54 protein-coding genes, 1 tRNA gene and 1 pseudogene (1 of these 56 cut by a window edge) are annotated in these 56995 nt (G+C 68.0%); 33 read left to right on the top strand and 23 right to left on the bottom strand.

The genetic code is table 11. The features are described from left to right. Nucleotides 1-1120: the 3' portion of an NAD(P)H-dependent flavin oxidoreductase gene (locus ACFE71_RS02430; RefSeq protein ID WP_375427216.1), read on the top strand. 284 nt of this gene lie to the left of the window's left edge; the window shows 1120 of its 1404 coding nt (coding positions 285-1404); the start codon falls outside the window, past its left edge; the stop codon is at nt 1118-1120. Between the two features lie 3 nt (nt 1121-1123). On the opposite strand, the gene ACFE71_RS02425 is transcribed toward ACFE71_RS02430, so the two are convergent. After that, entirely contained in the window at nt 1124-2134 is a 1011-nt protein-coding gene (locus ACFE71_RS02425; protein WP_375427215.1) for a 2-hydroxyacid dehydrogenase, read from the bottom strand. A 96-nt stretch (nt 2135-2230) separates the two neighbouring features. Here ACFE71_RS02425 and ACFE71_RS02420 point away from each other — a divergent pair, with 96 nt between their 5' ends. Further along, the gene (locus ACFE71_RS02420) at nt 2231-2704 is read left to right on the top strand and encodes an SH3 domain-containing protein (RefSeq protein WP_375427214.1); all 474 of its coding nucleotides are present in this window, start codon (nt 2231-2233) and stop codon (nt 2702-2704) included. Nucleotides 2705-2788: 84 nt separating this feature from the next. On the opposite strand, the gene ACFE71_RS02415 is transcribed toward ACFE71_RS02420, so the two are convergent. Then, entirely contained in the window at nt 2789-3973 is a 1185-nt protein-coding gene (locus ACFE71_RS02415) for an acetyl-CoA C-acyltransferase (protein WP_375427213.1), read from the bottom strand. Nucleotides 3974-4050: 77 nt separating this feature from the next. Between ACFE71_RS02415 and ACFE71_RS02410 the strand changes: the two genes are divergently transcribed. The 11 genes and pseudogenes from ACFE71_RS02410 to ACFE71_RS02360 all read left to right on the top strand — a co-directional run bounded on the left by ACFE71_RS02410 (nt 4051) and on the right by ACFE71_RS02360 (nt 19299). After that, nucleotides 4051-4809, top strand: a complete 759-nt coding sequence (locus tag ACFE71_RS02410; RefSeq protein WP_375427212.1) for a prepilin peptidase — start codon at nt 4051-4053, stop codon at nt 4807-4809. After that, nucleotides 4806-5210 (top strand): hypothetical protein, encoded by a 405-nt coding sequence (locus ACFE71_RS02405; RefSeq protein WP_375427211.1) that lies wholly within the window; start codon nt 4806-4808, stop codon nt 5208-5210. The genes ACFE71_RS02410 and ACFE71_RS02405 overlap by 4 nt, the downstream gene beginning before the upstream one ends. A gap of 11 nt (nt 5211-5221) precedes the next feature. Next, nucleotides 5222-5641 (top strand): hypothetical protein, encoded by a 420-nt coding sequence (locus ACFE71_RS02400; protein ID WP_375427210.1) that lies wholly within the window; start codon nt 5222-5224, stop codon nt 5639-5641. Between the two features lie 91 nt (nt 5642-5732). Beyond that, complete coding sequence (locus ACFE71_RS02395) at nt 5733-7907, top strand: BamA/TamA family outer membrane protein (protein WP_375427209.1); 2175 nt, start codon at nt 5733-5735, stop codon at nt 7905-7907. Further along, nucleotides 7907-12127, top strand: a complete 4221-nt coding sequence (locus ACFE71_RS02390) for a translocation/assembly module TamB domain-containing protein (protein WP_375427208.1) — start codon at nt 7907-7909, stop codon at nt 12125-12127. The genes ACFE71_RS02395 and ACFE71_RS02390 overlap by 1 nt, the downstream gene beginning before the upstream one ends. 74 nt (nt 12128-12201) lie before the next feature. Next, entirely contained in the window at nt 12202-13662 is a 1461-nt protein-coding gene (locus tag ACFE71_RS02385) for a flavin-containing monooxygenase (RefSeq protein WP_375427239.1), read from the top strand. Then, complete coding sequence (argE, locus tag ACFE71_RS02380; protein ID WP_375427207.1) at nt 13662-14813, top strand: acetylornithine deacetylase; 1152 nt, start codon at nt 13662-13664, stop codon at nt 14811-14813. Before ACFE71_RS02385 ends, argE begins: the two co-directional genes overlap by 1 nt. Nucleotides 14814-15103: 290 nt before the next feature. Continuing rightward, nucleotides 15104-16417 carry an EAL domain-containing protein gene (locus tag ACFE71_RS02375; protein ID WP_375427206.1) on the top strand — a complete coding sequence of 438 codons (1314 nt, stop codon included), beginning with the start codon at nt 15104-15106 and terminating at the stop codon, nt 16415-16417. A 134-nt stretch (nt 16418-16551) separates the two neighbouring features. Continuing rightward, nucleotides 16552-16974: pseudogene (locus ACFE71_RS02370) on the top strand (tetratricopeptide repeat protein); the annotation flags it as partial. 384 nt (nt 16975-17358) lie between these two features. Continuing rightward, entirely contained in the window at nt 17359-18843 is a 1485-nt protein-coding gene (locus ACFE71_RS02365; protein ID WP_375427238.1) for a sensor histidine kinase, read from the top strand. A 63-nt stretch (nt 18844-18906) separates the two neighbouring features. After that, complete coding sequence (locus ACFE71_RS02360; RefSeq protein ID WP_375427205.1) at nt 18907-19299, top strand: response regulator; 393 nt, start codon at nt 18907-18909, stop codon at nt 19297-19299. Here the strand turns inward: ACFE71_RS02360 and ACFE71_RS02355 are convergent. Further along, complete coding sequence (locus tag ACFE71_RS02355) at nt 19296-20141, bottom strand: class I SAM-dependent methyltransferase (RefSeq protein ID WP_375427204.1); 846 nt, start codon at nt 20139-20141, stop codon at nt 19296-19298. The genes ACFE71_RS02360 and ACFE71_RS02355 overlap by 4 nt on opposite strands. Nucleotides 20142-20212: 71 nt before the next feature. Between ACFE71_RS02355 and ACFE71_RS02350 the strand changes: the two genes are divergently transcribed. The 5 genes from ACFE71_RS02350 (at nt 20213) to ACFE71_RS02330 (ending at nt 22580) form a co-directional block, all read left to right on the top strand. After that, the gene (locus ACFE71_RS02350; protein ID WP_375427203.1) at nt 20213-20923 is read left to right on the top strand and encodes a ComF family protein; all 711 of its coding nucleotides are present in this window, start codon (nt 20213-20215) and stop codon (nt 20921-20923) included. 31 nt (nt 20924-20954) lie between these two features. Next, nucleotides 20955-21209 (top strand): glutaredoxin 3, encoded by a 255-nt coding sequence (grxC, locus tag ACFE71_RS02345; protein ID WP_375427202.1) that lies wholly within the window; start codon nt 20955-20957, stop codon nt 21207-21209. After that, on the top strand, nt 21209-22033 hold the full coding sequence (locus ACFE71_RS02340) for a carbon-nitrogen hydrolase family protein (protein ID WP_375427201.1): 825 nt from the start codon (nt 21209-21211) through the stop codon (nt 22031-22033). Before grxC ends, ACFE71_RS02340 begins: the two co-directional genes overlap by 1 nt. Next, the gene (locus tag ACFE71_RS02335; RefSeq protein WP_375427200.1) at nt 22030-22458 is read left to right on the top strand and encodes a DUF1178 family protein; all 429 of its coding nucleotides are present in this window, start codon (nt 22030-22032) and stop codon (nt 22456-22458) included. The genes ACFE71_RS02340 and ACFE71_RS02335 overlap by 4 nt, the downstream gene beginning before the upstream one ends. A 45-nt stretch (nt 22459-22503) precedes the next feature. Further along, nucleotides 22504-22580 (top strand) — tRNA-Arg (locus tag ACFE71_RS02330). 35 nt (nt 22581-22615) lie between these two features. On the opposite strand, the gene ACFE71_RS02325 is transcribed toward ACFE71_RS02330, so the two are convergent. From ACFE71_RS02325 to ACFE71_RS02315, 3 genes are all read right to left on the bottom strand, one after another. Further along, nucleotides 22616-22921 carry an SWIB/MDM2 domain-containing protein gene (locus ACFE71_RS02325; protein WP_375427199.1) on the bottom strand — a complete coding sequence of 102 codons (306 nt, stop codon included), beginning with the start codon at nt 22919-22921 and terminating at the stop codon, nt 22616-22618. A 45-nt stretch (nt 22922-22966) separates the two neighbouring features. Next, complete coding sequence (locus tag ACFE71_RS02320; RefSeq protein ID WP_375427198.1) at nt 22967-23173, bottom strand: DUF2945 domain-containing protein; 207 nt, start codon at nt 23171-23173, stop codon at nt 22967-22969. Between the two features lie 79 nt (nt 23174-23252). Then, on the bottom strand, nt 23253-26207 hold the full coding sequence (locus ACFE71_RS02315; protein WP_375427237.1) for a TonB-dependent receptor: 2955 nt from the start codon (nt 26205-26207) through the stop codon (nt 23253-23255). Nucleotides 26208-26450: 243 nt separating this feature from the next. Here ACFE71_RS02315 and folE point away from each other — a divergent pair, with 243 nt between their 5' ends. The 4 genes from folE (at nt 26451) to ACFE71_RS02295 (ending at nt 28677) form a co-directional block, all read left to right on the top strand. Next, the gene (gene folE / locus ACFE71_RS02310; protein WP_375427197.1) at nt 26451-27035 is read left to right on the top strand and encodes a GTP cyclohydrolase I FolE; all 585 of its coding nucleotides are present in this window, start codon (nt 26451-26453) and stop codon (nt 27033-27035) included. A gap of 4 nt (nt 27036-27039) precedes the next feature. Continuing rightward, nucleotides 27040-27798, top strand: coding sequence for an SDR family oxidoreductase (locus ACFE71_RS02305; RefSeq protein WP_375427196.1), 759 nt, complete (start codon nt 27040-27042; stop codon nt 27796-27798). Continuing rightward, the gene (locus ACFE71_RS02300) at nt 27791-28198 is read left to right on the top strand and encodes a dihydroneopterin aldolase (RefSeq protein WP_375427195.1); all 408 of its coding nucleotides are present in this window, start codon (nt 27791-27793) and stop codon (nt 28196-28198) included. Before ACFE71_RS02305 ends, ACFE71_RS02300 begins: the two co-directional genes overlap by 8 nt. Nucleotides 28199-28275: 77 nt before the next feature. Beyond that, complete coding sequence (locus ACFE71_RS02295; RefSeq protein ID WP_375427194.1) at nt 28276-28677, top strand: BLUF domain-containing protein; 402 nt, start codon at nt 28276-28278, stop codon at nt 28675-28677. 9 nt (nt 28678-28686) lie between these two features. On the opposite strand, the gene ACFE71_RS02290 is transcribed toward ACFE71_RS02295, so the two are convergent. From ACFE71_RS02290 to miaA, 5 genes are all read right to left on the bottom strand, one after another. After that, nucleotides 28687-29283 (bottom strand): YceI family protein, encoded by a 597-nt coding sequence (locus ACFE71_RS02290; protein WP_375427193.1) that lies wholly within the window; start codon nt 29281-29283, stop codon nt 28687-28689. 307 nt (nt 29284-29590) lie between these two features. After that, nucleotides 29591-30640 (bottom strand): ketol-acid reductoisomerase, encoded by a 1050-nt coding sequence (gene ilvC / locus ACFE71_RS02285; protein WP_375427192.1) that lies wholly within the window; start codon nt 30638-30640, stop codon nt 29591-29593. A 164-nt stretch (nt 30641-30804) separates the two neighbouring features. After that, nucleotides 30805-31314 (bottom strand): acetolactate synthase small subunit, encoded by a 510-nt coding sequence (gene ilvN / locus ACFE71_RS02280; RefSeq protein WP_375427236.1) that lies wholly within the window; start codon nt 31312-31314, stop codon nt 30805-30807. 5 nt (nt 31315-31319) lie between these two features. Further along, a complete protein-coding gene (gene ilvB, locus ACFE71_RS02275; RefSeq protein WP_375427191.1) occupies nt 31320-33077 on the bottom strand; it encodes a biosynthetic-type acetolactate synthase large subunit in 1758 nt (585 codons plus the stop codon). 64 nt (nt 33078-33141) lie between these two features. Further along, nucleotides 33142-34080: a tRNA (adenosine(37)-N6)-dimethylallyltransferase MiaA gene (gene miaA, locus ACFE71_RS02270; protein ID WP_375427235.1), complete on the bottom strand. Its 939-nt coding sequence runs from the start codon at nt 34078-34080 to the stop codon at nt 33142-33144. Here miaA and serB point away from each other — a divergent pair. The 4 genes from serB to ACFE71_RS02250 all read left to right on the top strand — a co-directional run bounded on the left by serB (nt 34079) and on the right by ACFE71_RS02250 (nt 37705). After that, complete coding sequence (serB, locus tag ACFE71_RS02265; RefSeq protein ID WP_375427190.1) at nt 34079-34960, top strand: phosphoserine phosphatase SerB; 882 nt, start codon at nt 34079-34081, stop codon at nt 34958-34960. The genes miaA and serB overlap by 2 nt on opposite strands. Nucleotides 34961-35172: 212 nt before the next feature. Continuing rightward, entirely contained in the window at nt 35173-35877 is a 705-nt protein-coding gene (locus tag ACFE71_RS02260) for an AAA family ATPase (RefSeq protein ID WP_375427189.1), read from the top strand. Between the two features lie 5 nt (nt 35878-35882). Next, on the top strand, nt 35883-36410 hold the full coding sequence (locus tag ACFE71_RS02255; RefSeq protein ID WP_375427188.1) for a hypothetical protein: 528 nt from the start codon (nt 35883-35885) through the stop codon (nt 36408-36410). A gap of 11 nt (nt 36411-36421) precedes the next feature. Next, nucleotides 36422-37705, top strand: coding sequence for a tetratricopeptide repeat protein (locus ACFE71_RS02250; protein ID WP_375427187.1), 1284 nt, complete (start codon nt 36422-36424; stop codon nt 37703-37705). Here the strand turns inward: ACFE71_RS02250 and ACFE71_RS02245 are convergent. The 8 genes from ACFE71_RS02245 to aroQ all read right to left on the bottom strand — a co-directional run bounded on the left by ACFE71_RS02245 (nt 37702) and on the right by aroQ (nt 45220). Next, entirely contained in the window at nt 37702-38919 is a 1218-nt protein-coding gene (locus tag ACFE71_RS02245; RefSeq protein WP_375427234.1) for a dihydroorotase family protein, read from the bottom strand. The genes ACFE71_RS02250 and ACFE71_RS02245 overlap by 4 nt on opposite strands. Before the next feature lie 2 nt (nt 38920-38921). Then, complete coding sequence (locus tag ACFE71_RS02240; RefSeq protein ID WP_375427186.1) at nt 38922-39896, bottom strand: aspartate carbamoyltransferase catalytic subunit; 975 nt, start codon at nt 39894-39896, stop codon at nt 38922-38924. Between the two features lie 190 nt (nt 39897-40086). Beyond that, the gene (locus ACFE71_RS02235; protein WP_375427185.1) at nt 40087-40605 is read right to left on the bottom strand and encodes a homogentisate 1,2-dioxygenase; all 519 of its coding nucleotides are present in this window, start codon (nt 40603-40605) and stop codon (nt 40087-40089) included. Between the two features lie 197 nt (nt 40606-40802). After that, nucleotides 40803-42212 (bottom strand): type I glutamate--ammonia ligase, encoded by a 1410-nt coding sequence (glnA, locus tag ACFE71_RS02230; RefSeq protein WP_375427184.1) that lies wholly within the window; start codon nt 42210-42212, stop codon nt 40803-40805. Nucleotides 42213-42348: 136 nt separating this feature from the next. Continuing rightward, a complete protein-coding gene (locus ACFE71_RS02225; RefSeq protein WP_375427183.1) occupies nt 42349-42687 on the bottom strand; it encodes a P-II family nitrogen regulator in 339 nt (112 codons plus the stop codon). Nucleotides 42688-42922: 235 nt separating this feature from the next. Next, nucleotides 42923-44272, bottom strand: coding sequence for an acetyl-CoA carboxylase biotin carboxylase subunit (accC, locus tag ACFE71_RS02220; RefSeq protein WP_375427182.1), 1350 nt, complete (start codon nt 44270-44272; stop codon nt 42923-42925). Then, nucleotides 44272-44772, bottom strand: coding sequence for an acetyl-CoA carboxylase biotin carboxyl carrier protein (accB, locus tag ACFE71_RS02215; protein WP_375427181.1), 501 nt, complete (start codon nt 44770-44772; stop codon nt 44272-44274). Before accB ends, accC begins: the two co-directional genes overlap by 1 nt. 13 nt (nt 44773-44785) lie before the next feature. Beyond that, complete coding sequence (aroQ, locus tag ACFE71_RS02210) at nt 44786-45220, bottom strand: type II 3-dehydroquinate dehydratase (protein ID WP_375427233.1); 435 nt, start codon at nt 45218-45220, stop codon at nt 44786-44788. 77 nt (nt 45221-45297) lie between these two features. On the opposite strand from aroQ, the gene ACFE71_RS02205 reads away from it, so the two are divergent. From ACFE71_RS02205 to ACFE71_RS02175, 7 genes are all read left to right on the top strand, one after another. After that, complete coding sequence (locus ACFE71_RS02205; RefSeq protein ID WP_375427180.1) at nt 45298-45528, top strand: hypothetical protein; 231 nt, start codon at nt 45298-45300, stop codon at nt 45526-45528. Further along, on the top strand, nt 45525-46124 hold the full coding sequence (locus tag ACFE71_RS02200; protein ID WP_375427179.1) for a hypothetical protein: 600 nt from the start codon (nt 45525-45527) through the stop codon (nt 46122-46124). The genes ACFE71_RS02205 and ACFE71_RS02200 overlap by 4 nt, the downstream gene beginning before the upstream one ends. Before the next feature lie 52 nt (nt 46125-46176). Continuing rightward, nucleotides 46177-47187, top strand: a complete 1011-nt coding sequence (thiS, locus tag ACFE71_RS02195; protein ID WP_375427178.1) for a sulfur carrier protein ThiS — start codon at nt 46177-46179, stop codon at nt 47185-47187. Nucleotides 47188-47307: 120 nt separating this feature from the next. Next, entirely contained in the window at nt 47308-48435 is a 1128-nt protein-coding gene (locus ACFE71_RS02190) for an acyl-CoA dehydrogenase family protein (protein WP_375427232.1), read from the top strand. Beyond that, nucleotides 48432-50033: a carboxyl transferase domain-containing protein gene (locus ACFE71_RS02185; protein ID WP_375427177.1), complete on the top strand. Its 1602-nt coding sequence runs from the start codon at nt 48432-48434 to the stop codon at nt 50031-50033. The genes ACFE71_RS02190 and ACFE71_RS02185 overlap by 4 nt, the downstream gene beginning before the upstream one ends. Before the next feature lie 13 nt (nt 50034-50046). After that, on the top strand, nt 50047-50364 hold the full coding sequence (locus ACFE71_RS02180) for a hypothetical protein (RefSeq protein WP_375427176.1): 318 nt from the start codon (nt 50047-50049) through the stop codon (nt 50362-50364). Next, a complete protein-coding gene (locus tag ACFE71_RS02175) occupies nt 50361-52250 on the top strand; it encodes a biotin carboxylase N-terminal domain-containing protein (RefSeq protein ID WP_375427175.1) in 1890 nt (629 codons plus the stop codon). The genes ACFE71_RS02180 and ACFE71_RS02175 overlap by 4 nt, the downstream gene beginning before the upstream one ends. Before the next feature lie 15 nt (nt 52251-52265). On the opposite strand, the gene ACFE71_RS02170 is transcribed toward ACFE71_RS02175, so the two are convergent. The 4 genes from ACFE71_RS02170 to ACFE71_RS02155 form a co-directional block, all read right to left on the bottom strand. Then, nucleotides 52266-53720 (bottom strand): aldehyde dehydrogenase family protein, encoded by a 1455-nt coding sequence (locus tag ACFE71_RS02170; RefSeq protein ID WP_375427174.1) that lies wholly within the window; start codon nt 53718-53720, stop codon nt 52266-52268. A gap of 23 nt (nt 53721-53743) precedes the next feature. After that, nucleotides 53744-54541, bottom strand: coding sequence for an SDR family oxidoreductase (locus ACFE71_RS02165; protein WP_375427173.1), 798 nt, complete (start codon nt 54539-54541; stop codon nt 53744-53746). Then, nucleotides 54538-56352 carry a flavin-containing monooxygenase gene (locus ACFE71_RS02160; protein WP_375427172.1) on the bottom strand — a complete coding sequence of 605 codons (1815 nt, stop codon included), beginning with the start codon at nt 56350-56352 and terminating at the stop codon, nt 54538-54540. The genes ACFE71_RS02165 and ACFE71_RS02160 overlap by 4 nt, the downstream gene beginning before the upstream one ends. 20 nt (nt 56353-56372) lie before the next feature. Then, on the bottom strand, nt 56373-56995 hold a 623-nt coding region (locus ACFE71_RS02155; RefSeq protein WP_375427171.1), incomplete at its 5' end, for an MFS transporter.

The raw sequence follows: 56995 nt of genomic DNA, 5'->3' as shown, positions 1-56995 counted from the left end.
CGGGGGCAAGGGCGCGATCAACATCAACGTGCTGTGGGAGATGGGCGGCGCGCAGCGCGTGCTCCACGGCGTGCTGGAGCGCACCCACGGCCTCGTCGCCGGCGTCACCTGCGGCGCCGGGATGCCGTACAAGCTTTCGGAGATCGCCGCGTCCTACCGAGTCCATTACCTTCCCATCGTCAGTTCCGGCCGCGCCTTTCGCGCGCTGTGGAGGCGGGCGTACAGCAAGGCGGCGGAATGGCTCGCCGGGGTGGTGTACGAAGACCCGTGGCTCGCCGGCGGTCATAACGGCCTGTCCAACGCCGAGGATCCGCTGAAGCCCGAGGACCCGTACCCCCGCGTCAAGGCGCTGCGCGATACGATGCGCGAGGGCGGTATCCCCGACACCACACCCATCATCATGGCGGGCGGTGTCTGGTACCTGCGCGATTGGAATCATTGGATCGACAATCCCGAACTGGGTGCCATCGCCTTTCAATACGGCACCCGCCCGCTGCTGACGCGGGAGAGCCCGATCCCTGATGGCTGGAAGGATAAGCTGCTCGGTATCGATCATGGCGACATCTCGCTCCATCGATTCTCGCCGACCGGCTTCTATTCGTCGGCGGTCCGGAACCCGTTCCTGCGTTTCCTGGAGGCGCGGTCGGAGCGCCAGATCGCGTTCTCGACGCAAGAAGCGGGCGACCACGTCTTCCAGCTCGATGTCGGGGTGAAGGGCAAGAATTTCTGGGTAACGCGGGGCGACCTGCTCCGTGCGCGCGAATGGTTCGGCCAAGGCTTCACCGACGCGCTCAAGACGCCCGACAACACGCTCGTCTACGTCTCGCCGATCGAGAAGACGGACATTCGGAAGGACCAGGCCGACTGCATGGGTTGCCTGTCGCAATGCTCCTTTTCAAGCTGGGCGGACACGGAGACCAACTCGACCGGCCGCCTCGCCGATCCGCGATCCTTCTGCATCCAGAAGACGCTACAGGACATCGCGCATGGCGGCGACACCGACCGCAACCTGATGTTCGCCGGCCACTCCGCGTCGAACTTCAGGCGTGATCCGTTCTACTCGAACGGCTTCGTGCCGACGGTGAGGCAGCTTGTGGACCGGATCCTGACCGGGGATTAAGGGTTAGGCCCACCCCTCCAGTACCTGATCCGGCGGGCGGTGGCCGTCGGCCCACATGCGGATGTTGGCGATGACCTTTTCGCCCGTCGCGATCCGGCCCTCGTAGGTGGCCGAGCCCATATGCGGGGTCATGACGACGTTGGGCAGCGCGAGGAGGCGGGGGTCGATCTCCGGTTCGTGCCGCCAGACGTCCAGCCCCGCGCCGGCCAGCCGTTTGGCCTGGAGCGCGTCGACGAGCGCCTCCTCGTCGACGATCCCGCCGCGCGAGGTATTGATCAGGTGGACGTGGGGCCGCAGCAGGCCGATCCGCCGTCGGTCGATCAGGTTCTCGCTGTCGGCGTTGCGCGGGGTATGGATCGTCAGCACGTCGACCCCCGCCAGCATCGCGTCGAGATCGGCGTGCCAAGTCGCCCCCAGCTCCGCCTCGACCACGCCGGGCAGGCGGTGGCGGTTGTGGTAGTGGATGCCCAGGCCGAACGCGCGCGCGCGCCGCGCCACCGCTTGGCCGATCCGCCCCATGCCGACGATGCCCAGCGCCTTGCCGCCGATCCGGTGGCCCAGCATCCCACCCGGGCTCCATCCGGTCCACGCACCCGATCGCACCAGCTTTTCGCCCTCGGCCAGCCGCCTTGGCACCGATACGATCAGCGCCATCGTCAGGTCGGCGGTGTCCTCCGTCAGGACGCCCGGCGTGTTGGTGACGATGATGCCGCGCGCCCGCGCCGCGCGCAGGTCGATGTGGTTCACGCCCGCGCCGAAATTGGCGATCAGCTTGAGCCTAGGCCCTGCCGCGGCGATCAGTTCGGCATCGACCGCGTCGGTCACCGTCGGGATCAGCACGTCGCACTCGGCGGTGGCGCTCACCAGCTCCGCGTGCGTCATGGACCGGTCATCCCGGTTGTTCGTCGTGTCGAACAGCGCCTCCAGCCGGTCCATCACCGTGTCCGGCAGTTCGCGGGTCGCGACCACGCGCGGATTGGGGACGCGGGGCTCGGTACGGCGCTGGGCGTTCATGATCCGACGTTTGTGACGGGTGGCCGCCTACCGTCAAGCCGGTTGATACCGCCGGGCGACGCTTGATAAGGAGCGGCAACAGGAAAGCCCCACCGCATGCGTCTGCCACTTGCGCTCGCCGCTCTTTCGTTCGCCGTCACGGCCTCCGCGCAAGAGCGGCCCAAGCCCCCCTACTGGGCCTCGATCGCCGCCGGCAAGGCGCGGATGCGCACCGGTCCGGCGCGCACCTATCCGGCTTCCTGGCTGTATCAGCGCGCCGACCTGCCCGTGCGCGTGGTGGCCGTGTTCAAGGAGTGGCGGCGCGTCCAGGACCCCGGCGGAACGGAGGGGTGGATGCTGGGCGGGCTGATCTCGTCCGACCGAACCGCCATCGTCCGCTCGGCCGAGCCGGTGCCGATGCGCGAGGGGCCGAACGTGGCGGCGAAGCTACTGTGGCGCGCGTCGCCCGGCGTGGTGGGTCGCCTGAGCGAGTGCCGGGGTGGCTGGTGTCGGCTGGACGTGAAAGGGCAGGCGGGCTTCGTCGAGGTGACCGGCCTGTGGGGCGTCGAGGCGGGCGAACGGCTGCCCTAAGCTCCCTTCTTCCCGTCGGGGAGAGGACGGCTCTCTGTACGGCCCCTCTCCCCAACCCTCTCCCCGCAAGCGGGGAGAGGGAGATCAGATCATCTCCACCGCGATCGCGGTCGCTTCGCCGCCGCCGATGCACAGGGACGCGATCCCCCGCTTGCCGCCCGTGCGCTCGAGCGCCGCCAGCAACGTAGTGATGATCCGCGCGCCCGACGCGCCGATCGGATGGCCAAGCGCGGTCGCGCCGCCGTGGATGTTCACCTTGTCGTGCGGGACGCCCAGATCGTGCATCCACGCCATCGGTACGCAGGCGAATGCCTCGTTGATCTCGAACAGGTCGACTTCCGACGCGCTCCAGCCCGTCTTGGCGAGCAGCTTGCGCACCGCCTCGACCGGGGCGGTCGTGAATTTGGCGGGCTCCTGCGCGTGCGCCGCATGGGCGACAATCCGCGCGACCGGCTTCAGGCCCTTCGCATCCGCGACCGACTGGCGCGTGACGACCAGCGCCGCCGCGCCATCGGAGATGGACGAGGAAGAGGCCGCGGTGATCGTGCCGTCCTTGGCGAACGCCGGTTTGAGCGTGCGCAGCTTAGCCGGATCACCGCGCGCGGGAGCCTCGTCATCGGTCACTACCGTGTCGCCCTTGCGACCCTTCACGGTGACGCCGACGATCTCGCGCTCGAACGCGCCATCCTTCTGCGCCGCCAGCGCGCGGGAGAGCGACTCGACCGCGTAGTCGTCCTGCGCCTCGCGGGTGAACTGATAATCGCGCGAGGTCTCTTCGGCGAACGTGCCCATCGCGCGACCCGCCTCGTAGGCGTCCTCCAAACCGTCGAGCATCATGTGGTCATAGGCGGTGTCATGTCCGATCCGCGCGCCGGCGCGTAGCTTCTTGAGCAGGTAGGGCGCATTCGACATGCTCTCCATGCCGCCCGCGACCACCAGATCGGCCGAGCCCGCAGCGATCATGTCGTGCGCGAAGATCGCTGCCTGCATCCCCGATCCGCACACCTTGTTGACGGTCGTCGCCTCGACGGAGGTGGGCAGCCCCGCGCCGATCGCCGCCTGGCGCGCGGGCGCCTGGCCGAGCCCGGCGGGAAGCACGCAGCCCATGAAGATCTTTTCGATCGAGTCGGGCGATACGCCCGCGCGTTCCACCGCGCCGCGAACCGCGGTCGCGCCAAGCTCGATCGCGGTCGCGCCGGACAGCGCGCCCTGGAACGCGCCCATCGGCGTGCGGGCGTAGGAGAGGATGACGACGGGATCGCTGGCCATGATCGGTGCTCCGGAAAAGATGATGCGCCGTACGTAATGCTGCGACTGCGAAAAGGGAAATAGGCTAGACGGATCGGGTGTCCACCTCGCCCGTCATCCTGCTCCTCCTCGCCCCGCTCGGCGCGATATTGGGCAGCTTCCTAGCGACCCTGGTGGTTCGTTGGCCCGAAAATCGCTCCGTCCTGACCGGTCGCTCGGCTTGCGACGGTTGCGGTCGTACGCTCGCTTCGCGCGATCTGGTCCCGCTGCTCAGCGCGTTCGCTTCGCGCGGCCGTTGCCGTGAGTGTGGGGGGCGCATCGACCCGGTCCACTGGCGGGTCGAGCTCGCCTGCGCGCTGGTCGGGTTGGGCGCCGGACTGATCGCCATGGATTGGCGGGAGGCGGCGGCGGGCGCGATCTTCGGGTGGCTGCTCGTCACGCTGGCCGCGCTCGACTGGCGCGCTTTCTGGCTGCCCGACCGTCTTACCGGCACGCTCGCGCTCGCGGGAGTCGCGGCGCGCATGGCCGGTCTCGCGCCCGACCTCCCCGATCGACTGATCGGTGGCGCGGCCGGGTTCGCGAGCCTTTGGTCGATCGCGCGCGCTTACCGGCTGCTGCGCGGCCGGGACGGGATGGGCGGGGGCGATCCCAAGCTGTTCGGCGCGATCGGCCTATGGCTCGGCTGGCGGATGCTGCCGAGCGTGCTCCTGCTCGCTGGACTCGCCGGGATCGGGATAATCATGTTCCGTCGCCTGACCGGGCGACCCTTCGCGCGCGACGACGCGCTGCCGCTCGGCACGCTGCTCGCGGCGGCGGCTTACCCGGCTTGGCTCGCCATGGTAGGCTTCGCGGTATGATCGCCTTCACGCTCGCGCTGCTCGCTGCGGACCCGTCCGTTCTCGGCCCGATCGGTCGTCAGGCGCTCCCGACAAAGGGCTGCGCCGCCTATTTATGGGACAGCGCGCCCACGCGCCGTCTTGTCGCGATGGCGACCGCCGACCCGGCCCGGCTCCGCCTCCAGCTGGACGGAAAGACGATCGACGTCGCGCGTGGGGGGCAACAGGGGAGCGCGGGGTTCGGGTTCGCGGGCGTGACCGAATATCGCGGGGGCGACATCACCGCCGTGCTCGACATGGCGATCCAGACCCGGCCCGACCTGACCGGCGGCGCGGTGGTGCCGACCGGCACGCTGCGCATCGACCGGCCGGGCCGCGACACGCTGGTGATGCCGGTCGCCGGGCTCATCGGCTGCGTTTGAATGAGGAAGGCATGGACATAAACGAGGTCCTGGCGGCGCAGCGCGCGGCGTTCACGGCGGCGCTGCCCGAACCTCTGTCCGTCCACCGTGACCGGTTGAAGCACGCGGCCGCGATGATCCGCGACAATGCCGACCGGTTCTGCGACGCCGTGTCCGAGGATTTCGGGCATCGCAGCCGCGAGCAGTCGATGCTGACGGACATCGCGGGCTCGATCGCGCCGATCACGCATGCGCTCGCGAACCTTGAGCGGTGGGCGAAGCCGGAACGGCGCGCGGTCCGGTCACGGGTTGGACGGTTTCAGGACGTTCAGCCATACGCGCGCGGTGTTCAGGCAGTCGCGCCTGGACGTCGCGAAGCTCGCCGGGTTGAAGCCGCCATACGGCGTGGCGACGCGGAGATCGGCACTGCGGCAGATCGGCCACTAGCGTGACTTTTCGGAAAGCGGCGCTGCGGCAAGACGTTGCGGTGCGTCGCCACCGTCGATAACGCTTCGAGACGATAGCTTAAAAGGCGGAGTGGGAGTGGGTTTGGCAAGTCGGCGACATCGTTGGTTCGCCGTCGCGTTGACCGCCGCCGCGCCCGCCGGGGCGCAGTTGAACCAGCCCGGGACCGCGCCCGCGCAGGGTCCGGACACGCCGCGCGCCGAGGTCGAGCGCGCCGCCCCTCAAGCCGACGACGCGCCGATCGTTCCGGAGGCCGAGTTCGACGCCGCGCTGCCGCCGCTGTCGGACGACCTGAACGCGCCGCTCGAATCCATGCGCGACGCCGCGCCCGCGCCGCTGCCCCAGGCGGACACGACCGCGACCGGGCCGGCGGTCGGTGAAGCCATCGCGCCCGTCGGGCCGGAGGACCCGCAGCTCGCCCGACCGCTCGAGCCGCTCGGGTCGTTCAATAGCACGCCACTCCAGAGCGCGGTCGACGTCGCCGACGCGGACACGCTCGAGATACGGTACGACACGCAGATCGTCGGGCTCGACACGCTACAGCTGACCGACGAGTGGCGCGCGCTGTCGGCGCTGCGCGACGGCGACGGCAAGGCGGGCAATGCGCTCCAGGTCGCCGAGCGAGCGCGCGAGGATGAGCGGCTCGCCATCCGCCTCATGAAGTCGCTCGGCTACTATGACGCAACCGCGTCCTCCGCGATCGAGCAGGACCCGGCGCGCACCAAGGGACCTGGGCGGCTGCGCGCGGTCGTGACCGCCACTCCCGGCCGCCTATACACACTGGCTTCGGTCGAGGTTCGCGCGGATCCGACCACGCCGCCCGACCTCGTCCGGCGCGAGCTGCCGCTCCGGGTCGGCGACCCGATCGAGGCGGCGCGCATCCAGGGAGCGGAGGCGAACGTACGCCTGACGCTGCCGCAGCAGGGCTATCCTTTCGTCGAGATCGGCGAGCGCGACATCTTGCTGGAGGATGCCGCGCCCACCGGCGCCTATACGCTGCCCGTCGCGACCGGCCCGCGCTCATCCTTCGGGCGGATCACGACGACGGGCGATCCGGTGTTCGGCCTGGATCATCTGAACGTCTTTCCGCGCTTCAAGATGGGCGAGCTGTACGACGCGCGTCGCGTGGACGACCTGCGCGACGCGCTTGTCGCGACCAGCCTGTTCGGCACGGTCGCGGTCGAGCCGCAGCGCACGGGGAGGGCCGGGCCGGATGGGACCGAGGAAGTCGACCTGCTGGTCCGCCAGTCGAAGGGGCCACCGCGTACGCTGGCGGGGGAGGCGGGCTTTTCGACGGGGCAGGGCGCCCGCGTCGAGGCGAGCTACACGCATCGCAACCTGTTCAAGCCCGAGGGCGCGTTGATCGCGAGCGTCGTCGCGGGGACGCAGGAGCAGGGAGTGGCCGCGACGTTCCGGCGGTCCAACGCCGGGCGGCGCGACCGCACCGTCAGCTTCACCGCGTCGGCCAACCACTCGAGCTACGATGCGTTCGAAGCGTTCACCGGCACCCTGTCGGGGCGGATCAGCTATGACTCGACGCCGATCTGGCAGAAGCCGCTGACCTACGCCTACGGGTTCGAGCTGGTGGGGACGAACGAGCAGACGTACGACTTCGACTTCGAGTATTTCCTGGGCCGCGGCGCGCGGCGGCGGCGGACCTATTTCATCGCCGCGCTACCCGGCGTCGTGCAGTTCGACCGGTCCGACAGCTTGCTCAATCCGACGCGCGGCTTTCGCCTGACGCTCAACGTCAGTCCCGAGACGTCGGTCCAGGGCGGCGTCAGCCCGTATGTCCGCACGATGGCGGAGGGGACCTATTACCAACCGGTGAGCGACCGCCTCGTCATCGCAGGCCGCGCGCGCACCGGATCGATCCTGGGGATCGACCGCGACGAGATCGCGCCGTCCAGGCGATATTACGGCGGCGGCGGCGGGTCGGTGCGCGGCTACGGATTCCAGCGGCTGGGGCCGTTCGACCCGAACGGCGATCCAGTGGGTGGGCGTTCCTTGACCGAGTTCGCGCTGGAGGCGCGCTACCGCTTCGGCGATTACGGCATCGTGCCGTTCATCGACGCGGGCAACAGCTACGAGTCGATCCTGCCGAGCGCGTCGTCGTTGCGCTTCGGCGCGGGCATCGGCGGGCGCTTCTACACCAATTTCGGGCCACTGCGGGTCGATGTCGCCACCCCGCTCAACCCGCGCCCGGGCGACGGCAAGATCGCGCTGTACATCTCGATCGGGCAGGCGTTCTGATGGCCGACGACGCGCGGATCGAGGAGCCCGCGCCCGCGTCGTCGGACGTCGCGCGCCGGCCGGTGTGGCGGCGCTTGCTGAAGTGGCTCATCGGCGTGCTGCTAGTGCTACTCGCGCTTGTCGGGCTGGTGCTGCTCGGCATCGATACGGACCCCGGGCGCCGGTTCGTCGCCGACCAGATCGGCGGATACGAGACCGAGACGGGGGTGAAGATCACCGTCGGCCGCATCGACGGCTCGATCTACGGCCGCATGATCCTGTCGGACGTCCGCGTGGCGGACCCGCGCGGGGTGTTCCTGACCTCGCCCCGGCTGGAAGTCGATTGGCGACCCTTCGCGTTCGTCCGCAATCATGTCAACGTGCGCGAGCTGAGCACCCCGCTCGTCACGCTACTGCGTCGCCCGTCGCTGCGCCCGGCGATCGACCCGAACGCGCCGTTGCTGCCCGATCTGGATATCGACATCGACCGGCTGCGCATCGCGCGGTTCGCGATCGACCGGTCGATCACCGGACGCCCGCACGCGCTCGCCGTGAACGGCGCGGTCCATATCGCTGATCGCCGCGCGCAGGTGAACGCGGACGCGCTCGCGATCCGCGGGCCGGGGATCGCGGGGGGCGACCGGTTGCGCCTGCGCCTCGACGCGGTGCCCGACCGCGACCGGTTCGATCTCGACGTCAACCTGCAGGCGCCGGTCGGTGGCGTGGTGGCTTCGATGGCGTCGCTCCGCGCGCCGCTCGCGGTCAGCGTCGACGGGCGCGGCACCTGGGCGACGTGGCGGGGTCGGGCGGTCGCGACGCTCGGGGGCGGGGAGCTCGCGAACCTGAACGTCCGTGCGGACGCCGGCCGTTTCCGCGTCGCCGGTCGAACGCGTCCCGGGCTGTATCTGGCGGGGCCGGTCGAGCGGCTGACCGCGCCGTTCCTGAACATCGAGGCGGACGCGACGGTGGCCGAGCGCCGCGCCGATACCCGGATCAAACTGCGCTCGGACGCGCTGGTCGTCGATGCGGGCGGCGTGATCGACCTGGCGGCGAGCCGGTTCGGGAACTTCGCGGTCGATGCGCGGCTGCTCACCCCCGGCGCGATCCTGCCCAACCTTGCGGGGCGCGACGTGAGCGCGCGCGTGGTGCTCGACGGCGCGTTCGGAACGCCCACGGTCGATTACAAGCTGCGCGCGGCCGCGATCTCGTTCGGCGGCACCGGCGTCGAGCGGCTTTACGCCGAAGGTCTGGCGCGTGTGAATGCCGACCGCATCCTCGTACCCGTCCGCGCACGCGCCGCTCGGGTGACCGGGCTCAACGCGGCGACGGGCAAGCTCCTGACCAACGTTTCGGTGAATGGCGACCTCGCCATCTCCGGCACGAATATCCTGTCCGACAATCTGCGGGTCCGGTCCGACCGGGTCGACGCGACCGCCATCGTCGTCGCGAACTTGGCGACCGGACGCTATACCGGCGCGCTCAAGGGCCGCGTCAACGACTACCGGATCGAGAGCATCGGCATCTTGGACGTGACCACCGACGCCCGGCTGGTGACCGCGCCGGGCGGGGGGTTCGGGATCACCGGCCGCGTCGTCGCGCGGACCTCGCGCATCTTCAACGAGGGCGCGCGGACATTGCTGGGTGGCCAGGCGGTGGTCCGCGCCGATGTGGATTACGGGCCTACGGGACTCATCCGCTTTTCGGGCGTGCGGTTGAACGCGCCGCAATTCCGCATCACGCGCGGGTCGGGATCGTACAACTTGTCCGGCGCGATCGTGTTCGAGGCGGACGGCTACTCGAACCAGTACGGCCCAGTGTCGGCGCGAGTTACCGGCACTGCCGGAGCACCCGTCATCGCCATCCGCGCCGCCCGGCCCGGGCTGGGCGTGGGATTGGCGGGCGTGCAGGCGCGCATCGTCGGGCAGGTTGGCGCGTATGCCGTCACCGCGAGCGGCGGGACCACCTACGGCCCGTTCACCGCCGACCTGCTGGTGCGCCCCGGCGCGCAGCTCGCGATCGACGTTCGCCGCGTCGTACTCGCGGGGATCGGCTTCGCGGGCCGCGTGGTGCAGACCGCCGCCGGGCCGTTCACGGGAGCGCTCCGCTTCGCCGGGTCGGGACTGACGGGCGAACTCCAGCTCGCGAACCAAGGCGGCTACCAGCGCGCCGCCTTCAACGCGCGCGGGTCGAACGCGCAGATCCCTGGCCAAGTCGACTTCACGATCGGCCGCCTGATCGCGAACGGCACCGTCGTGCTCTACCCGGCCGCGCCGGAGGTGATCGCCGACGTGCAGCTCGCCGATGTGCGTTACAATACGCTCGTGCTCCAGGCCGGGCGGGGGCGCGTGAACTATCGCGGTGGGCGCGGGACCGCGCAGGCGCTGCTGACCGGATCGACCGGGGTACCGTTCCGCGTCGCCGCCAACGCCCGGTTGTCGCCGAACGATTATCTCGTCGCATTGCAGGGCCAGGCGAACAACGTGCCCTTCCGCACCGTTAACCCCGCGCGGATCACCGCCGCGAACGGGCAATACCGACTCGCCCAGACGCGGTTCAGCTTCGGCCAGGGCTCGGCGAGGGTCGCGGGGAGCTACGGCGCGGGGCTGTCGGTGCAAACGCGGCTCGACCGGCTCGACCTCGCCACTTTCAACGCGTTGGGAAATCTGGGGCTTGGCGGGCAGGTGACGGGCAGTCTCGATTTCGCGCAGGCGAACGGTTCGACGTTCCCGACGGCCGATGCGCGGATCATGGTCCGGAGCTTCACGCGGTCCAGCATCGCCGCCGTATCGAGCCCGGTCGACATCGTCTTCGCGGGTCGGCTGGTGCCGATGGGCGGCGAGGGGCGCGCGCTGGTGCGGCGCGGGAACACCGTGATCGGGCGAATGCTCGCGAACCTGACGCCGTTGCCGCCGGGCGCCGGGTCATGGACGACCCGCCTGCTCGCCGCGCCGCTGTCGGGCGGCATCCGGTATAACGGGCCGTCGGCGGTGCTGTTCAGCCTTGCGGGGTTGCGGAACCAGCAGCTGTCCGGGCCCGTCGCGGTCGCGGCGGACTTTTCGGGCCAGGTACGCTCGCCGCGGCTGAACGGGCTCGTTCGCGCGGACAACCTCACGTATCTGAACGAGACATACGGGACGCAACTGACGCGGATGCGGATCGCGGGGCGCTTCAACAACGACCGGCTCGATCTGACGGAGGTGAACGCGCGGGCGGGGAGGGGGACCGTCCAGGCACGAGGATCTATCGGGCTCGCGGCGGCGGAGGGCTTCCCAATCGATATCCGCGCGGTGCTCGACCGCGCGCAGCTGGCGCGTAGCGACGCGTTGAGCGCGACGACGACCGGGAACCTGCACATCACCAGCGGGCTGCGGGGCGGCCTTATCCAGGGCGAGCTTCGTGTTCCCGAGGCGCGTTACCAGATCATCCGCCAGGGTCAGGCCGAGGTGCCCGAGCTGACGGGGGTGCGTCGCCGGAGCGACATCCGCATCGCGCGGTCGACCGACCGGCCGGTTCCGCCGCCGATGGGGTTGTTCCGGCTCGACCTTCGCCTGCGCGCGAACAACGAATTGTTCGTGTCGGGGATGGGCCTGGAGTCCGAATGGGCCATGAACCTGCGCGTCGGGGGGACGAACCTGGCGCCGGTGGTCACGGGCGGGCTGAACCTGATCAAGGGCGAGTACAGCTTCGCCGGCAAGCGGTTCGAGGTGACGCGGGGCGCGATCGATTTTCGCGGGGGGGCGCTGATCGATCCGGTGATCGACATCACCGCCAGCACGACGACGAACGGCATCACCGCCAACATCGTCATCACCGGGACGGGCCAGCGGCCGCGAATCGCCTTTACCTCGACGCCCGTGCTGCCGCAGGACGAGGTGCTGAGCCGGCTGCTGTTCGGGTCGAGTCCGGCGAACCTGTCGGCGACCGAAGCGATTCAGCTGGCCGCCGCCTTGAACTCGCTGCGGGGGTCGGGTGGAGGGCTGAATCCGCTCGGCAAGCTGCGGTCGGCGACCGGGTTCGACCGGTTGCGTATCCTGGGATCGGATCAGGCGACGGGCCGGGGCACCGCGCTGGCGGCGGGCAAGTACCTGACCGACGATATCTATGTCGAAGTGGTCACCGACGCGCGCGGCTTCACCGCCACGCAGCTGGAGATCGCGCTGACACGCGCGCTCAGCGTGCTGTCCTCGACCGGGTCGTTCGGCGGGTCGAACGCATCGCTGCGGTATTCCCGAGACTATTGAGGCGGTTCGGGTTAGGTTCCGTTTCGAAACCGACGGAATGGTTGGGGGAGGGCGGTTTGACCGAGCATTTCGATATGGTGATCGTCGGCGCGGGGATCTCCGGCGTCGGGATGGCGTACCATCTGCGCAAGCGCTGCCCGGAGCGGACCTATGTCGTGCTGGAGGGGCGGGAGCGGACCGGGGGCACCTGGGACCTGTTCCGCTATCCGGGCATCCGTTCCGATTCGGACATGCACACGCTCGGTTTCTCGTTCCAGCCCTGGAACGAGGCCAAGGCGATCGCGGATGGGTCGAGCATCCGGTCCTATGTCGAGGACACCGCGCGCGAGCATGGGATCGTCGACCATATCCGCTTCCGCACGCGCGTCGTGCGGGCCTCCTGGTCCACCGTCGACGCGCTCTGGATGGTGGAGGCGACGGGGCCGGGGGGCGAAGCGGTCGCCTACACGTGCAACTTCCTGTCGATGTGCTCGGGCTATTATAACTACGCCAAAGGCTACACGCCCGATTTTCCGGGGGTCGGCGCGTTCGAGGGGCAGGTCGTCCACCCGCAATCCTGGCCGGAGGACCTCGACTATGTAGGCAAGCGTGTCGTCGTGATCGGCAGCGGCGCGACGGCGGTGACGCTGGTGCCCGAACTCGCCAAGCGGGCGGCGCATGTCGTCATGCTCCAGCGGTCGCCGACCTACGTGGTGTCGCGGTCCGCCGAGGACGCGGTCGCCAACTGGCTCCGCCGCCGGCTGCCGCGGAAGCTCGCCTATGGGACGACGCGGTGGAAGAACGTGCTGTTCGGGATGTATTTCTTCCGGATGGCGCGGCGCAAGCCCGCCAAGATCAAGGATCATCTGCTCGGCATGGTGCGCGAGCATTTGGGGCCGGATTATGACATCGCGACGCACTTCACGCCGCGCTATAATCCGTGGGACCAGCGGCTTTGCCTGGTGCCCGACGCGGACCTGTTCGGCGCGATCAAGGACGGGCGCGCATCGGTCGCGACCGACACGATCGAGCGTTTCACCGCGACCGGGATCAAGCTCGACTCGGGGAAGGAGCTGGAGGCCGATATCGTCGTCACCGCGACGGGGCTCGAGCTGCAGCTGCTGAGCGGGATTGAGTTCCGGATCGACGGGGAGGCGAGGAACCTGGCGAACACGCTCAACTACAAGGGGATGATGTTCTCCGACGTGCCGAACCTGGCATATTTCTTCGGCTACACCAACGCGTCCTGGACCTTGAAGGCGGACCTGACCGCGACGTATGTATGCCGGCTGCTGAACACGATGCGGAAGCGCGGGGTCGGCCAAGCGACGCCGCGCAACGACGATCCCAGCGTGACGGAGCATCCGTTCCTCGATTTCACCTCGGGCTACGTCCAACGCGCGCTGGAGCATCTGCCCAAGCAGGGGAGCAGGAAACCGTGGCGCGTGAACCAGAACTACGCGCTCGACATCATGGCGCTGAAGTTCGGGTCGGTGGACGAGGCGATGGAGTTCTCCAATCCGGTGGGCCGGGTCCGGGAGCGTGAGGCGGCCTGATGGACGACGCCGTCGCGATCCTGGCGGAGCTGGTCGCGTTCGATACGACTTCGCGCGAGTCGAACCTGCAACTTATCGGCTATGTCGAGGAGCGGCTGGCGCGACTCGGCGTGTCTTCGACGCGGGTGGCGAGTCCTGACCGGCGCAAGGCGAACCTGTATGCGACGCTGGGACCCATGGTCGCGGGCGGGGTGGTGCTGTCCGGGCATACGGACGTGGTGCCGGTCGATGGGCAGCCCTGGACGAGTGATCCTTGGACGCTGACGCGGCGCGGCGATCGGCTGTATGGGCGCGGCGCTTGCGACATGAAGGGGTTCCTGGCGCTGGCGCTCGCCGCCGCGCCGGAGGCGGCGTCGGGACGTCTCGCGCGGCCGGTCCATCTCGCCTTTTCATACGACGAGGAGGTGGGATGCCTGGGCGCGCCCGCGATGATCGCCGAGTTGGCGCGGCACCTGCCGGAGCCCGCGGCGGTCATCGTCGGCGAGCCGACGGGGATGGAGGTGGTCGGCGGGCATAAGGGGATCACCAGCTACGAGATCGTGGTGCGCGGGCACGAGGCGCATTCGTCGCTGACGCATCTGGGCGTGTCGGCGAACATGGAAGCGGTCGGGCTGATGCGCGAGCTGACCAAGCTCGCGGCGCGGCTGGAGGGGGAGGGCGATCCCGAGTCGCCGTTTCATCCGCCGCATGCGACGCTGACGATCGGGCAGATCGCGGGCGGGACGGCGGTTAACATCCTGGCGCGGGAGTGCCGATTCGTTTTCGACCTGCGGTGCCCGCCGGGTCAGGACGCGGACGCGATCATCGCGCCGTTTCTGTCGCGGTGCGCGGCGGTGGACCGATCGTTGGGCGCGCGATTCGCGGAGGCGGGGGTAACGGCGACCCGCCGTTCATCGACGCCGTCCTTCGCGGCGGAGGCGGACGGGCCGGCCGAGCGGCTTGCGCGGGGACTGGCGGGGGATAACGGCCCGCGGCGCGCGGTCGTCTATGCGGCGGAGGCGGGGCAGTTCCAGGAGGCCGGATTCGCGGCGGTAATTTGCGGCCCGGGATCGATCGAGCAGGCGCACCAGCCGGACGAGTATATCGAGATCGCGCAGATGGAGCGCGGGGCGGCGTTCATGCGCCGCATGCTGGACGCGCTGGCGACGTAGTGATGTTGCCGGGTAGTATCGGCCCGAAACATTATACAGCGCCCGGTAAAACCTGACGACATGTCGCGTTCGGGCCGAAATATTGATCAGCAGGGACGGATGTGGCCGCCCCAAATCAGCGACAAGATCAATGCCACCATGTTTTTTCTCCCTTGTTCGCATCTGCGTTGGATGCATAACTTTCCTAACAAAACCTGAAGAAAGTTACAACTACACTCTTGTGACGTTAACTACGAAAGCGAAAGCTTGATTTAAGAGTATGTTCGTATCCCCACCCTAGATCCGGCGTCATGAGCGACCCCACGCTTCCCCATGTCCGGCGAGAGATCGACCGATCCGCCCGGCCGATCGGCCGCATCGGCCCGCCGCGTTGGCGAATGCTGGCGCAGTTGCGCATCGCCAATTTCTCGCTGCTCCGCCGCCACGTCGGACGGGCCAGGGCGGACCGGCTGACGGACGATCTGGCACCGCTGATTAGATCGTTGGTTCCAGACGTACGCGTCGTCGCGATCGCGCGCGACCTTGTCGAGATCGCTTTAGAGACGGACGCGCACGAGCTGATCGAAAAGACGCTTGCGCAGCTTGGTACACACTTTGCGTCGCCGATCGAGATTGACGGCGAGTCCCATGACTTGGACATATTGTTCGGTGCGGCGGTGGCGGACGGGTCGCCCGTGGACGATGTCCGCATGGTCGAGCAAGCCGAGCAGGCGCTGCGGCAGGCCGACGGCGACCGGCGCGCGGTGGTTTGCCATGTCGACGATGCCGCGAACGCGGTCGATCGCATCGCGCTGGCTCGCGATCTCGACCGGGCGATCGTCCAGGATGAGCTGTTCCTGCAGTATCAGCCCAAGATGCATGTGCGGCGGCAGGAGATCACGAGCGTCGAGGCGCTGGTTCGCTGGCAGCATCCGATCCATGGCTTGGTGCTGCCCGGCGAGTTCATCGCGTTGGCGGAGCAGACGCGGGCGATCACCGCATTGACACTATGGACGATCCGGCAGGCGCTCACCGATCAAGCGATTCTGACGCGGGAAGGGCATCCCCTACGTGTCTACGTCAACATCTCAGGATTTGTGCTGAGCGACGCGCGATTCGTCGCGGAGGCTTGCGCACTGTTGGCGGGTCAGGCCGGTCGGATCGGGTTCGAGGTGACCGAGACATCGGTGATCCGCGATCCGGAGATCGCGATCGCCAATCTCGAGAGTTTCGCGGCCGTCGGCGTCGAGATCGCGATCGACGATTATGGCGCCGGGCTGTCCTCGCTTGCCTACCTGAAGCGGTTGCCTGCGCGCGAACTGAAGATCGACAAACTGTTCGTGACCCAGCTCTCGAACTCCAACCGCGATCCGCTCATCGTTCGTTCGACAATCGATCTTGCGCATGCACTGGAGATGGAAGTCGTTGCCGAGGGAGTCGAGACGCAGGCCGCGCTGGCGTTATTGTCCGTTATGGGATGCGATATGATCCAAGGCTTCCTCATTTGTCGCCCGATCGGATTAAACGCGCTGATCGCGTTTCTTGAGAATGGGAGCCATTCACAGGCAATTGAGAACAGCAGAGCAACATTTAATAGGCTGGCTGCGACCTGGAAATATGGTTGACCGTGAACCGGTCCGGTACCTTCCTCAGGACTATCTACATCTTGATCGCTTTTAGTACACTAATTGCGGCGAGACTACCAAAAAGAGATATCGCAACTTTTCGAGAAATTGAAGTAGCTGAGATTTGGTCACTTATGATGGCTCAACCTCGAATAGCACTAGCTAAAGCCCTAGAGGCAGAAAAAGAAGCAAGTCTAATTGTTCTCCAGCATGAAAGAAAGACCGCGATCGCAACTGCTCTGCTGCTTCAAGGTGAAGCATTGTTACGACTTGGCGATAATAAAAAGGCAGCAGTTGTTGTAGATCAAGCATATACAAAAGCCTTAGAGGCAAAGAACAGAGCCAGTCTTCTTGCTGACATTTTGTTACTGCGGGGCGGAATCAATGGAGAAGGAGGCGATCCGACGTCGGCCCTTCAGGACTATCAAAAAGCTGTGCAGATATTTCAAATACTAAAAGATAAACGAAATGAGGCAATCGGATTGATAGATATATCAATACTATATACATACGCGAAAGACCATCAAGCGGCAATTCGTTATCTTAAGCAAGCTGTGGATACATATAATAAGGATTCTAGAGTTTTATTATCAATTCATAATAACCTTGGTATTGAGCTTGCGGCTTTAAATAGAAACGAGGAAGCCCTGAGACAATTCTCAAGTGCTCTTACGCTTGCGAGAAGTATGAAGAGCTCGCTTTCAGAGTCTCAGATATTGCGTAATAAAGTGTACGCGCATCTTGCCGATCACAATTTGATTGCAGCTGCGAATGCAATGCCTGAGGCGCTTGCGGCTGCAAATCGCGTAGGTGGACAAGAGGAGCCAGCGACAAGGAGCGCCGCCGCGCAGCTTGCGCTTCAGCGCGGGCAAATGGCGGAGGCACGTGCATTAATCGAGCAAAGTTTCGCTGGCGTTGACCTGACCAAATCGTCGATGCCGATGCGCGAAGGGCATCTGACCGCGTATCGCGTCTACCGCGCGGTCGGGAACACTAAGGCGGCACTCGGACATCTGGAAGCGTTGAAGCGGCTCGACGACGAATCGACTAAGCTTGCGACGCAGACAAGCACCGCGTTGATGGGGGCGCGGTTCGATTTCGCGAATCAGGAACTCCGCATCGCGCGGCTCAAGGCGGAGGAGCTGCGGCGGAGCGTCGCGTTCGAGCAGGACAAGGCACGCACGGAGCGGATGATCTTCGCGGGCGCGGCGGCGGCGGCGGCGATCGTATTGGGGTTGCTGCTGCTCGGACTGTTCACCATCCGTCGCAGCCGCGACGCGGTCCGCGTGGCCAATGGCGACCTGGAGGCCACCAACGGCGCGCTCGGCAAGGCGTTGGCGGCCAGGACCGAGTTCCTGGCGACGACCAGCCACGAGATCAGGACGCCGCTTAACAGCATCCTGGGCATGACGGAGGTGATGCTGACCGACGACGCGTTGCCCGATGCCGCGCGCGACCGCATCCGCCTGGTCCATGGGGCGGGCGAGACCATGCGCGCGCTGGTCGACGACATCCTCGACGCCGCGAAGATCGAGACGGGCCGTTTGTCGCTCGAATCGGAGCCGTTCGATCTGGCGGGCGTACTGCACGATGCCGCGCTGCTGTGGGAGGATCAGGTGCGCGCCAAGGGCGTGGCGTTTGCGGTCGATATCGACCTGCCGCCGGCGCGCGTGCTGGGCGACGCCGCGCGGGTGCGGCAGGTGGTGTGTAATCTACTGTCAAATGCCGCCAAGTTCACCGAAGCGGGCGCGATCGGGCTTAGCGCGATTCGGTGCGGCGACGCGGTCGCTATTTCCGTGCGCGACAGCGGGATGGGCATCGCGCCGGACAAGCTGGAGCTGATCTTCGAGTCCTTCTCCCAGGCCGACGCCAGCACGACGCGGCGGTTCGGCGGGACGGGCCTGGGCCTGTCGATCAGCCGCGACCTGGCGCGGGCGATGGGTGGCGACCTGGTCGTCGCCAGCGCCCAGGGGCAGGGATCGATCTTCACGTTCGATCTGCCCGTCACCGACCACATCGAGCATGTTCCCGCAGCCGACACGGCAAGCGGAAGCGACGTCCTGGTGATCGTCGACTGCAATCCGATCATGCGCGCGATGTTCGGCAGCCTGCTGGCGCCGCGCGTCGGGCAAGTCGTGCTCGTCGGATCGACGACCGACGCGATCGCGGCGATTGAGGCGCATGCGCCGCGCGCGGTGCTGGTCGACGACGCCGCGCTCGGCGACGGAGCCGACCGGATGGCGGCCGCGGCGGACAGGTGCGGGGCACGCGTGACGGTGCTGCGTAGGCCGGGCGACTCGGCGGAACTTCCGTCGTCGTTCCGAGTAATCGCCAAGCCGATCGCCGGGTCCGAGCTGATCCTCCTGATGTTTCCGGCGCCGGACCATGAGCATCATGCGCTCCCGCTTGTATCTCGGGCGGCTTGAGGCGATAACCTTAATGATGACCTGCATCACACATTTTGGTAACTTACGGCGTGGAACCATGCGGTGAAGGTCCTCTTCATCGAGGACGACCGTATGAACCGTCGCGTCGTCAAGGACATGCTCGACGTGGCGGGCGCGGAGATGGTTGAGGCCGAAACCGCGGAACAGGGACTTATGCTCCTCGACGAGCGGCAGTTCGACATCCTGCTCGTCGACCTGCGAATGCCGGGCATGGACGGCATGACGGCCATTGGGCACATTCGCGGGCGGAACGACGACAACGCGCGCGCGCCGATCATCGTGGTGACCGCCGACATGGCGGACGATCTGCGCGAGCGGTGTCTGGATGCGGGTGCCGACGAGGTGTTGTTCAAGCCGGTGGCGATGGAGCCGTTATTTACCGCGATGGGGCGCGTCCTCGCCGCCCGCGCAGGCGCGGGCGGGTTGATCGTCTAGTCGGGCTTCGCGAACCGTTCGAGGGCGGTCGCGAGCGACATGCGCCCGCTGCCGCGTGCAGCGGGCCTGGGCTGCGTCGGCGAGGGCGACCAGGCGGTGAGGAAAATCAGATCGAACCGCTCGGCGGTGCGGCCGTCGGGACCGGCGGCCTTGGTGAAGGCGGCGGCGGCGCGCGCGACCTCGCCGCGCGTCATCGGCGTGCGGCCGGTCAAGAGGTTGGAAGCGCCCATGCCGCGCAGATCCTCGAACAGGCGGCCGACGCCTGCATAGCGGACGGTGAGCGTCTCGACGTCGGCGACGGGCAGCGTCAATCCGGCGCGCGCGAGTAGATCGCCCGCCGAACGGAGGTCGATCGCGGGATGGAGTCGGGCGGCCGGACGATCCGCCTGCGCCGAGCGGAGCGCGGCGCGCAGCTTGGGAAGGCTCGATCCGCCAATGAACGCCCCCAGGAACAGGCCGTCGGGGCGGAGCACGCGGCGGATTAGCGTGAGGGCACCCGGTAGGTCGTTGATCTGGTCGAGAACGCCTGCGCTGACGACCAGATCGAAGCTTTCGTCGGAGAAGGGCAGGCGATCCTCGTCCGCCTGGACGCCGCCGGCCGCGCGGGCAAAGGCGGCCCCGGCGTCGCAGCGTGCGATCCTGGCGCCAGGGCGCGGGACGAAACCCGCATCGAAGCAACCGAGATCGAGGATGTCGGTGAATTCGCGCGAGACGCCGGCGAGGCGTTCGGCCAGGCCATCGACCATCGCCTCGCGCAGGAAGGCGTGGTCGGGATAGCCCCCCACGATACGGTCGCGGCGACGGCGTCGCGCGGCGCGGTCAAAGATTTCGGGAACGGTCACCACGCCGGCTTGTGCCCGCGAGGCGGCCGACCGACAAGGGGTGTGTGGCCGGACCGTTTCGATCGTTGAACATGCTCGGCCGGCTGGCGTTGCCGCCGCGTTGTCCGGGATGCGGGACAATCGTGGAGGACGATCACCGGTTCTGCGGGACGTGCTGGGGCGGGATGCGGTTCCTCGGGAGGCCCTCGTGCGCGGGGTGCCGCGCGCCGTTCGAGTATGACAGGGGCGCCGACGCGCGGTGCGCCGCCTGCCTCGCCGATCCGCCGCGCCATGCGGGCGTGTTCGCGGCTGTCGCCTATGACGAGCTGTCGCGGCGGTTGGCGTTGAACCTGAAATACGGGCGGCGGGTCGGGATCGGCGAGACGATGGCGCGGTATATGGGGCGGGTCGTGCCGGACGACGTCGATCTGCTCGTGCCGGTGCCGCTCCACCGCTGGCGGTTGTGGTCGCGCGGCTTCAACCAGTCGGTCGTGATCGGCGCGGCGCTCGCGCGGGTGAGGGCCCTGCCGCTCGATGCGCACGCGCTGGTGCGGACACGGGCGACGCCCTCGATGCGCGGGCGGGGACAAGCGGCGCGGGCCAGGGCGGTGCGCGGGGCGTTCGCGGCTCCCGATCGCGCGCGGGTCGCGGGGCGTCGGGTCGGGTTGGTCGACGATATTCATACGACCGGGGCGACGGCGCAGGCGGCGACGGCCGCGCTGCTGCGGGCCGGAGCGGCGTCGGTGAGCATCCTGTGCTGGGCGCGCGTGCTGGGCGACGAGGACTGGAACGTGGCCGATTGACAACCGGGAGGAAGGCCCACATTTCAACCGCATGGCTCATATCGAGATCTACACCAAGGCGTTCTGCCCCTATTGCACGCGCGCGATGCGGCTGCTCGCGTCGAAGGGCGTCGAGCCCGAGGAGTACGACATCACCATGGGCGGCCCGCGCCGCGCCGAGATGATCGAGCGCGCGGGCGGGGGCATGACGGTGCCGCAAGTCTTCATCGACGGGCGGCATGTCGGCGGATCGGACGATCTCGCCGCGCTCGACCGCAAGGGCGGGCTCGACCCCCTACTCGGCTGATGCGCCTCGCGCTGCTGCAGATGACGGGCGGGATCGACCCCGCCGACAATGCGCGCGTGCTGATCGATGCGGTCGGTGAAGCGCGGACGTCCAGTGCGTCCATGCTGTTCACGCCCGAGATGTCCGGACTGCTCGACCGCGACCGGGAGCGGGCGGCGCGGGCGATCGCTTCCGAGGCGGAGGACGCCGTGCTGGCGGCGGTGCGGGAGGCTGCGGCGACGCAGCGCGTCTGGGTCCATCTGGGTTCGCTGGCGGTCCGGCGAGAGGACGGCCGGCTCGCCAATCGCGGGTTCGTCATCGACGACCGGGGAGTTGTCCGCGCGCGGTACGACAAGCTGCATCTGTTCGACGTCGACCTGCCGACCGGCGAGCGGTGGCGCGAGTCGGCGGCCTATGCGCCAGGCGAGGAGGCGGTCGCGGTCGAGACGCCGGCCGGATTGCTGGGGCTATCCATCTGTTACGATCTGCGTTTTCCCGCGCTGTATCAGGCGTTGAGCGGCGCGGGGGCGACGCTGCTCGCGATCCCGTCGGCCTTCACGCGCCCCACGGGCGAGGCGCACTGGCACCTGCTGATGCGCGCGCGGGCGGTCGAATGCGCCGCATTCGTGATCGCAGCCGCGCAGACGGGCGTCCATGCGGACGGGCGCGAGACATTCGGGCGTTCGCTCGTCGTGGACCCCTGGGGCGAGGTGCTGCTCGACATGGGCGATGCGCCGGGGCTCGGCGTGGTCGATATCGATCCGGATCGGGTGGCGGAAATACGCGGGCGATTGCCCGTCAACGAACACCGGCGCTTGATCCCGTCGGTCGGGATCGCCTCGTGATCGTGTTCGACCTGCGATGCGGTGGCGATCACGTGTTCGAAGCGTGGTTCGCGTCGGGTGAGGCCTATGCCGTGCAGTCGAAGGCCGGGCAGGTCCGTTGCCCGTTATGCGACAGCGCGGAGGTGACGAAGGCCGCGATGGCGCCGAATGTCGGCGCGAAGAGCAATCGCGCGGCGGACCCGACTCGGACCGGCCCCAAGGACGTATTGCGCGCGCTCGCGGCCGCTCAGGCCAGGATGCTCGAGAAGTCCGAATGGGTCGGCCGATCCTTCGCGACCCGCGCGCGTGCGATGCGTGCGGGCGAAGAGGATCATGTCACGATCCACGGTCACGCGACGGTCGCGGAGGCAAGGTCGCTGGCCGACGACGGTGTGCCGATCGCGCCTTTACCGCTGCCGGTGCCGCCGCCCGAGACGCTCAACTGATTGACCGGTCCACGCCGCAGGCTTAACGATGGTGGGTGCTTCAGTGCCCCCGTAGCTCAGCCGGATAGAGCGACGGTTTCCTAAACCGCAGGTCGGAGGTTCGAGTCCTCTCGGGGGCACCAGTAGCGCTTACGCGACCGGCGCCCCGCATCAGAATTCAAGCCGCCTTGAGGTGCGCCGAGATGTGCTTGTTCATCTCGAACATCGTGCATTTATCCTTGCCGAAGATCACCTTCAGCTTATCGTCGGCCAGGATCTCGCGCTTGTCCTCCGGGTTCTGGAGGTCATGCTTCTTGATGTATTCCCACACCTTGCTGATCACCTCGCTACGCGGCAGCGCGTCGTCGCCGACGATCTCGCCCAGCTCCTTCGAGGGCTGCACCGGCGCGTGGATGCCGGTGCCTGCCTTGGTCTGCTTGACGGCCGCTTTCTTCGCACCCGATTCCTGCTTGGCGGTGACCATGATCGTTCCTCCCTTTTAAGCGCCGCCTGGTGACGGCCGATTACGTTACGCCTTCTTGAGCGCGTCGGGCTTGTGCGCCGCTTCGCCGCCCTTGTCACTCTTGACGAGATATTGCGGCTCGTCCTTCGATGCGCGTACCTGGTGGCTCTTGATCTTAGTGTCGCTCGTCAGCTTTTTCTCGACCTCGCCATGCGCGGTGCCGCCGTGCGAACTCCATTCGACCTTGTCGCCCTTGTTCAGTTCCTTGCTCATTCCAGCCTCCTGATCGCCGGAACCAATCGCGTGAACCCGGGGATAGGTTGCACCAGCGCAACCTCCATGGATCGGACGGTCAGAACTTGAAGCCCGCGGCGACCCCGTAACGGCGCGGCTCCAGCGTGAAGATGTTGGTGAATAGTCCGCTCGCGGCGTCGGTCACTTGCTGCCCGGTGATCGAGCTGTCGTTTGTGACATTCTGGACGAAGCCGCGCAGGAAGAAGCGATCCTCGGGCGCGGTCAACTGGATTTGAGCGTTGACCTGCACATAGCCCTCCACCCGGTCGATCGGCAAATTGAAGATGTTGGACGTGAATTCCGCCGTATAGGCGAGGTCGACCCGCGGAACGAGACGGTAGCCGCCGCTCAGATCGGCGGTGTATTGAGCCCCGGCCGAAAATTTGTACACCGGTGCCTGGGGTATCTCGTTGCCCCGGATGTTGACCAGCACGCCCCCGCTATCGACGGTTATCCCTCCGAGCGCCGCCGCCGCTGGTGTCGCGGATTGCGCGGTCAGCACCGAGCAAAGGCTGAACGCTCCGTTCGCCGTCAGACCCGAGTCGGCCGGAAAGGCCGTCGGTGGGCGCAACCCGAGCGCCGCGTTGACCGCCCCGACGAAGCCGTTGGCCGCCGCGGCACTGCCCGTGTTGGATCGGACGGCGCAATTCGCGCCGTTGGTGATGTCCTTGATGATCACCGCGTCCGCCCGGCCGCCCGACGGATCGCGCGGATTGGCCAGCAGCTTGTTCGACGTGACCTTGGTATGAAGGTAGCTCGCGCCCAAATTGACTTGAAAGTTGCGAGCAGGACGTATTACCGCCTCCGCTTCGACGCCGTAAATGTCCGCGTCGATGTTATCGTTGACCGAGGTGCGGGCGACGAGACGGCTAAGTTGCAAGGCCTTATACTGATAGTAGAAGGCGGTAAGGTTGAGCGTCAGCGCGCCGAAGGTGTTCTTGGATCCGATCTCGAAAGCGTTGATGAACTCGGGCTCAAAATTCTCGGCCACCTCGAAAACCGGCGATAACGGCGGATTGATACCGCCCGATTTGTAGCCTCGCGAGTATGACGCATATAGCAGATTGTCGGGCGTCACCTGATAGTCGATGACGGCGCGGCCCGTGAACTCGCTGAAGGTCGTCCGTCGGTCTTGGAAGATCTGGTTGCCGAGCGTGCCGGGATCGGCGTCGAAGCCCGTCGCGACATAGGGCGAGTCGAAGGCGTCGGCGGCGCCGTGCGGGACCAGGAAGCTCGCGATCGTGTTCCGCGCGCGAACCGTCTTCTGGTCGTGATTGTACCGGAGCCCGAGCGTCACTTTCAGCTCGTCATTGAACCTGAGGTAGCCCTCGCCGAAGATCCCATAGGAACTTAAACGGAATAAGTCGTTGTTGCTGTGGCTGAAGGGCGAGCCGAGATACGCAGGTGGCAATCCGGCCCCCAACGCGGTGAACGCGCCCAGGATGCCCGACAGGTAATCGATGCCGAACGTATTGACGTAATAGTCCCCGTCGCGAACCGTGTTCTGGGCGTAGATGCCGCCCAGCAGGAAGTCGAACGATCCGTCGAAGTCGCTCGTTACGATGCCCTCGACCGAAAACGCCTCGTTCTTCTGCGACGAGCGATCGAATTGCAGGGGTGTGTCGGCGCAGACGCTATGGCCGCCATAGACGCCCGTGTTCGTGCGCTCCGGCTCCGACGTGCAGAGCACGCCGGCGGGACCGTTCGGAATGAGCGCGTTGGCCACCGGCCGGAAGTAGGCGGCCGGCAGTCCGGGGATGAGGCCGGCCGCGGCGGCGGCAAGCGTATCGAGGGCGGGCTGGATCAGCGCGCGGTTCTGGATCGCGCCGAAATAGTTCTGTCGCGCGTCGACCGTGACGTTCTGGTAGGTGCCCGACAGCGACAGGTCGAATTTGCCGATCCGTTGGCGCAACTTGACCTGCGCCTGATATTCCTCGGCGAAATAGGTGGGATCAAAGTCGGTGTTCACGACGCGGACGTCGGCGGGATTGACGTAACCGGATAGAAGGTTGGGCCCGTACAGGCTGGTCAGCGCGAAGGCTTCCGGAATGCCCTGAATGCGGAAGAACTCCCGGCTGTTCAGGCCGCCGGTGAAGTTGCCGTTACCGTTGGTGACGCCGAAGTCGAGCCGTCCCGACAGGCAGGCCATGACGCCTGTGGGATCGCTTTGGCACAGATGTTTCTGGATGCGGGTACGGTCGTCCTTTTCGCGGAAGTACGAGCCGATCAAGTCGATGGTGGTGTCAGCGCTGGGCTCGAAGCGGAGCGTGCCACGTAGGTTATATAGCTTGCGCCCGTCGATGCGGCTGTCGTTGAATTGGTTGAACGTGTAACCGTCGCGGTTGAGATAATAGCCTGCCAGACGAACGCCGATCGTGTCGCCGATCGGCACGTTTATCATGCCGCGGAGCTTGTACGAGTCGAAATTGCCGTACTCGGCCTCGCCGGACGCCGCGAAGCGGGTGAGGTCGGGCTTGGCGGTGACCAGGTTGACGACGCCGGCCGTCGCGTTGCGGCCGAATAGCGTCCCTTGCGGACCGCGCAGCACCTCGATCCGCTCGATATCGAAATATTCGGTCTCGAATATGCGCGTGTTGAACAGGGGCTCGTCATTAAGGTGGATCGCCGTCGCCTGGTCGCAGGCAAAGCCGGTGCACAGGTCGCCGATGCCGCGGATCGTGAAGCTGGACGAGGTGAAATTGGTCTTGGTGAATTGGACGTTGGGAAGCGTCAGCTGCAGGTCGTTGGCGTTGTTGATCTGTTGCGCCGCGAGTGCCGCTCCCGAAAAGGCCGACACCGCGATCGGCACGTCCTGCAGCCGTTGGGATTGGCGTTGGGCGGTGACGATGACGTCTCCGGCGGCTCCGGCGCTGGGACCGGTCGGTAGCTGCGTTGTCTCGTCCGCAGTCGTCGCCTGTCCAACGGCTTCCGCCGACTCGACCGTTTGACCGGATGCGGGCGAGGCGGCGGCCATCGCCAGCACCGACGCGGCGAGCAGGTGCGAAGTCTTGATCACTGGCATCCCCTCCTGAGACGGCACCCGATCTGTTGTCGGTTACGCCTGTTCGTGTTCTCGGTATGGAAGGTAGCGTCCTGAAAGAGCGCGCGTCAACGTATTCGGGTATGGCCCGGTGAACGGGTGCGGGCATTGTTGCCGTAATGAAACAGTTGCATTCCCGGACCGAATGCGATGTCGAACGGGCTGGGAGGGAAACGGGCGATGGTCGGGGGTGAAAAAGATGCGGCGGAAAAGGATATGACCGGCCTGGAACCGACGCCGATCGTGCCGGCGGAGGTGATGGACGCGATCCGCACGCTGATCCGGTGGACGGGCGACGATCCGGACCGGGAGGGCCTGCTGGACACGCCGCGTCGCGTGGCCAAGGCGTGGACGGAATATTGCGCGGGGTACGGCGACGACCCGGCTTTCCATCTCGCGCGCGTGTTCGAGGAGGTGGGCGGCTATGACGAGATCGTGCTGCTGCGCGACATCCCGTTCCAGTCGCATTGCGAGCATCATATGGCACCGATCATCGGGCGGGCGCATATCGCGTACCTGCCGCGCGACCATGTGGTCGGCATCTCGAAGCTCGCGCGCGTGCTTCACGGTTATGCCCGGCGGTTGCAGGTGCAGGAGCGGCTGACGGCGGAGGTCGCCGATTGCATCTGGGACAATCTAAGACCGCTCGGCGTCGCCGTCGTGATCGAGGCGAGTCACGCCTGCATGACCGCGCGCGGGGTGCGGACGCCGGGGGTGACCATGACGACCAGCCGGATGATGGGCGTGTTCAAGGAGGATATGCGATCGCGGCGCGAGGTCCTGGCGTTGATGGGCTGCTGACCGGGTGGATGCGCGAGCCGTCCTGGTCACCGGTGGCGCCAAGCGGCTGGGCGCGCGGATCGCGCGGCGCCTGGCCGCGGGCGGCTGGCGGGTCGTGGTCCATCATCACCGATCGGGCGACGAGGCCCATGCGATGGCGGCCGAGTTGGGCGGCGTCTCGGTCGCGGCCGACCTAGCCGACGACGAGGCGGTGGGCGGCGTGATCGAAGACGCGCGCCAGGCGGTCGGAGGGGCGATCCACGCGCTCGTCAACAGCGCGTCGTTGTTCGAATACGACCGGCCGCCGGACGTGTCGGGCGAGATGCTGGGTCGACTCGCCCGGGTGAACTACGCCGCGCCGGTGCGGCTCGCCTGCGAACTGGCCGGGCAGGCGGATCTGGGCGAAGGGGCGGTGGTGAACCTGCTCGACCAGAAGGTCGCCAACCTCAATCCCGACTTCTTCTCCTACACCAGCGGCAAGTTGGCGCTGGAGGGAGCGACGCGAATGCTGGCGCAGGCGCTCGGGCCCGCCGTGCGCGTGAACGCGGTGTCGCCGGGACTGACGCTGCCGAGCGGCGACCAGAGCGCGGGCGAGTTCGCGGCGGCATCGGTCAAGAACCTGCTGCGCCGGCCGGTCGGCGCGGGCGCAGTCGCCGACGCGGTCGCCTTCCTGCTGGAGGCGCGCGGGGTGACGGGGCAGAACCTGTTCGTGGATTGCGGGCAGCGCTTCCTACCGCGCGGGGGCGACGTGATGTTCGAGGATCGGGAAAAGGTCGGTGGTTGAGGTTCGCTACGTCACGCTGCTCGACGGGCTGGAGGTGCCGATCCGGCTGGGGATCCATCCGCATGAACTGGCGGGGCCGCAGCGGGTGCGGCTGTCGGTGTGGATGACGGTGGCCTACCCGCGGGCCGTGGCGAACGACCGGATCGAGGAGGTGCTCGATTATGATTTCGTGCGCGAAGGCGTGCATGCGATGGCGCGGACCCGCGTCTTCGCGCTGCAGGAGACGCTGTGCGACGCGGTCGCCGCCCTATGCCTGAGCGACGGGCGGGTGGTCGAGGTGAAGGTGCGATCGACCAAGCCGGACGTGTATCCGGACGCGAGCGTCGGGTGCGAGGTGACGCGCCTTGGAGACGACCGACCGCGCTCGGCGCCAGGCGGGGCTGTCGAGCGGGAACCTTGATCGAGATCATTCGACGTTTTACGCGTTTTTCAGGATTGGCGGGGCATTGAGCGGCGGTACGGAACGGAAGACCCGCCATGCTTCAACTCGTCTATATCAGCACCGCACGCGGCCCCGTTACGGCGTCGGACCTACAGCGGATCCTGGGAGCGTCCAGGCGCAATAACGGGCGGGACGGGATATCGGGCCTGTTGTTCTTCGACGGGGTGCGATTCTTGCAGGCGCTCGAGGGCGAGGAAGCGGCGGTGACGACCGCGTTCGAGCGCATCCATGCCGATCCGCGGCATTCGGGCATCGTCGTGCTCTCGCGACGCGAAGTGGCGACGCGCGAGTTCGGGCGATGGGCGATGGCGAGCCGCACCGCGCTGGAAGGGGAGAGCGCGATGCTGGAGCGCGTGGCCGCGTTGGTGGCCGACGCGTCGCCGATGGTGCAGGCCACCTTCACCAGCTTCGCCGAGGTCCGGCGGAAGGCGGCTTAGGCCGCCCCGTCACACGGCCTCGAACGCGGCGTTGATCTGGAGGTCGACCCGGTCGGACACGGCGGGCGCGGCCATGCCGAGGCCGAAGTCGCTGCGGTTGATAGTCCCCGTGGCCCGGAAGCCGACATTGGTCTTCTTGCTGCGCGGGTTCACGCCCGCGCCGACGAAGCTGGCGGCGAGCGTTACGGGCTTGGTGATCCCCTTGATCGTCAGGTCGCCGGTGATCGTGCCACCGCCCCCGCGCAACGCGACGGTCCGCGACACGAAACGCGCGGTCGGATGCTTGGCGGTGTCGAAGAAGTCGGGGCTTTTCAGGTGGCCGGCGAAGGCGGCGCTGGTGACGGAGAGCTGGTCGGTCGCGAAGGTCACGTCGATACGGGTCGCGGCGGGGCGCGCGGGGTCGATCACCGCGCTGCCGCCCGACGCGCCGAACTGGCCCTGGAGCATCGAGAAGCCGAGATGGTTCACCGACCACGTCACCTGCGTGTGCGCGGTGTCGACGGCGTAAGTACCCGCGGTGACGAGGCGCGGGTCGGCGCGGCCGGGCACCTGCGCGATGGCCGGGACGGCGAGAAGGAATGCGAGGACGGGAACGAGACGGCGCATGGGATGATCTCCGAGTCGGACGGCTGTCGGTTAGGCCGAAGGTAACGAAGGTAACGCGTATTCGGTGTTTTTCACGACGAGCCGATCGCGATCGAGGGTCGAACGGTTAAGCGAGTCATAGGGCCCGGCGGACATCGCGACACGTTGCACGAGCCGAGGGTTGTAGGACAGGGCGAATCGGGAAACATTTTGTTGCTCTCCCTCACCTCGTCATTCCAGCGAAGACTGGGATCTTTCGCCGGGGTGGGCTCCCTCCAAACAGCGAGATCCCAGCCTTCGCCGGGGTGACGTTCAAGGGGCAAGCGCGCTAATTCCGCTCGCGGTCGACAAGTTTGTTCGCGCCGATCCAAGGCATCATCGCGCGGAGTTCGGCGCCGACCTTCTCGATCGGGTGCGCCGCCGCCTGCTTGCGCGCGGCCTTGAGTTCGGGGCTGCCGGCGCGGGTGTCGTTCACGAACTTGGAGACGAAACGACCGCCCTGGATGTCGGCCAGAACACGCTTCATCTCGCGCTTGGTCTCGTCGGTGATGATGCGCGGGCCTGTCGTGATGTCGCCGTACTCGGCGGTGTTCGAGATCGAATAGCGCATGTTGGCGATCCCGCCCTCATAGAGGAGGTCGACGATCAGCTTCACCTCATGGAGGCATTCGAAATAGGCCATTTCCGGCGCGTAGCCCGCCTCGGTCAGCGTCTCGAAGCCGGCCTGAATCAGATGGGTGAGGCCGCCGCACAGCACCGCCTGCTCGCCGAACAGGTCGGTCTCGCATTCCTCGCGGAAGGTCGTCTCGATAATGCCCGAGCGGCCGCCGCCGATCGCCGACGCATAGGCGATCGCCAGCGCCTGGGCGTAGCCGTTGCCGCGCCCGCCGCCCGAGCCCTCCCCCGACCCTTCCTGGGCGACCGCGATCAGGCACGGGACGCCGCGACCGGCGGCGTATTCGGCGCGGACGGTGTGGCCGGGGCCCTTGGGTGCGATCATGATGACGTCAAGGTCGGGGCGCGGTTCGATCAGGCCGAAATGGATGTTAAGGCCGTGCGCGAAGGCGAGCGCCGCGCCGGGCTTCATGGCGGCGGCGAGGTCGTCGGCGTAGATCGCGGCTTGGTGCTCGTCGGGGGCCAGGATCATGACGATGTCGGCCCAGGCGGCGGCCTCCGCGTTAGTCATGACGGTGAAGCCCGCTCCTTCCGCCTTGGCGGCGGTGGCGGAGCCGGGGCGGAGCGCGACCGCGACCTCGCCGACGCCCGAGTCGCGTAGGTTCTGGGCGTGAGCGTGACCCTGGGAGCCGTAGCCGACGACGGCAATCTTCTTGGCGGCCAGCAGGCTTCGGTCGGCGTCCTGGTCGTGATATACGCGCATTAGTGTTCTTCCTTTTACCCCTCTCCCTCGGGGAGAGGATACGAAGACTTGGCGGCGTGCCGCCTAGTCGGAGTTGGTGAGGGTGATCGGGGCCGAAAGGGCATCACCCTCACCCTCCCACCGCTTCGCGGCGGGCCCCTCCCTCTCCCGGTGGGAGAGGGGTGTTAGACGGCTTCCCGTCCCCGTGCGATGGCGGCGATGCCGGTCCGGGCGATCTCGACCAGGCCGATCTCGCCCATAAGCGCGACGAAACTGTCGATCTTGTCGCGGCCGCCCGTCAGCTCGAAGATGAAGGACGAGGTGGTCGCGTCGACGACGCGCGCGCGGTAGACCTCGCCTAGGCGGAGCGCCTCGATCCGGTGCTCGCCGACGCCCGCCACCTTCACCAGCGCGAGTTCGCGTTCGACGTGCGGACCGAGCGTGGTCAGGTCGGTGACGGAATGGACGGGAACGAGGCGGTCGAGCTGCGCCAGGATCTGCTCCATCGTCGTCGCGCTCGCGGCGGTGACGATCGTGATGCGGCTGACCGCATGGTCGGCGGAAACGTCGGAGACAGTGAGCGACTCGATGTTGTAGCCGCGCGCGGTGAACAGCCCGGCGATGCGGGCGAGGATGCCGGGTTCGTTGTCGACGAGGATGGATAGGGTGTGGCGTTCGGCCACCTCCGTACGCATCAACACTAGACCAGTGCTCGCGCTTCGTCGGTCATCTCGCCGGAGACCTCGTTCGCCCACAGGATCATCTCGTCGTGCGCCGCGCCCGAGGGGATCATGGGGAAGCAGTTGGCGAGCTTGGAGACGCGGCAGTCGACCATGACGGGACCGTCATGGTCCAGCATCGCGGTGATCCCGTCCTCGAGGTCTGCGCGATGCTCGATGCGGATGCCTTTCCAGCCATACGCTTCGGCGAGCCTGACGAAGTCGGGAAGGCTGTCGCTGTAGCTCTCGGCGTAGCGGGATCCGTAATTGAGCTCCTGCCACTGGCGGACCATGCCCATATATTCGTTGTTGAGGATGAACACCTTGACGGGCAGGCGGTACTGCGTCGCGGTCGCCAGTTCCTGGATGTTCATCTGGATCGACGCCTCGCCCGCTATGTCGATGACGAGCGCGCCCCGGTCGCCGAGCTGCGCGCCGATCGCGGCCGGGAGGCCGTAGCCCATCGTGCCGAGCCCGCCCGAGGTCAGCCACTTGTTGGGAAGCTCGAAGCCGAAATGCTGGGCGGCCCACATCTGGTGCTGGCCGACCTCGGTGGTGATGATCGGCTGGCGATGCGCGGTGGCCGCGTGGAGCGCCTGGACGGCGCGCTGCGGCATAATCGCGTCCCCCGTCTCGTCGAAATCCAGGCAGTTGCCCGCGCGCCAGCCGGCGATGCGCCGCCACCAGTCGGACAGCTCGGGCTTGGGCGTCTGCCGCGACTTCCAGAGATGGACCATGTCCTCGAGCACGTGGCCCGCGTCGCCGATGACGGCCAGGTCGACGCGGACGTTCTTGTTCACGCTCGACCGGTCGATGTCGATGTGGATCTTGCGGCTGGTCGGGCTGAAGGCGTCGAGGCGGCCGGTGACGCGGTCGTCGAAGCGGCTGCCGACCGCGACGAGCAGATCGGCCTTGTTCATCGCCATGTTCGCCTCGACGGTCCCGTGCATGCCGAGCATGCCGAGCCAAGCGTCGTGGCTGGCCGGGAACGCACCCAGGCCCATCAGCGTCGAGGTGACGGGCGCGCCCGACAGGCGCTGGAGCTCGCGCAGGAGTTGCGATGCGCCGGGGCCGGCGTTGATGACGCCGCCGCCGGTATAGAATACCGGGCGCTCGGCCGCCGCGAGCATCTCGACCGCGGCCTCGACATCGGCGCGAGGGGCCTTCAACTGCGGGCGGTAGGTCTTGTGGCGGATCGGACCAGGCCTGGTGTAGCGCGCGGTCGCGACCTGGACGTCCTTGGGGATGTCGATGACGACGGGGCCGGGGCGGCCGGTGGTGGCGATGTGGAACGCCTCGTGGATGACGTCGCCCAGGCGCGCGGGATCCTTCACCAGGTAGTTGTGCTTGGTGCAGTGACGGGTGATGCCGACCGTGTCCGCCTCCTGGAAGGCGTCGGTGCCGATCAGCGAGGTGGGCACCTGGCCGGTGACGACGACCATCGGGATCGAATCCATCAGCGCGTCGGTGATGCCCGTGACCGCGTTGGTCGCGCCGGGGCCGCTGGTCACGAGCACGACGCCGGGCTTGCCGGTCGAGCGGGCATAGCCCTCGGCGGCATGGGTCGCGGCCTGTTCGTGGCGGACGAGGATGTGGCGGATCCGGCCGCCGGCGGCGTTGTGATGGAACAGCGCGTCGTAGATCGGCAGCACCGCGCCGCCGGGATAGCCGAAGATGAACTCGACCCCGAGGTCGGCCAGCGCCTGGACCAGGATGTCGGCTCCGCTACGTTCGGTCATGGTCGCATATCCGTCGATCCTGAAGAACCATACATATGTGAGCGCGCCTAAATGTAACAACTATTCACGTCAACCCGGTTTCACGCAACTTTGTTATAAGATGCTTGGAAGCCTCGCCAGCGTCGGCGAGGCGCGTCCAATTGGCGGGCGACTGGTTGCGGAACCAGGTGCCCTGGCGCTTGGCGTAACGGCGTGTGTCCAGTTGGGCACGGGCAAGTGCTTCGGCCCGGGTACAAGCGCCTGAGACATGGGCGGAAACAGGCGAGACACCGATCGCGCGCAGGATCGGGCGGTCGGCGGGAAGCGCGCGCGCGCGCAGGGCCTCCACCTCCTCGACCGCGCCCGTGTCGAACATGATGGCCAGGCGGGCGTCGGCGGCGATGGCGAGCGCGTCGCGGTCGGGAAGAATGACGCAACCCACCACGTGGTACGCGTCGGCGATCCCGCCCCGGCGCTCGGCCTGCCATGCGGCGAGCGGACGGCCGGTGGCGCGGACGACCTCCAGCGCGCGGGCGACGCGGGTGGTGTCGGCGGGAGCAAGGCGGGCGGCGGCTTCCGGATCGGCTTGGGCGAGGAGCCGATACGCGTCCGCGACGGGCAACGATCGGACTTCGGCGCGGATGCCCGGGTCGATCGCGGGGACGGGGGCGATGCCGTCCAACAGCGTCCGCAGATATAGGCCGGTGCCGCCGACAAGGATGGGGAGCGCGCCCGTCGCGGTCGCCTGCGCCACGGCGGCGCGCGCGTCGGCGGCCCAGCGCGCGGCGGAGCAGGCCTCCGCGCCGTCCAGATACCCGAACAACCGGTGTGGGGCGCGCGCCTCGTCCTGGGGCGAGGGGCGGGCGGAGAGGATGCGGAGGTCGCGGTAGACCTGGGCGGAATCGGCGTTGATCACGACCCCGCCGGTCGCCTCGGCGAGCGCGACGGCGGCGGTGGACTTGCCGCTCGCCGTCGGGCCTGCGATCACGACGATCGGCGGCAGTCGGGGGAAAGGACGATCAATGTTCACGGCGACGCTGATAGCAGCCGACCGGCTGGCGGCGGGCGATATTTCGGCGGGGCTCGATCGGCTGCGCGCGGCGGCGTGCGCGCCCTCTGCCGGAAGCTGGATCGAGGAGGGGGTCGCGGTGGACCTGTTCTTCGAAACAGCCCCGGACGCGGCGCGGGCGGCGCTGGAGGCGGCGTTCGCGCGAGTGGACGTGGTGGTGCAGCCGGTCGCGACACGGACGAAGCGCGTGCTCGTCGCCGACATGGACTCGACGATGATCACCGTCGAATGCATTGACGAACTGGCCGACTATGCCGGGATCAAGCCCGAGATCGCCGCGATCACGGAAGCGGCGATGCGCGGCGAGCTGGATTTCGAGGCGGCGCTGGACGCGCGCGTGGCGCTGCTGGCGGGGTTGGGTGAGGATGTGATCGAGCGGTGCCTGGCGGAGCGGGTGCGGATCACGCCGGGCGCGGAGGTGCTGGTGCGAACGATGCGCGCGCGGGGCGCGACATGCGTGCTGGTGTCGGGCGGCTTCACGCGCTTCGCCGACCCGGTGGCGGCGGCGATCGGCTTCACCCGCGCGGTCGCGAACGTGTTGGAGGTGGCCGACGGGCGGCTGACGGGGCGCGTGGCGCGGCCGATCGTCGGCGCAGCGACCAAGGAGCGCGAGCTTCGCCGAGCGGCGACGGCGGCGGGCGTGGGCATGGATGCGTGCCTGGCCGTCGGCGACGGCGCGAACGACCTGCCGATGATCCGGGCGGCGGGGTTGGGCGTGGCGTACCGCGCCAAGCCGGTGGTCGCGGCGGCGGCGGGGGCCAGGATCGAACATGCCGACCTGAGCGCGCTGCTGTATGCGCAAGGCTTGGCGCAGGCGGCGTGGGTGTCGGGCTAAGGCTCTGTGGTCCGCTGAGATGCGCCTATCAGGCGGCGAGTTTCCGCGTCGATGCCCGCCGGAACCCGATCGCGGATGGTGTCCGACCATCACGCGGCGGTGAAGCCCCGTCCGGCGGTCGCGGTCCGAACGCTCCGTATCGCCGGCCTTCACCCTTTCTTATCGACCGGCGTGGCAGGCCGTGTCTCGAACCGGGGGAGTTAGGAGGAACCATGCGCGTTCTCGCGATGGCGTCGCAAAAAGGCGGTTCGGGCAAGACGACCTTGTCCGGGCACTTGGCCGTGCAGGCGCAACTGGCGGGCCACGGCCCCGTCGTCCTGATCGACATCGACCCGCAAGGAAGCCTGGCCGACTGGTGGAACGAGCGCGAGGCGGAGCTGCCCGCCTTCGCGCAGACCACGGTGGCAAGGCTGGCGGCCGACCTGGAGTCGCTGCGCCAGCAGGGCTTCAAGCTGGCGATGATCGACACGCCGCCCGCCATCACCATGGCGATCCAGAGCGTGATCCAGGTCGCCGAGCTGATCGTGGTGCCGACGCGCCCCAGCCCGCACGATCTGCGCGCGGTGGGCGCGACGGTCGATCTGTGCGACCGAGCGGGCAAGCCGCTGGTCTTCGTGGTGAACGCCGCGACCCCCAAGGCGCGGATCACGTCGGAGGCTGCAGTGGCGCTGTCCCAGCACGGGACGGTCGCGCCGATCACGGTCCATCAACGCACCGATTTCGCCGCGTCGATGATCGACGGGCGCACCGTGATGGAGACCGATCCCAAGGGCAAGTCGGCCGCCGAGGTCGCCGCGCTGTGGAACTATGTCGCCGACAGGCTGGAAAAGAATTTCCGCCGCACGGTGTTCGCGGTGCCGACGGCCGTCTCGCCGCGTCCGGGCGCGGGCGGGTTCGGCCGGCGGGTGGCGGGGTGAGCGCGATGTTCGGCGTCAAACCGCTGGCGAGCCTGTCGTCGCAGCTGCTCGCGCGCAAGGGCCAGGCCTCGCCTGCCATGCGGCGGCAGGGTTATGGCGGTTTTTCGGCGGGTGGGGTGACCGCCGACGATCTCGGCTGGAATGACATGGGGCACCCGTCCGAGCCCGAGCCGCCCAAGCCCGCGCCCGCGCCCGTGCCCATGCCGCCGGTGCTGGCGATGCGCGGGGCGTTGGCCGAGAGGATCGAGGCGGTCGAAGCGGAGCCGGTCGCGCGGGCTGAGGGCCCCAAGCCGATCTCGCTGGCGACCGCGACGCGGATCGGCCGCGACTCGGCCAAGCAGACCAAGGCGGGCAAGGCCGCGTTCACGCTGCGGCTGGACGCCGACCGCCATTTGCGGCTGCGCATCGCCAGCGCGATCGGCAACCGGTCGGCGCAGGCGATCGTCGCCGAGGCGCTCGACCGGCTGATCGACGCCAGCCCGGAGGTGGACACGCTGATCGCGCAGCTGCCCGCTCCCAAAACCCGGAAGTGATCGGAGCCGCCATGAACATGCGCACCCTGGTGAACATGACGCTGCCCGTGCTGATGCTGGCAGGAGGGTCGGTCGCCGTCGCGTCCGCGCGCAATGCGGCGGGTGGTGCTAAGGCGGCGGCGTCGATCGCGAACAAGGCGGCCAAGGCGCTGGGCAAGCGCGACGCCGCCCGTGCGGTGACGCTGGCGGAGGAAGCCGTCAGGTTGGCGCCACGCGACGCCGCGCACCGGGCGCTGCTGGGCCGGAGCTACCTGCAGGCGGGGCGCTTCGCCTCCGCGCGGGCGACGTTGGAGGAGGCGGTCGGGCTCGACCCGGGGGCCGGACGCGCGGCGCTGGGCCTGGCGCTGGCGCAGATCGCCATGGGTGATTGGTCGACCGCGCGGCGGACGCTGGACGCGCATGCCGGGGTGATTCCGGACGCCGATCGGGGGCTGGCGATGGCGCTGGCGGGCGATCCCGCGGGCGCGGTCGCGTTCCTGACGCAGGTCGCGCGACAGCCGGGCGCCGTGGCCAAGACGCGCCAGAACCTGGCCTTGTCGCTGGCGATGGCGGGCCGGTGGGGGATGGCCAAGGCCGTCGCCGAGGCCGACCTGTCGCCGGGCGACGTCGATGCGCGCATGATGCAATGGGCCGCGTTCGCGCAGCCGCGCGCCGCGTCGGACCAGGTCGCGCACCTGTTGGGCGTGACGGCGGTCGCCGATGTCGGGCGGCCGGTGGCGCTGGCGCTGAACGCGCCGGCCGTCGTCGCGCCGTCGCCGGTGCTGACGGCCGCGGCCGACCCGGTCGCGCCGCCGTCCGTCGTCGCCACGATCGCCCCGACTATGGCCCCGACGACGCCACGGCCCGCGCGGATCGTGTTCGCCGATCGCCGGGAGGTCGTGCAGGCGCTGCCCGTCGCGACGATCCGGCCATCGTCGGACGCGATCAAGGTCGCGGTTCCGGCCAAACCGCAAACGCCGCCGGTTATCGCTACGCGTCCCGGCACCGCACCGGCCACGGGTGCCTTCTACGTTCAGCTCGGCGCTTTCGAGTCGGTCGGGGTGGCGCGCGACGCATGGGGTCGCGCGACGCGGCGCTTCGCCCCGTTCCAGGGACGGACGCCGACGGGGGCCATGTTCCGGACGGGTGACCGGGTGTTCTACCGGCTGTCGATCGGCGGTTTCACGCGCGCCGACGCGGCGTCGACTTGCCGCCGGTACCAGGCGGCGGGTGGCGCATGCTTCGTACGCGTGGGCGCGGGCGACCGGACGGCGCAGTGGCTGCGCCGACCCGGTGTGCAGACGGCGTCGCGTTAGGGAATTTCGCGCCCGCCCTTCCACAGGCGGAGCGCGCGGCCCTGGACGGGCAGGCCGTCGAAGGGCGTGTTGCCGGCCAGACCCTCATACAGTTCGGCGTCGATACGCCACGGCGCGTCGGGATCGAACAGCAGCAGATCGGCCGGCGCCCCGACCTCGAGCGTCCCGGCGTCGAGTCCGAGCACCCGCGCCGGGTTCCGCGCGAGCATCGCGAACAAACCGTCGAGCGCCAGCCGGCCGTCGCGCACCAGGCCCATGCACAGCGCGAGCAACGTCTCCGCCCCGGCCATGCCCGCCTCCGAATCGGCGAAGGGCAGGCGTTTCGCCTCCGGTCCGTGCGGCTGGTGGCCCGAGCACAGCACGTCGATCGTCCCGTCCGCCACGGCCACGAGGCAGGCCCGGCGGTCGGCCTCGTCGCGTAAAGGGGGCGATAGGTGGGCGAAGGTGCGGAAGTCGCTGACCGCGATGTCGGACAGGAACAGATGCGCAGGGGTGATGCCGCAAGTGACGAGGACGCCCCGGCGCTTGGCCGCGCGGACGAGGTCGAGCGCGGCGGCGGTGGTCACCTGGCGCAGATGGAGCCGCGCGCCGGTCTCCTCCGCGAGCAGGAGGTCGCGGGCGACCGCGAGCGCCTCGGCGAGCGCGGGGGCGGCGGGGAGGCCCAGGCGGGTCGCGGTCTCGCCCTCCGTCGCGACCGCGCCGCCCGTGAGCCCGGCGTCCTCGCTGTGCGCGATCACCGCCAGGTCGAGATCGCGGGCGTAGTGGAGCAGGCGGCGCATCACGCCCGCATCGGCGATCCAGCGCGCGCCCGTGCCCGCCGCGCGCGCGCCGCCCGCCCGGCAGAATGCGAGCTCGGCCAGCTCCCCGCCCTTCAACCCGCGCGTGGCGGCGGCGATGGGGTGGATCCATAGATCGGGCTTGCCGATCAGACTGGCGCGCTGGACGATGCCGGGGTCGTCGAGCGGGGGCGACTGGTCGGGCATGAGCGCGACGCGGACGATCCCGCCGGCGCGAAAGGCGCGGCGGTCGATCGCGAAAACGCCCAGATCGACGATGCCGGGGGCGAGAGGGAGGCCGCCGCAATCGACCACCGCCGCGCCCTCCGGCACGTCGACCGTGCCGACCGCCGCTATCGCGCCGTCCTGAACCAGCAACCCGCCCCGACGGACGCCCACGACCGGGCATACCAGTTCGGCGTTGACGAACGCGGTCATGCTCACGACCACCCCTCCACGCCGCGCGCGCGACGGGTAAGGACGTCGAGGCAGGCCATGCGGACCGCGACGCCCATCGCCACCTGCTCGGTGATCGCCGACTGCGGGCAGTCCGCGACGCTCGAATCGATCTCGACGCCGCGGTTCATGGGGCCGGGGTGCATGACGAGCGCGCCGGGCGCGCGCGCGAGCCGTTCGGGCGTGAGGCCGTAGCGGAGCCGGTATTCGCGCGGGGAAGGGACGTAGGCGCCGTCCATCCGCTCGGTCTGGAGGCGGAGCATCATGACCACGTCCGCGCCCTCGATCGCGCGGTCGAAATCGGTGAAGGGCGTGACCCCCATACGCTCGATCGCGGCGGGCATCAGTGTCGCGGGCGCGCAGACGCGCACCTCTGCGGCGAGCGCGGTCAGCGCCAGGATGTTCGACCGGGCGACGCGGCTGTGGAGGAGGTCGCCGCAAATGACCACGCGCTGGTTGGCGATGCTTCCCCGCCGCCGTCGGATGGTGAGCGCGTCGAGCAACCCTTGCGTCGGATGCTCGTGCCGCCCGTCGCCCGCATTCAGGACGGGGCAGTCGACCTTGTCCGCGATCAACCGGACCGCGCCCGAGCTCATGTGGCGGATGACGAGCACGTCGGCGCGCATCGCGTTCAGCGTCTGGGCGGTGTCGATCAGCGTCTCGCCTTTCTTCACCGACGATTGCGCGGCGTGCATGTTGACCACGTCCGCCCCCAGTCGCTTGCCCGCGATTTCGAAAGACAGGAGCGTGCGGGTGGAGTTCTCGAAGAAGGCGTTGATCTGGGTAAGGCCGGCGAGGCGGCGATCGGGTTCGGGGCGGGGCTCGATCCACTTCTCGGCCTCGTCGAGCAGGAAGGCGATCTCGTGCGGCTGGAGGCCGTCGATGCCGGTGAGGTGGCGATGCGGGAACACCGCGCCGCCCTGGATCATGGCGGAGGGGCGGTGATCGGAGCGGGGCATCGAGTGCGCGGGGTAGCGGGGGTGCGGGGTGGCGGCAAGCGGGGGTTATCGCTTCGGATCCATAAGCGCGCCGTTTAACGAGACGAACAGATGAAGCAAGGTGTCGATTCTCACGGCACCGCGAACACGCTCGACTCACGCCGCGCGCCGAGCATGTCCACCCGCTCGACGCCGACATGATCATGCCTTCTTAACCGATTGCCGCGATCATGGCCGTCACGCTGGACTCCTTGCCGCCTGATAGTTGGATCAGGTGACGGCCGGGCGTCAGGCGGAAGTCGACGGTCTTGCGGATGCCGCCGCATGGCGGGCCGTGGCGGTGGGTCGTGGAGGGAACTGCGCGACCGTCACGCACGAGGTCGATCCACATGCCCGCGCCGAGCGCGACGCGGTAGGTGCCGGGGCGGGCGATGGTGAAGGCGACGAGGCCGGCGTGGGTGTCGGGCGCGGCGGGCCTTTCGGGGCGGAGCGCGAAGCGGACCGCCGGGGTCGGGGAGAGGCGGAGTTGGGCGGCCTTGCCGACGGTCAGGGTGGCCCGAGTTGCGGCCGGAGCGGTGGTCGCCGCCGTAAGGGGGGTGCGGTCTAGCCAGCCGGCGAACTCGGGCGGGAGCGCGGGAGTGGTGGCGACGCATTTCGGTTCGGGAGACTTGGTCTGGGCGGGAGCGGTCGCGGTCAGCGACAAGGCGAGCGTGGTGGTCAGGAGGCGCATGGTCGTGTCCTTCGCGGAACGGCCGGACGTGGTCGGCTGGTGAGGGAACGCCCGGGGCTTCCTCGGTGGGCAGCGACGCGGCAAAGCCACGCCGTTGGTCCTTGCTATAGCAAGGCCGTCCGACAGCGGTTGTACGGCGGGGCTTCGCCCGCCGCACCGGTCATTAGCTGCGCTACTGACCTCAACCGCTGCCGACCTCAACCGCTATAGTACATGTCATATTCAACCGGGCTCGGCGTCATCTCCCACCGATGCACATCCTCGAACTTGAGCGCGATGTAAGCCTCGACCTGATCCTTGGTGAATACGTCGCCTTTCAGCAGGAACTCGTGATCGGCGGCCAGGCAGTCGAGCGCCTCGCGTAAGGAAGCGCTGACGGTCGGGATGTCGGCGAGTTCGGCGGGGGGCAGGTCGTACAGGTTCTTGTCCATCGGCTCGCCGGGGTGGATGCGGTTCTGGATGCCATCCATCCCCGCCATCATCAGCGCGGCGTAGGCGAGATAGGGATTGGCGAGCGCGTCGGGGAAGCGGACCTCGACCCGCTTGGACTTGGCTCCCGTGCCGTAGGGGATGCGGCACGAGGCCGAGCGGTTGCGCGCCGAATAGGCGAGCAGCACGGGGGCCTCGTAGCCGGGCACCAGCCGCTTGTAGCTGTTGGTCGACGGGTTGGTGAAGGCGTTCAGCGCCTTGGCGTGCTTGATGATGCCGCCGATGAAGAACAGGCACATCTCGGACAGGCCGGCATAGCCGTTGCCTGCGAAGCTCGGCTGGCCGCCCGACCAGATCGAGAAATGCGTATGCATCCCCGACCCGTTATCCTCCTTGATCGGCTTGGGCATGAAGGTCGCGGTTTTGCCGTAGGCGTGGGCGACCTGATGTACGACGTATTTATAGATCTGCATCCGGTCCGCGGTCGTGGTAAGCGTACCGAAGGTCAGCCCCAGCTCGTGCTGGCCTGCGGCGACCTCGTGATGATGCTTGTCGCAGGGCAGGCCCATCTCGAGCATGGTCGAGACCATCTCGCCCCGGATGTCGACCGCCGAGTCGACGGGGGCGACTGGGAAATATCCACCCTTGGCGCGCGGGCGATGCGCGAGGTTGCCGCCCTCATATTCGCGGCCGGTGTTGGTCGGCAGCTCGATATCGTCAATCTTGTAATAGCTCGTCGCGTAGCTGTTCTCGAACCGGACATCGTCGAACATGAAGAACTCGGCTTCGGGCCCGACATAGACGGTGTCGCCGACGCCCGTGGCGAGCAGGTACGCCTCCGCCTTCTTGGCGGTCGAGCGCGGGTCGCGCGAATAGCTTTCGCCGCTGCCGGGCTCGACCACGTCGCAGAACACGATCAGCATCGGCGTGGCGGAGAAGGGGTCGGTATAGACCGCGTCCAGATCGGGCTTGAGCGTCATGTCGGACTCGTTGATCGCCTTCCAGCCCTCGATCGAGGAGCCGTCGAACATCAGCCCGTCCTCGAATTCGTCCTCGCCCAGGATCGAGGCGACCATCGTCAGGTGCTGCCACTTGCCCTTGGGGTCGGTGAAGCGGAGGTCGACCCATTCGATCTCTTCTTCCTTGATGCGGGCGAGGACTTCCTGTGCGGTGGCCATGTTCTTCGTTCCTCTTACTTCTTGCTCCCCTCCCGCTTGCGGGAGGGGCTGGGGGAGGGGCTGTTCAATCAAAGGATGGGTGCGTGCCGATAGGCCCTCCCCCGACCCCTCCCGCAAGGCGGGAGGAGAGTTAAGGTCAGATCGCGTCCTCGTCGCGCTCGCCGGTGCGGATGCGGAGCGCGGACTCGACGGGGATGACGAAGATCTTGCCGTCGCCGATCCGGCCCGTCTGCGCGGCCGCGGCGATCGCTTCGACGACGCGCGAGGCGAGGGGATCGGTGACGACCACCTCCAGCTTCACCTTGGGCAAGAAATCGACGACGTACTCCGCCCCGCGGTACAATTCGGTGTGGCCCTTCTGCCGGCCGAAGCCCTTGGCCTCGGTGACGGTGATGCCGGACACGCCCAGTTCGTGCAGCGCATCCTTCACCTCGTCGAGCTTGAAGGGTTTGATGATCGCCTCGATCTTCTTCACGTATGCGCCCGCCCCGGTTGCCGATGTCCGCCCATAACCGATGTTGCACCGATCGTGCCAGCCGGGAAGCGCACGGGCGACCGCGAAAAACGATCCAGGAAGATGGATCGCGCTGCCCGCGAAAGAGGCATCATCGGATGCGTTGCCCGATCGCGCGCCACCTCGCCCCGACGCATCGTCATGCGCTGTTCCTTTGTAAGCGTCGCGATCTTCCCTCGAGCAGCCACCCGGAGGCTTACCTCTCCTCCGCCAGCCACTCCTCTAGCCACTTGATCGTGTACTCGCCACGCTGGAATTCCGGATCCTCGATCAGCGCGCGATGCAGGGGGATGGTGGTCTTCATGCCCTCGATCACGAACTCCTCCAGCGCGCGGCGGAGGCGAGCGATGCAGCGTTCACGGGTGGTGCCGTAGACGATCAGCTTGGCGATCATGCTGTCGTAATAGGGGGGGACCTTATAGCCGGCATAGAGGCCGGAATCGACGCGGACATGCATGCCGCCGGGCGCGTGGAACTGCGCCACCTTGCCCGGCGATGGAGCGAAGGTGCGGGGGTCCTCCGCGTTGATGCGGCATTCGATCGCGTGGCCGGTGAAACGGACATCCTCTTGGCGGACCGACAACGGGCAGCCCTCGGCGACGCGGATCTGCTCGCGGACGAGGTCGATGCCCGTGATCATCTCGGTCACCGGATGCTCCACCTGAAGGCGGGTGTTCATCTCGATGAAGTAGAAGTCGCCCGCCTCCCACAGGAACTCGATCGTGCCAGCGCCGCGATAGCCCATGTCGGCCATCGCCTTGGCGACGACGCCGCCCATGCGGTCGCGCTCGGCGGCGGGCAGGATGGGGGAGGGGGCCTCCTCCAGCACTTTCTGGTGACGGCGCTGGAGCGAGCAGTCGCGCTCGCCCAGATGGATCGCGTGGCCGTTTCCGTCACCGAAAACCTGGAACTCGATATGGCGCGGATTGCCGAGGTACTTCTCCATATAGACGGTCGCGTCGCCGAACGCGTTCCTCGCCTCGGAGCCCGCCTGCGCCATCAGAGTCTCGAGCTGGTCCTCGTTTGGCACCACCTTCATGCCCCGCCCGCCGCCGCCCGACGCCGCCTTGATCAGGACGGGGTAGCCGATCTCGGCGGCGACGCACTTGGCCTCGTCCAGATTGGCGATCGCGCCCGCCGAGCCGGGGACGAGCGGCAGGCCGAGCGCGCCCGCCGTGCGCTTGGCCTCGACCTTGTCGCCCATGGTGCGGATGTGTTCGGGCTTGGGGCCGACGAACAGGATGCCGTGGAGCTCGACGATCTCGGCGAACTGCGCGTTTTCCGACAGGAAGCCGTAGCCCGGGTGGATCGCGTCCGCGCCGCTGATCTCGGCGGCCGAGATGATGTTGGCGACGTTCAGGTAGCTGTCGGTCGCCGACGGCGGGCCGATGCAGATCGCCTCGTCCGCCAGGCGGACGTGCATGGCGTCGGCGTCGGCGGTGGAATGGACCGCGACCGTCTTGATGCCCATCTCGTGGCAGGCGCGGTGGATGCGCAGCGCGATCTCGCCGCGGTTGGCGATCAGCAGCTTCTTGATGGGCCGCATTAGGCGACGACGATCAGCGGCTGGTCGAACTCGACGGGCTGGCCGTTCACCACCAACACGGCGGTGACGCTGCCCGCGGCGGGGGCGAGGATGGGATTCATGACCTTCATCGCTTCGACGATCAGCAGCGTGTCGCCCGCCTCGACCCGCTCTCCGACGGCGGCGAAGGGCTTGGACGCGGGATCGGCGGCGAGATAGACGGTGCCGACCATCGGCGAGCGGACGGCGTTCGCTTCCGGCGCGGGGGTGGGCGCGCCGATCTCGGTCGCGGCCGGCACGGCCGGGGGGAGCGGCGCGGCAAGTTGGGGCGGGGCGTAGTGGACCGGCGCGGGCGCGGCCTGGGGTCCGGCCTTGCGCGCCACGCGGATGCGGCGTGGGCCGTCCTCGACCTCGATCTCGGTCAGCTGCGTCGCGTCCAGGATGCCCGCGAGCTGGCGGACCAGGTCGACATCGACCTCCATCGGTCCGGCCGGGATCGCCGTTTGTATCGGTTCCGTCATGGACCCGCTACTGTCAGATGCGCGCGGCGGCTTCAAGCGCGAGGAGATAGGAGAGCGCCCCGAACCCCGCGATCGTTCCCCGCGCCGCCTGGCCGACGAGCGACACGTGCCGAAACGCCTCGCGCCGGTGCGGGTTGGACAGGTGGACCTCGATCACCGGGGTCGAGACCGCCTTGATCGCATCGTGGATCGCGACGGAGGTGTGCGTGAAGCCGCCCGCGTTGAGCAGCACCGCGCGCGCGCTCGTCGCCTGCGCCTCGTGAAGCCAATCGACGAGATGGCCCTCGTGATTGGACTGGCGCAGGTCGACAGCCAGCCCGAGCTCGCGGGCGCGGTTCTCCAGCATCCCTGCGATGTCGTCGAGCGTGTCGTCGCCGTAGATCTCCGGCTCGCGGACACCCAGTAGGTTCAAGTTGGGGCCGTTCAGGACGAGGACGGTGTCGGGCATAATTTCGGCGTAGCGCGTCCGGCGCGCGGCCGCCATCGCGCTTGAGCGGGGCGAGGCGGACGACTACATTCGCCACCATGCCTGTTCCCCGTCCCGCCACGCTCCATGCCCTGCTGGTCGCCTGGCAAGCCGGAGAGGTCGGATATCGTGAAGCGTTGCGCCGCGCGCGGATCGAAACGCTGGGCGAGCTGTACGAGGCGGCCGAGCTGAGCGGAGTGCCGCTCTCGACCGACTTGTGGCCTGAGGAACGGGAGCAGGCGCGGGTGGTCGGCATGTTGCTGCGGGAGAGCGCCGGAGCGGGAACGTGACGCGATCCGTCGACCTGATCCTGCCTGACGCCGGGCCGTTGATCAGCCTGGCGCACGCGGATCGACTAGATCTCCTGGCGCTGTTCGGTCGGCTGGTCGTGGTGCTGGATGTCGTGCGGTTGGAGTGCCTGCGCAAACCGGACGCGTCCGACCACCCGCGGCTCGCCGCGTGGTTTGGTGGCGATAACTCTCGGATAGGCATGGCTGATACGCCGATCGGGCCGGTGTACCGCGATGCGCTGGAACGCGAACGGAGCGGAGTGGACCCGGTCGCCACTCGCGGGCTGGGCGACGCCGCCCTGAGCTGGGCGCTCGGCAATATCGACCGGCTGACGCGGCCCGATGCGGTGCCGCTGGTGCTGGTCGAGGATCGGCGACTGGCAATCCGGTTGCAGGGTCTGGGGGCGGGGCACATCCTGTGGACGCGGTCGTGGCTGGCGGCGCTGGCGGAGGCCGGGCTGGTCGATTTCGATGCGGTGGTCGCAGCCATGGGCCGGCGTGGGCGCGGTCTGTCGACGTTGGCGGTGGACGCACCGATGGAAGGCGGAAGCCGATGGCTCGGATCCGATGAGGTGCCCGACCGCAAGCCGAACTGACCCAGGCGCTTTGCTATTTGAACCGGGCCGCAGCACCGCCTAGATCACCCGCATGAACCAGCACACCGACGGCACCGTCTCCATTACCGTCAACGGCGAGCATAAGCGCGTCGCCGCCGGGCTGACGATCGCGCAGCTTGCGACCGAGCTCGGACTCGTCGCGGAGAAGGTGGCGGTCGAGCGCAATCTGGAGGTGGTGCCGCGATCCACACTGGCGCAGGTGTGCGTGGAGGACGGGGACGACATCGAAATCGTGCATTTCGTGGGAGGAGGCGACCACCAGCCGGCCATCGACGCCGACCTGTGGACGGTCGCGGGCCGCAGCTTCCGGTCGCGGCTGATCGTCGGCACGGGCAAGTACAAGGACTTCGCGCAGAACGCGGCCGCTTTGGAGGCGTCGGGCGCGGAGATCGTCACGGTGGCGGTGCGGCGCGTCAACGTCACCGACCGGCAAGCGCCGATGCTGACCGACTTCATCGATCCCAAGCGATTCACCTACCTGCCCAACACCGCCGGCTGCTTCACGGGCGACGAGGCGATCCGCACGCTCCGCCTGGCGCGCGAGGCGGGGGGATGGGACCTCGTGAAGCTTGAGGTATTGGGCGAGGCGAAGACGCTTTATCCAGATATGGTGGAGACGCTCCGCGCGACGGAGGTGCTCGCGAAGGATGGCTTCCTGCCGATGGTCTATTGCGTCGACGATCCGATCGCGGCCAAGCGGCTGGAGAACGCCGGCGCGGTCGCGATCATGCCGCTGGGCGCGCCGATCGGGTCGGGGCTGGGCATCCAGAACCGCGTCACCATCCGGCTGATCGTCGAGGGCGCGGGCGTGCCCGTGCTGGTCGATGCGGGGGTCGGCACGGCGTCGGACGCGGCCGTCGCGATGGAGCTGGGCTGCGACGGCGTGCTGATGAACACCGCGATCGCCGAGGCCAAGGATCCGGTCATGATGGCCGCGGCGATGCGGATGGCGGTGGAGAGCGGGCGGCTCGCCTACCGCGCGGGGCGGATGGGTCAGCGGCGCTATGCCGATCCGTCCAGTCCGCTGGCGGGCCTGATCTGAGGCCGGGGTTGACGCGCGGGCGGCGATGATCGACCGCGCCGTCAAAGGCCCGCGTACGCCGGGCCGCAATGGAGAGCGGGCTTGAACGACTTCGATTTCGCGTTGGGCGAGAACGCGGACATGATCCGCGACACCACGCGCCGGTTCTCGACCGAACGGATCGCGCCGCTGGCCGCGCGGATCGACGCGGAGGATTGGTTCCCGCGCGACGAGCTTTGGCCGGCGATGGGCGAGTTGGGGCTGCATGGGCTGACGGTGGCGGAGCAGGATGGCGGGCTCGGGCTCGGTTATCTGGAGCATGTGGTCGCTTGCGAGGAGGTCAGCCGCGCGTCCGCCTCTATCGGCTTGTCCTACGGCGCGCATTCCAACCTGTGCGTCAACCAGATCGCGCGTTGGGCGAGCCCCGAACAGAAGGCCAAGTACCTGCCCAAGCTGATCTCGGGCGAGCATATCGGCTCGCTGGCCATGTCGGAGGCCGGCGCGGGGTCCGATGTCGTCTCGATGAAGCTTCGCGCCGATGCGGTGCAAGGCGGGTACGTGCTGAACGGCACCAAGTTCTGGATAACCAACGCGGCCTATGCCGACACGCTGGTCGTCTATGCCAAGACGGGCGAGGGCTCGCGCGGGATCACCGCGTTCCTGATCGAGCGCGACATGCCCGGCTTCTCGATCGGGCAGAAGATCGACAAGATGGGGATGCGCGGGTCGCCCACCGCCGAGCTCGTGTTTGACGAGTGCGAGGTGTCGGACGCGCAGGTCATGGGACCGGTCAACGGCGGGGTCGGCGTGCTGATGAGCGGGCTCGATTACGAGCGCGCGGTACTGGCGGGGATCCAGCTGGGCATCATGCAGGCATGCCTCGACGTGGTGCTGCCCTACCTCCGCGAGCGGAAGCAGTTCGGGCAGGCGATCGGCGGGTTCCAGCTGATGCAGGCCAAGGTCGCCGACATGTACGTCGCGCTGAATTCGGCGCGGGCGTATGTCTATGCGGTGGCGCGGAGCTGCGACGCGGGGCGGACGACGCGGTTCGACGCGGCGGGCGCGATCCTGCTGGCGTCGGAGAATGCGGTGAAGGTCGCGCTGGAAGCGATCCAGGCGCTGGGCGGGGCGGGGTATACCAAGGACTGGCCGGTCGAGCGGTTCCTGCGCGACGCCAAGCTCCTCGATATCGGCGCGGGGACGAACGAGATCAGGCGGATGCTGATCGGGCGCGAGCTGATCGGGGCCGACGCACCGGTAGCGCAGTGAGCGCGCCGGTCCTCGACACAAAGCTCTCGGTCGAGAGCGAGACGTTCCGCGCCAACACCGCGCATAATCGCGGGTTGGTCGACACCTTGCGCGCGGACGTCGCCCGTTTCGCGCTGGGCGGGAACGAGAAGTCGCGGGAGCGGCATACGTCACGCGGCAAGCTGCTCCCCCGCGAGCGGGTGGAGCGGCTGCTCGACCCGGGATCGCCGTTTTTAGAAATCGGGCAGCTCGCCGCGAATGGGCTGTATGACGACGAGGTGCCCGGCGCGGGGATGATCGTGGGCATCGGCCGCGTGTCTGGGCGGCAGGTGATGATCGTGTGCAACGACGCGACCGTGAAGGGCGGCACTTACTACCCGCTCACCGTCAAGAAGCACCTGCGCGCGCAGGAGATCGCCGAGCAGAACCGGCTGCCGTGCGTGTACCTGGTCGACAGCGGCGGCGCGAACCTGCCGCATCAGGCGGAGGTATTTCCCGACCGCGACCATTTCGGGCGCATCTTCTTCAACCAGGCCAACATGAGCGCGCTCGGCATCCCGCAGATCGCGTGCGTGATGGGGTCGTGCACGGCGGGCGGCGCGTATGTCCCCGCTATGTCGGACGAGACGGTGATCGTCCGGGGGCAGGGGACGATCTTCCTCGCAGGGCCGCCGCTGGTCAAGGCGGCGACCGGCGAGGTGATATCGGCCGAGGAACTGGGCGGTGCGGACACGCACGGGCGACGGTCGGGCGTGGTCGACCATGTTGCCGAGAATGACGAGCACGCGCTGACGATTGTGCGCGACATCGTCTCGACTCTCGCATCCCAGACTCAGGCCGACGTAAACCTGCGCGAGCCGCGCCCGCCCAAATACGATGCGACCGATCTGTACGGCATCGTGCCGAGCGACGTCCGCGCGCCCTACGACGTGCACGAGATCATCGCGCGGCTGGTCGACGGGTCCGAGTTCCACGAGTTCAAGGCGCTATACGGCGCGTCGCTGGTGTGCGGCTTCGCGCATATCTGGGGCATGCCCGTGGCAATCCTGGCGAACAACGGCGTGTTGTTCTCCGAGTCGGCCCAGAAGGGCGCGCATTTCATCGAACTCGCCTGCCAACGGCGCGTGCCGCTGCTGTTCCTCCAGAACATATCGGGCTTCATGGTCGGCGGGCGATACGAGGCGGAGGGGATCGCCAAGCACGGGGCCAAGCTCGTCACCGCCGTCGCGACCGCGTCGGTGCCCAAGATCACCGTGCTGATCGGCGGGAGCTTCGGGGCGGGCAATTACGGCATGTGCGGGCGGGCATACTCGCCCCGGTTCCTGTTCACCTGGCCCAACAGCCGCATCAGCGTCATGGGCGGCGAGCAGGCGGCGAGCGTGCTGGCGACCGTCCACCGCGACGCGGATAAGTGGACGGACGCCGAAGCGGAGGCGTTCAAGGCTCCCGTCCGGCGGAAGTACGAGGACGAGGGCAATCCGTATTACGCCACCGCAAGGCTGTGGGACGACGGCGTGATCGACCCGGCGCAGACGCGCGACGTGCTGGGGCTTGCGTTCGCCGCGACGCTCAACGCGCCAATCCCGAAGGCTCCCCGCTTCGGGGTGTTCCGGATGTGAGGGAGAGCAGGTCATGATGGGCGACTGGATGGAGCGTAAAGCCGCCAAGTTGGATTGGTGGTTGCTCGACAACTATCTTCTACATCATATCGAGGTTCTTACCGCCACCCAAAAAAACGAAGTTAAAGGGGAGTTCGGCATTACCGTCACGATCGGGTTGCTGCTTGCACCGGCTATGATGCAGATGCTGATGATAGTGGATCCGGGAGTCGGGTCCGCGATGCTGTGCGGTTTGACCGTCATCTTCGTCGCCCTCGCCCGTCGGCGTCAGCGCCTGCTCGCGCGATATCTGCCGTTATCGTCTGACGTTACATGCCGTAACCGCCCATGATCGCGTCCCTTCTGATCGCCAACCGGGGCGAGATTGCCTGCCGGGTGATCCGGACGGCGCGGCGGCTCGGTATTCGGACGGTCGCGGTCTACTCCGACGCCGACGCGACCGCGCTGCACGTACGCCAAGCGGACGAGGCGGTGTATATCGGGGCGAGTCCGGCGCGCGAGAGCTATCTAGTGGGGGAGCGGATCGTCGCCGCCGCGCTGGCGACGGGAGCGGAGGCGATCCATCCGGGGTATGGGTTCCTGTCGGAGAACGCCGACTTCGCGCAGAGCGTGATCGATGCGCGGCTGGTGTGGGTCGGGCCGAAGCCGGACAGCATCCGCGCGATGGGCCTGAAGGACGCGGCCAAGGCGCGGATGATCGCGGCGGGGGTGCCCGTCACGCCGGGCTATCTGGGCGAGGACCAGGCGCCGGAGCGGCTTCAGGCGGAGGCGGACGCGATCGGTTATCCGGTGCTGATCAAGGCGGTCGCGGGCGGTGGGGGCAAGGGGATGCGGCGTGTCGAGGATGCGGCCGGGTTCCTCGACGCGCTCGGCTCGTGCAAGCGTGAGGCGGCGTCCAGCTTCGGCGACGACCGGGTGCTGATCGAGAAATACATCCTGTCGCCCCGGCATATCGAGGTGCAGGTGTTCGGCGACGCGCACGGGAACGTTGTCCATCTGTTCGAGCGCGACTGCTCGCTCCAGCGCCGCTACCAGAAGGTGATCGAGGAAGCGCCCGCGCCCGGCATGGACGCGGCCACGCGCGAGCAGGTCTGCGCCGCCGCCGTGCGCGCGGCCAAGGCGGTCGACTATCGGAGTGCGGGGACGATCGAGTTCATCGCCGACGCCAGCGAGGGGCTTCGGGCGGACCGTATCTTCTTCATGGAGATGAACACGCGGCTGCAGGTCGAGCATCCGGTGACGGAGGAGATCACCGGGCAGGACCTGGTCGAATGGCAACTGCGGGTGGCGAGCGGAGAGCGGTTGCCCAAGCGGCAGGAGGAGCTGAGCATCAACGGCTGGGCGATGGAGGCGCGGCTGTATGCCGAAAATCCGGCGACGGGGTTTCTACCCTCGACCGGTCGCCTTGAACATCTGATCCTGCCGGACTCCGTCCGTGTCGATACGGGCGTGGAGAAAGGGGGTGAGGTCACGGGCTTCTACGATCCCATGATCGCCAAGATCATCGTTCACGAGAAGACGCGTCGTCGCGCCATAGATGAGCTCTGGGAAGCGCTGACCGACGTCGAGGTTTGGCCGGTACGCACGAACGCCGGCTTTTTGGCGAAGCTTTGTCTGAATAAGGAGTTCAGGGCCGGTGTGGCCGATACCGGCCTGATCCTGCGTGAGGGCGACGAATTGATGCCGCCCGCGCTACCTGGCGAAGATAAGCTTGCGGACGCGGCTGATGTATTGGTCGGCGATCAACCGCTTTTCGGGTTCCGGCTGAATGCGATCGCGGTCGACGAGGTGCGGGCGTCGGTGGACGGACAGCCCGTCCTGCTTCCCCGGCGAAGGCCGGGGCCCAGCCGCGGTGGGGATCGAGGAGCGTCGCCGCCGACCGCCGTGGCTGGGCCCCGGCCTTCGCCGAGGAGGGTGCTGATCGCCGAAGCCGGGCAGACTTGGTCGATCGAACCGTTCCGAGCGTCCGGTATTACCGCCGGCACCGCCGCCGACGGCGCGATCCTGTCGCCGATGCCCGGCCGGATCATCGCGGTCGATGTGAGCGTGGGCGATGCGGTCGTCACCGGCCAGAAGCTCGTCACGCTGGAGGCGATGAAGATGGAGCATGGCCTGACCGCGCCGTTCGACGGGACGGTCGCCGAGCTGTCGGCGGAGGCGGGCGGGCAGGTGAGCGAGGGGACGCTGCTCGTCCGGGTGGAGCGGGACCCCTCCTAGCCGCGCCCGCCCCGGTCAGCCGTGCGCGAGGGCGGCGTCGGCGACCGCCGAACCCTTGGCGCTCGAATAGAACGCGTCGATCATGTCGCCTTGCCCGCGCACCACAAGCCCACGTTGGTTCGAGAACTCGCGAAAGCCCTCCATGCCGTGATGGCGGCCCATGCCGCTCATCCCCGATCCGCCGAAGCCCATCGACGGCAGCGAGCTCTGCACGGCGCAGGTGTTGACCGCGGCCCCGCCCGAATGCGTCGCGTCCAGCACCCGGTCGGTGACCGCCTCGTCATCGCCGAACACATAAAGCCCGAGCGGCCGGTCGCCCGCGTTGATCCCCGCCACCGCCGCTTCCAAATCGTCATAGGGGACGACGGGCAGAATGGGGCCGAATATCTCCTCGCGCATCACGCGCAGGTCGGCGGGCGGGTCGACAACGAGCGAGATGGGCATGCGGCGCGTCTCCGGGTCGACGTCGTCGCGTCCGTCGAGCGACACCACGCGGACCTGGCGGCCGCGCGCTTCGCCCAGCATGTCGGACAACCGCGCCAGATGCCGCTCCGACACGACGCCCGTGCAGTCGTCGGACCGCGAATAGTCCGGCGACGCGCCTGCCATGAACGCACGCGCCCCGTCGACGAACGCCTCCATCTCGGCGCGCGGCACGAGCGCGTAGTCGACCGATACGCACATCTGGCCGTTCTTGATGATCTTGGTGCCGATCACCGACTCGATATTCCGCGCCGTGACCGATCCCGGCGTCAGGATCGCTGGACATTTGCCGCCGAGCTCGAGCGTGACGGGCGTGAGGTTCGCCGCCGCGGCCGCCATCACCTGCCGCCCGACGCCCGGGCTGCCGGTGTAGAGCAGATGATCCCACGCCACCGACGAGAAAGCGCGCGCCAGTTCCAGCCCGCCGACCGCGACCGTGACCAGGTCGGGGTCGAACGTCGCCGCGACCATCTCCGCGAGCAGGTCGGCGCAGGCGGGGGTGTATTCGGACGGCTTGACGATCACGCGGTTGCCCGCCGCCAGCATCTCGACCATCGGCCCGACCGACAGGTCGAACGGAAAGTTCCAGGGGACCATGTTGCCGATCACGCCCTTGGGCTGAAGCCGCATCTCGGCACGCGCGGAACCGAACACCGCGCTGTCGATGTGCCGCGGGTCGGGGCGCATCCACGCTTCCAGGTTCTCCAGCACGTGCGCGGCGCGGCCGATCACCCCCAGCACCTCGATCAGGTCGGACTGGCCCGCCGGGTGCGCGCCGAAGTCGTCCGCGACCGCGCGCGCGATCCGCTCGCGGTTCGACGTCATCATTCCCATCAGTATCTGAAGCCGCTCGCGCCGGACCTCGATCGGGGGGGAGCGATCGACGTCGAACGCGGCCTTTTGCACCGCGAACGCCGCATGGAGCGCCTCGATCGCGGCATCGTCCTCGTTCGCGGGCGTCACGGGCGCGTTGTCCAATATCGACATGGTCGAGTCCTCTCGGGGGAAATTCAGCTGGCCGCGGTCATCATCGCGAGCAGCGCGGTCCGCTCCTCGCGCACGACCTCCGGCTCCGCGACCACCTGCGCATGGAACTCGCGCAGTTCGGCGGGCACGTACCAATGCAGGACATCCTCATGGTACGCGCGCCAGACATGCTCGGCCACCTCGCGCGGCTTGACCAGCCGCCACATGCCTTCGGTGGGAGCCAGCTCGCGCATCCGGTCCGACATCAGCGGCGTGTCGATCAGGCCGGGCAGCAGGTCGGCCGCGCGCACGCCGTAGCGCTTGAACTCGATCGAGATCGCCTCCGTCAACCCGCGCACGGCGTGCTTGGTGGCCGAATAGACGCTGATCCCCGCCGTTCCCCAGATCGCCGAGGAGGAGGAGGTGATCAGGTTCAGCGAGCCTGGAGTGGCGCGCAGCAGCGGCACAGCCGCACGCGTCCCGATCATCACGCCCATGAAGTTGATGTTCACGACGCGGGCGATCTCGTCCCACGGCTGCTCGTCGAACATACCCCCGCCGATGATGCCCGCGTTGGAATGCATCAGGTCGAGCGTGCCGCCCGTCCGTTCGCCGAACGCAATCATCGTGGCCGAGAAAGCGTCGGCGTCGGTCACGTCCAGCTGCGCGAACAGACCGTCATCGGCCCCGATCTCGCCCTCCAATGCCTCCAGCCCGGCGGCATTGACGTCGTAGCCGCCGACGAACCAGCCCTTTTGCGCGAACAGCAGCGCGGTCTCGCGGCCGATGCCCGACGCCGCGCCGGTGATGAAGATCGACTTACGTGTCCCGGCGCCGCTCACGATGCGTTCTCCTTGACCGTGCGGGCGTTCTCGCCGTCCAGTTCCAGCCCGGCCAGGTCGCCGCCCTCGCGCCATAGCCGTAGCAGCTTGGCGAACTCGATCGGACCCGCGCCGAACACGCCACTCTTGGCGGCGTTGGCCGAGTCGCGGCCCTCATTGTTGTAGTAGCCCGGGGTGCAATCCTCCAACTGCTTGCGCCGAGCGATCACCCCGGCGACGATCGTGTCGACCCAGGCCGACTCCGCTTCTTCGGTCGGCTCGACCGCGCCGATGCCCTTGTCCATGCAATGGTCGACGATGTGCGCGATGTGCGCCGCCTGTTCGGAGATCATGTGCGGGAAATTGGGCGACATGCCCGCTTGGCTCTGGCTGATCACGAAGCAGTTGGGGAAGCCGCGCGTGTGCATCCCGTGCAGCGTCGACAGACCGTTCTCCCATTTTCGATTGAGCGACAGCCCGCCCACGCCGCTGATCGTCATCCCGCCCGACCGCTTGGCGTAGGACGACGACGTGTCGAAGCCGGTGGCGAAGATCAGGCAATCGAGCGGATGCTCGACGCCGTTCACGACCGCGCCCGTCGGGGTGATCGCCTCCACGCCCGCGCGGCCGGTCTCGACCAATGAGACATTGGGACGGTTGAAGGCTTGGAGGTATAGGTCGGAGAAGCAGGGGCGCTTGCAATAGACGCTGTACCAGGGTTTCAGCGCCTCGGCGGTGGCCGGGTCCGTCACGACCGCGTCGACCCGGTCGCGCGTTCCCTGCATCTTCTCGAAATCGGCCAGGTCGTGGAGCGCGGCGTAGTCAGCCCCCGGACCGGCCGTCGCGACCTTGTCGCGCATCGCGCGGGCGAGGACGGTCCAGCCGTCGCGCACCAGGTCGGTCGGCGGAAGCGCCTGGGTGAACTGGGCCGAGAAGTTCTCGGTACGCTCCTTTTGCCAGCCGGACGGCAGGCCGGCCCACCATTCCGGGTCGGTCATGCTGTTGTCGCGCGGGTCGACGCCCGACGGCGTGCGCTGGAAGACGGTGAGGTGCTTGGCGTCGCGCGCGAGCGGCGGGACGCACTGGATGGAGGTCGCGCCCGTGCCGATTATGCCGACGCGCTTGTCCGCGAGATTGGCCATCGGTTCGGTCGCCGAGCCGCCGGTGTAGGCATAATCCCAGCGGCTGGTGTGAAAGGCGTGGCCCGCGAACTGGTCTATGCCGGGAATGTCGGGGAGCTTGGGGCGGTTGAGCGGGCCGGTGGTCAGGACCACGAACCGCGCGCGGAGCACGTCGCCCTTGTCGGTGGTCACCGTCCAGCGCGCGGCGGGGCCGTCCCATTCCAGCCCTTTCACCTGGGTCGAGAAGAGCGCGTCGCGATAGAGGTCGTATCGTTCGGCGATGCGGCGGCAATGCGCGCGGATCTCGTCGGCCTTGGAATAGCGTTCGACCGGCATGTAGCCGGTCTCCTCGAGCAGCGGGAAGTAGATGTAGCTCTCGATGTCGCAAGCCGCGCCGGGATAGCGGTTCCAGTACCAGGTGCCGCCAAAGTCGGACCCCGCGTCGGCGATGCGGATGCGCTTCACGCCCGCCTCGCGCAGGCGCGCGCCCGTCAGCAGGCCGCCAAAGCCGCCGCCGACGACGAACACGTCCACGTCCTCCTTCACCGGCGCGCGCGGCGGCGCGGTACCGTACGGGTCGTCGAGCAGGTGAGCGAACCCCTGCTCCACGTCGCGGTACTGGCGCTGCGAGTCGTCGGTGGCGATGCGCAGGTCGCGCTCGCGGGCGTAGCGGTCGCGCAGTGCGTCGAGATCGAGGGGGCTGGTGGACATGGCGTCGTTCCTGTCGATGGTCAGATGGGCGCGAGCGGCGGGGCGGCGGCCCTCGCCTCGGCAAGCTTGCGGAGGTTGTCCTCGTGGTCGTCCCGACCCAGCCGGTAGCTGCTGAGCACCGCGATCATCGATAGCCAGAGCGCGAGGCTGGTGGGGACGTACCAGGCCCCGAGCCGCCACAGCGTGTCGGCGGGCACCTCGCCCGCCTTGGCACCGACGGGGAACGCCGATAGCGTCAGCACGAAGGAGGCGGCGATGAGGCCAAGGCCCAGCACCGTCTTCTTGACGAAGGTGATCGCGGCGAAGAACACGCCCTCCGACCGGCGGCCGGTGCGGAGTTCCGCCCGGTCGACCAGATCGGCGATCATGGCGGCGGTCAGCACCTGGAAACAGATGATCAGCGCGGTGTCGAGCGTGGTGGTCGCGAGCACCAGCCAGAACACGGACGGATCGCCATTGGGCGGCAATAGCCCGGCGAGCCGCAGGACGATCGGCAAGGGCGCGCCGATGAACGCGACCAGCCCGACGATCATCGCGCCGCGTTTCTTCCCGATCCGCCGCGAGACGATTGGGGCGAGCGCCGCCCCGAGCAGCGCCGACACGAAGACGCCCAGGACGATGATGCCGATCTGGCCGGAGTCGA

Source organism: uncultured Sphingomonas sp., from assembly GCF_964237155.1.
Taxonomy (GTDB): domain Bacteria; phylum Pseudomonadota; class Alphaproteobacteria; order Sphingomonadales; family Sphingomonadaceae; genus Sphingomonas.
The sequence above is the reverse complement of the archived record's forward strand: the minus strand, read 5'-3'. Positions and strand labels throughout refer to the sequence as shown.

Bases quoted from the DNA above. Each gene is read 5' to 3' on its own strand.
- ACFE71_RS02425 (WP_375427215.1), bottom strand. From the start codon at position 2,134: ATGAACGCCCAGCGCCGTACCGAGCCCCGCGTCCCCAATCCGCGCGTG.
- ACFE71_RS02420 (WP_375427214.1), top strand. From the start codon at position 2,231: ATGCGTCTGCCACTTGCGCTCGCCGCTCTTTCGTTCGCCGTCACGGCC.
- ACFE71_RS02415 (WP_375427213.1), bottom strand. From the start codon at position 3,973: ATGGCCAGCGATCCCGTCGTCATCCTCTCCTACGCCCGCACGCCGATG.
- ACFE71_RS02405 (WP_375427211.1), top strand. From the start codon at position 4,806: ATGATCGCCTTCACGCTCGCGCTGCTCGCTGCGGACCCGTCCGTTCTC.
- ACFE71_RS02400 (WP_375427210.1), top strand. From the start codon at position 5,222: ATGGACATAAACGAGGTCCTGGCGGCGCAGCGCGCGGCGTTCACGGCG.
- ACFE71_RS02390 (WP_375427208.1), top strand. From the start codon at position 7,907: ATGGCCGACGACGCGCGGATCGAGGAGCCCGCGCCCGCGTCGTCGGAC.
- ACFE71_RS02385 (WP_375427239.1), top strand. From the start codon at position 12,202: ATGGTGATCGTCGGCGCGGGGATCTCCGGCGTCGGGATGGCGTACCAT.
- argE (WP_375427207.1), top strand. From the start codon at position 13,662: ATGGACGACGCCGTCGCGATCCTGGCGGAGCTGGTCGCGTTCGATACG.
- ACFE71_RS02375 (WP_375427206.1), top strand. From the start codon at position 15,104: ATGAGCGACCCCACGCTTCCCCATGTCCGGCGAGAGATCGACCGATCC.
- ACFE71_RS02365 (WP_375427238.1), top strand. From the start codon at position 17,359: ATGCGCGAAGGGCATCTGACCGCGTATCGCGTCTACCGCGCGGTCGGG.
- ACFE71_RS02350 (WP_375427203.1), top strand. From the start codon at position 20,213: ATGCTCGGCCGGCTGGCGTTGCCGCCGCGTTGTCCGGGATGCGGGACA.
- grxC (WP_375427202.1), top strand. From the start codon at position 20,955: ATGGCTCATATCGAGATCTACACCAAGGCGTTCTGCCCCTATTGCACG.
- ACFE71_RS02340 (WP_375427201.1), top strand. From the start codon at position 21,209: ATGCGCCTCGCGCTGCTGCAGATGACGGGCGGGATCGACCCCGCCGAC.
- ACFE71_RS02325 (WP_375427199.1), bottom strand. From the start codon at position 22,921: ATGGTCACCGCCAAGCAGGAATCGGGTGCGAAGAAAGCGGCCGTCAAG.
- ACFE71_RS02320 (WP_375427198.1), bottom strand. From the start codon at position 23,173: ATGAGCAAGGAACTGAACAAGGGCGACAAGGTCGAATGGAGTTCGCAC.
- folE (WP_375427197.1), top strand. From the start codon at position 26,451: ATGACCGGCCTGGAACCGACGCCGATCGTGCCGGCGGAGGTGATGGAC.
- ACFE71_RS02295 (WP_375427194.1), top strand. From the start codon at position 28,276: ATGCTTCAACTCGTCTATATCAGCACCGCACGCGGCCCCGTTACGGCG.
- ACFE71_RS02290 (WP_375427193.1), bottom strand. From the start codon at position 29,283: ATGCGCCGTCTCGTTCCCGTCCTCGCATTCCTTCTCGCCGTCCCGGCC.
- ilvC (WP_375427192.1), bottom strand. From the start codon at position 30,640: ATGCGCGTATATCACGACCAGGACGCCGACCGAAGCCTGCTGGCCGCC.
- ilvN (WP_375427236.1), bottom strand. From the start codon at position 31,314: ATGCGTACGGAGGTGGCCGAACGCCACACCCTATCCATCCTCGTCGAC.
- ilvB (WP_375427191.1), bottom strand. From the start codon at position 33,077: ATGACCGAACGTAGCGGAGCCGACATCCTGGTCCAGGCGCTGGCCGAC.
- serB (WP_375427190.1), top strand. From the start codon at position 34,079: ATGTTCACGGCGACGCTGATAGCAGCCGACCGGCTGGCGGCGGGCGAT.
- ACFE71_RS02260 (WP_375427189.1), top strand. From the start codon at position 35,173: ATGCGCGTTCTCGCGATGGCGTCGCAAAAAGGCGGTTCGGGCAAGACG.
- ACFE71_RS02255 (WP_375427188.1), top strand. From the start codon at position 35,883: ATGTTCGGCGTCAAACCGCTGGCGAGCCTGTCGTCGCAGCTGCTCGCG.
- ACFE71_RS02250 (WP_375427187.1), top strand. From the start codon at position 36,422: ATGAACATGCGCACCCTGGTGAACATGACGCTGCCCGTGCTGATGCTG.
- ACFE71_RS02245 (WP_375427234.1), bottom strand. From the start codon at position 38,919: ATGACCGCGTTCGTCAACGCCGAACTGGTATGCCCGGTCGTGGGCGTC.
- ACFE71_RS02240 (WP_375427186.1), bottom strand. From the start codon at position 39,896: ATGCCCCGCTCCGATCACCGCCCCTCCGCCATGATCCAGGGCGGCGCG.
- ACFE71_RS02235 (WP_375427185.1), bottom strand. From the start codon at position 40,605: ATGCGCCTCCTGACCACCACGCTCGCCTTGTCGCTGACCGCGACCGCT.
- glnA (WP_375427184.1), bottom strand. From the start codon at position 42,212: ATGGCCACCGCACAGGAAGTCCTCGCCCGCATCAAGGAAGAAGAGATC.
- accC (WP_375427182.1), bottom strand. From the start codon at position 44,272: ATGCGGCCCATCAAGAAGCTGCTGATCGCCAACCGCGGCGAGATCGCG.
- accB (WP_375427181.1), bottom strand. From the start codon at position 44,772: ATGACGGAACCGATACAAACGGCGATCCCGGCCGGACCGATGGAGGTC.
- aroQ (WP_375427233.1), bottom strand. From the start codon at position 45,220: ATGCCCGACACCGTCCTCGTCCTGAACGGCCCCAACTTGAACCTACTG.
- ACFE71_RS02205 (WP_375427180.1), top strand. From the start codon at position 45,298: ATGCCTGTTCCCCGTCCCGCCACGCTCCATGCCCTGCTGGTCGCCTGG.
- thiS (WP_375427178.1), top strand. From the start codon at position 46,177: ATGAACCAGCACACCGACGGCACCGTCTCCATTACCGTCAACGGCGAG.
- ACFE71_RS02190 (WP_375427232.1), top strand. From the start codon at position 47,308: ATGATCCGCGACACCACGCGCCGGTTCTCGACCGAACGGATCGCGCCG.
- ACFE71_RS02180 (WP_375427176.1), top strand. From the start codon at position 50,047: ATGATGGGCGACTGGATGGAGCGTAAAGCCGCCAAGTTGGATTGGTGG.
- ACFE71_RS02175 (WP_375427175.1), top strand. From the start codon at position 50,361: ATGATCGCGTCCCTTCTGATCGCCAACCGGGGCGAGATTGCCTGCCGG.
- ACFE71_RS02170 (WP_375427174.1), bottom strand. From the start codon at position 53,720: ATGTCGATATTGGACAACGCGCCCGTGACGCCCGCGAACGAGGACGAT.
- ACFE71_RS02160 (WP_375427172.1), bottom strand. From the start codon at position 56,352: ATGTCCACCAGCCCCCTCGATCTCGACGCACTGCGCGACCGCTACGCC.